This window comes from Janthinobacterium sp. AD80 (genome assembly GCF_002878455.1).
In the GTDB taxonomy this organism is placed as follows: Bacteria; Pseudomonadota; Gammaproteobacteria; order Burkholderiales; family Burkholderiaceae_D; genus Janthinobacterium.
In genome coordinates this window covers 1-51,676 of sequence record NZ_NRDQ01000122.1, presented here as the reverse complement: position 1 = coordinate 51,676, position 51,676 = coordinate 1, and the positions used below count along the sequence as shown (strand labels likewise).

50 protein-coding genes are annotated in these 51,676 nt (G+C 62.8%); 31 read left to right on the top strand and 19 right to left on the bottom strand.

Features of this window, described 5'->3' with window-relative positions; all coding sequences use genetic code 11:
• The 8 genes from JaAD80_RS21170 to JaAD80_RS21135 all read right to left on the bottom strand — a co-directional run.
• Positions 1 to 561 (bottom strand): putative DNA-binding domain-containing protein (locus tag JaAD80_RS21170; RefSeq protein ID WP_180979520.1); only part of this gene is annotated, 561 nt, incomplete at its 3' end.
• Complete coding sequence (locus JaAD80_RS30820) at positions 470 to 781, bottom strand: putative DNA-binding domain-containing protein (protein ID WP_102297087.1); 312 nt, start codon at positions 779 to 781, stop codon at positions 470 to 472. The genes JaAD80_RS21170 and JaAD80_RS30820, both read right to left, overlap by 92 nt.
• Positions 774 to 1,709, bottom strand: coding sequence for a DUF692 domain-containing protein (locus tag JaAD80_RS21160; protein WP_102297085.1), 936 nt, complete (start codon positions 1,707 to 1,709; stop codon positions 774 to 776). Before JaAD80_RS21160 ends, JaAD80_RS30820 begins: the two co-directional genes overlap by 8 nt.
• Positions 1,709 to 3,730, bottom strand: coding sequence for a ferritin-like domain-containing protein (locus tag JaAD80_RS21155; protein WP_102297082.1), 2,022 nt, complete (start codon positions 3,728 to 3,730; stop codon positions 1,709 to 1,711). The genes JaAD80_RS21160 and JaAD80_RS21155 overlap by 1 nt, the downstream gene beginning before the upstream one ends.
• Before the next feature lie 293 nt (positions 3,731 to 4,023).
• Positions 4,024 to 4,656 carry a hypothetical protein gene (locus tag JaAD80_RS21150; protein ID WP_102297079.1) on the bottom strand — a complete coding sequence of 211 codons (633 nt, stop codon included), beginning with the start codon at positions 4,654 to 4,656 and terminating at the stop codon, positions 4,024 to 4,026.
• On the bottom strand, positions 4,653 to 5,516 hold the full coding sequence (locus JaAD80_RS21145; RefSeq protein ID WP_146012467.1) for a hypothetical protein: 864 nt from the start codon (positions 5,514 to 5,516) through the stop codon (positions 4,653 to 4,655). Before JaAD80_RS21145 ends, JaAD80_RS21150 begins: the two co-directional genes overlap by 4 nt.
• 80 nt (positions 5,517 to 5,596) lie before the next feature.
• Complete coding sequence (locus JaAD80_RS21140) at positions 5,597 to 6,427, bottom strand: glutaminyl-peptide cyclotransferase (RefSeq protein WP_102297075.1); 831 nt, start codon at positions 6,425 to 6,427, stop codon at positions 5,597 to 5,599.
• A 25-nt stretch (positions 6,428 to 6,452) separates the two neighbouring features.
• Positions 6,453 to 7,361: a LysR substrate-binding domain-containing protein gene (locus JaAD80_RS21135; RefSeq protein WP_102297099.1), complete on the bottom strand. Its 909-nt coding sequence runs from the start codon at positions 7,359 to 7,361 to the stop codon at positions 6,453 to 6,455.
• A gap of 136 nt (positions 7,362 to 7,497) precedes the next feature.
• Here JaAD80_RS21135 and JaAD80_RS21130 point away from each other — a divergent pair, with 136 nt between their 5' ends.
• From JaAD80_RS21130 to JaAD80_RS30415, 13 genes are all read left to right on the top strand, one after another.
• Complete coding sequence (locus JaAD80_RS21130) at positions 7,498 to 7,926, top strand: CidA/LrgA family protein (protein WP_258003111.1); 429 nt, start codon at positions 7,498 to 7,500, stop codon at positions 7,924 to 7,926.
• Positions 7,923 to 8,612 carry an LrgB family protein gene (locus tag JaAD80_RS21125; protein WP_102297071.1) on the top strand — a complete coding sequence of 230 codons (690 nt, stop codon included), beginning with the start codon at positions 7,923 to 7,925 and terminating at the stop codon, positions 8,610 to 8,612. The genes JaAD80_RS21130 and JaAD80_RS21125 overlap by 4 nt, the downstream gene beginning before the upstream one ends.
• A gap of 64 nt (positions 8,613 to 8,676) precedes the next feature.
• Entirely contained in the window at positions 8,677 to 9,753 is a 1,077-nt protein-coding gene (gene mnmH, locus JaAD80_RS21120; protein ID WP_102297068.1) for a tRNA 2-selenouridine(34) synthase MnmH, read from the top strand.
• 136 nt (positions 9,754 to 9,889) lie between these two features.
• Complete coding sequence (gene selD / locus JaAD80_RS21115) at positions 9,890 to 10,954, top strand: selenide, water dikinase SelD (RefSeq protein ID WP_102297067.1); 1,065 nt, start codon at positions 9,890 to 9,892, stop codon at positions 10,952 to 10,954.
• A 26-nt stretch (positions 10,955 to 10,980) separates the two neighbouring features.
• Complete coding sequence (locus JaAD80_RS21110; protein WP_102297097.1) at positions 10,981 to 11,847, top strand: putative selenate ABC transporter substrate-binding protein; 867 nt, start codon at positions 10,981 to 10,983, stop codon at positions 11,845 to 11,847.
• A 160-nt stretch (positions 11,848 to 12,007) separates the two neighbouring features.
• A complete protein-coding gene (locus JaAD80_RS21105; RefSeq protein ID WP_102297064.1) occupies positions 12,008 to 12,820 on the top strand; it encodes a phosphonate ABC transporter ATP-binding protein in 813 nt (270 codons plus the stop codon).
• A 17-nt stretch (positions 12,821 to 12,837) separates the two neighbouring features.
• The gene (locus JaAD80_RS21100) at positions 12,838 to 13,650 is read left to right on the top strand and encodes an ABC transporter permease (protein ID WP_102297094.1); all 813 of its coding nucleotides are present in this window, start codon (positions 12,838 to 12,840) and stop codon (positions 13,648 to 13,650) included.
• Positions 13,647 to 14,459, top strand: coding sequence for a phosphonate ABC transporter, permease protein PhnE (phnE, locus tag JaAD80_RS21095; protein WP_102297063.1), 813 nt, complete (start codon positions 13,647 to 13,649; stop codon positions 14,457 to 14,459). The genes JaAD80_RS21100 and phnE overlap by 4 nt, the downstream gene beginning before the upstream one ends.
• Positions 14,460 to 14,484: 25 nt before the next feature.
• Positions 14,485 to 14,850: a hypothetical protein gene (locus tag JaAD80_RS21090; protein ID WP_102297061.1), complete on the top strand. Its 366-nt coding sequence runs from the start codon at positions 14,485 to 14,487 to the stop codon at positions 14,848 to 14,850.
• Complete coding sequence (locus JaAD80_RS30420) at positions 14,835 to 15,209, top strand: hypothetical protein (protein WP_146012466.1); 375 nt, start codon at positions 14,835 to 14,837, stop codon at positions 15,207 to 15,209. Before JaAD80_RS21090 ends, JaAD80_RS30420 begins: the two co-directional genes overlap by 16 nt.
• Before the next feature lie 157 nt (positions 15,210 to 15,366).
• Positions 15,367 to 15,720, top strand: coding sequence for a hypothetical protein (locus tag JaAD80_RS21080; RefSeq protein WP_102297055.1), 354 nt, complete (start codon positions 15,367 to 15,369; stop codon positions 15,718 to 15,720).
• A gap of 14 nt (positions 15,721 to 15,734) precedes the next feature.
• Positions 15,735 to 16,229 (top strand): N-acetyltransferase, encoded by a 495-nt coding sequence (locus tag JaAD80_RS21075; protein ID WP_102297054.1) that lies wholly within the window; start codon positions 15,735 to 15,737, stop codon positions 16,227 to 16,229.
• A 108-nt stretch (positions 16,230 to 16,337) separates the two neighbouring features.
• Positions 16,338 to 16,775 carry a hypothetical protein gene (locus tag JaAD80_RS30415; protein ID WP_146012465.1) on the top strand — a complete coding sequence of 146 codons (438 nt, stop codon included), beginning with the start codon at positions 16,338 to 16,340 and terminating at the stop codon, positions 16,773 to 16,775.
• Between the two features lie 9 nt (positions 16,776 to 16,784).
• Here JaAD80_RS30415 and JaAD80_RS21070 read toward each other — a convergent pair whose 3' ends face one another.
• The 7 genes from JaAD80_RS21070 to cyoA form a co-directional block, all read right to left on the bottom strand.
• The gene (locus tag JaAD80_RS21070) at positions 16,785 to 17,321 is read right to left on the bottom strand and encodes a response regulator transcription factor (RefSeq protein WP_102297051.1); all 537 of its coding nucleotides are present in this window, start codon (positions 17,319 to 17,321) and stop codon (positions 16,785 to 16,787) included.
• Positions 17,311 to 18,660 carry an ATP-binding protein gene (locus JaAD80_RS21065; RefSeq protein ID WP_102297048.1) on the bottom strand — a complete coding sequence of 450 codons (1,350 nt, stop codon included), beginning with the start codon at positions 18,658 to 18,660 and terminating at the stop codon, positions 17,311 to 17,313. The genes JaAD80_RS21070 and JaAD80_RS21065 overlap by 11 nt, the downstream gene beginning before the upstream one ends.
• Positions 18,644 to 19,492 carry an SURF1 family protein gene (locus JaAD80_RS21060; RefSeq protein ID WP_102297046.1) on the bottom strand — a complete coding sequence of 283 codons (849 nt, stop codon included), beginning with the start codon at positions 19,490 to 19,492 and terminating at the stop codon, positions 18,644 to 18,646. The genes JaAD80_RS21065 and JaAD80_RS21060 overlap by 17 nt, the downstream gene beginning before the upstream one ends.
• Positions 19,489 to 19,872 carry a cytochrome o ubiquinol oxidase subunit IV gene (cyoD, locus tag JaAD80_RS21055; protein WP_102297044.1) on the bottom strand — a complete coding sequence of 128 codons (384 nt, stop codon included), beginning with the start codon at positions 19,870 to 19,872 and terminating at the stop codon, positions 19,489 to 19,491. The genes JaAD80_RS21060 and cyoD overlap by 4 nt, the downstream gene beginning before the upstream one ends.
• On the bottom strand, positions 19,869 to 20,507 hold the full coding sequence (gene cyoC / locus JaAD80_RS21050; protein WP_102297040.1) for a cytochrome o ubiquinol oxidase subunit III: 639 nt from the start codon (positions 20,505 to 20,507) through the stop codon (positions 19,869 to 19,871). The genes cyoD and cyoC overlap by 4 nt, the downstream gene beginning before the upstream one ends.
• Positions 20,500 to 22,503, bottom strand: coding sequence for a cytochrome o ubiquinol oxidase subunit I (gene cyoB, locus JaAD80_RS21045; protein WP_102297038.1), 2,004 nt, complete (start codon positions 22,501 to 22,503; stop codon positions 20,500 to 20,502). The genes cyoC and cyoB overlap by 8 nt, the downstream gene beginning before the upstream one ends.
• A 90-nt stretch (positions 22,504 to 22,593) precedes the next feature.
• Positions 22,594 to 23,577, bottom strand: a complete 984-nt coding sequence (gene cyoA / locus JaAD80_RS21040) for a ubiquinol oxidase subunit II (protein ID WP_258003110.1) — start codon at positions 23,575 to 23,577, stop codon at positions 22,594 to 22,596.
• 217 nt (positions 23,578 to 23,794) lie between these two features.
• Here cyoA and JaAD80_RS21035 point away from each other — a divergent pair, with 217 nt between their 5' ends.
• Positions 23,795 to 25,141 (top strand): MFS transporter, encoded by a 1,347-nt coding sequence (locus tag JaAD80_RS21035; RefSeq protein WP_102297091.1) that lies wholly within the window; start codon positions 23,795 to 23,797, stop codon positions 25,139 to 25,141.
• 578 nt (positions 25,142 to 25,719) lie between these two features.
• Here the strand turns inward: JaAD80_RS21035 and JaAD80_RS21030 are convergent.
• Positions 25,720 to 26,172, bottom strand: coding sequence for an Hsp20/alpha crystallin family protein (locus JaAD80_RS21030; protein ID WP_102297089.1), 453 nt, complete (start codon positions 26,170 to 26,172; stop codon positions 25,720 to 25,722).
• 134 nt (positions 26,173 to 26,306) lie between these two features.
• A complete protein-coding gene (locus JaAD80_RS21025) occupies positions 26,307 to 27,503 on the bottom strand; it encodes a tetratricopeptide repeat protein (RefSeq protein ID WP_180979519.1) in 1,197 nt (398 codons plus the stop codon).
• Between the two features lie 147 nt (positions 27,504 to 27,650).
• Here JaAD80_RS21025 and JaAD80_RS21020 point away from each other — a divergent pair, with 147 nt between their 5' ends.
• From JaAD80_RS21020 to JaAD80_RS21005, 4 genes are read left to right on the top strand one after another with little or no spacing between them, the layout of a single operon-like run.
• Entirely contained in the window at positions 27,651 to 31,160 is a 3,510-nt protein-coding gene (locus tag JaAD80_RS21020; protein WP_102297029.1) for a response regulator, read from the top strand.
• Between the two features lie 52 nt (positions 31,161 to 31,212).
• Positions 31,213 to 32,091, top strand: a complete 879-nt coding sequence (locus tag JaAD80_RS21015) for a protein-glutamate O-methyltransferase CheR (protein WP_102297026.1) — start codon at positions 31,213 to 31,215, stop codon at positions 32,089 to 32,091.
• Positions 32,081 to 33,271: a hybrid sensor histidine kinase/response regulator gene (locus JaAD80_RS21010; protein WP_102297024.1), complete on the top strand. Its 1,191-nt coding sequence runs from the start codon at positions 32,081 to 32,083 to the stop codon at positions 33,269 to 33,271. Before JaAD80_RS21015 ends, JaAD80_RS21010 begins: the two co-directional genes overlap by 11 nt.
• 7 nt (positions 33,272 to 33,278) lie before the next feature.
• A complete protein-coding gene (locus JaAD80_RS21005; RefSeq protein WP_180979518.1) occupies positions 33,279 to 36,176 on the top strand; it encodes a PAS domain-containing protein in 2,898 nt (965 codons plus the stop codon).
• Here JaAD80_RS21005 and JaAD80_RS21000 read toward each other — a convergent pair whose 3' ends face one another.
• Positions 36,177 to 39,431 carry a PAS domain-containing protein gene (locus JaAD80_RS21000; protein ID WP_102297020.1) on the bottom strand — a complete coding sequence of 1,085 codons (3,255 nt, stop codon included), beginning with the start codon at positions 39,429 to 39,431 and terminating at the stop codon, positions 36,177 to 36,179.
• 141 nt (positions 39,432 to 39,572) lie between these two features.
• On the opposite strand from JaAD80_RS21000, the gene JaAD80_RS20995 reads away from it, so the two are divergent.
• The 8 genes from JaAD80_RS20995 (at position 39,573) to JaAD80_RS32045 (ending at position 45,443) form a co-directional block, all read left to right on the top strand.
• The gene (locus tag JaAD80_RS20995; protein ID WP_102297017.1) at positions 39,573 to 40,475 is read left to right on the top strand and encodes an alpha/beta hydrolase; all 903 of its coding nucleotides are present in this window, start codon (positions 39,573 to 39,575) and stop codon (positions 40,473 to 40,475) included.
• On the top strand, positions 40,424 to 40,921 hold the full coding sequence (locus JaAD80_RS20990) for a hypothetical protein (protein WP_146012464.1): 498 nt from the start codon (positions 40,424 to 40,426) through the stop codon (positions 40,919 to 40,921). The genes JaAD80_RS20995 and JaAD80_RS20990 overlap by 52 nt, the downstream gene beginning before the upstream one ends.
• A 36-nt stretch (positions 40,922 to 40,957) precedes the next feature.
• On the top strand, positions 40,958 to 41,482 hold the full coding sequence (locus tag JaAD80_RS20985) for a hypothetical protein (RefSeq protein ID WP_146012463.1): 525 nt from the start codon (positions 40,958 to 40,960) through the stop codon (positions 41,480 to 41,482).
• A gap of 151 nt (positions 41,483 to 41,633) precedes the next feature.
• On the top strand, positions 41,634 to 42,632 hold the full coding sequence (locus JaAD80_RS20980; protein WP_180979517.1) for an alpha/beta fold hydrolase: 999 nt from the start codon (positions 41,634 to 41,636) through the stop codon (positions 42,630 to 42,632).
• Positions 42,633 to 42,975: 343 nt separating this feature from the next.
• Entirely contained in the window at positions 42,976 to 43,803 is an 828-nt protein-coding gene (locus JaAD80_RS20975; protein ID WP_180979516.1) for a toxin-antitoxin system YwqK family antitoxin, read from the top strand.
• A gap of 167 nt (positions 43,804 to 43,970) precedes the next feature.
• Positions 43,971 to 44,423, top strand: a complete 453-nt coding sequence (locus JaAD80_RS20970; RefSeq protein WP_102297007.1) for a hypothetical protein — start codon at positions 43,971 to 43,973, stop codon at positions 44,421 to 44,423.
• An 82-nt stretch (positions 44,424 to 44,505) separates the two neighbouring features.
• The gene (locus JaAD80_RS20965) at positions 44,506 to 44,910 is read left to right on the top strand and encodes a hypothetical protein (protein WP_146012461.1); all 405 of its coding nucleotides are present in this window, start codon (positions 44,506 to 44,508) and stop codon (positions 44,908 to 44,910) included.
• Between the two features lie 206 nt (positions 44,911 to 45,116).
• Positions 45,117 to 45,443, top strand: coding sequence for an ankyrin repeat domain-containing protein (locus JaAD80_RS32045; RefSeq protein ID WP_102297002.1), 327 nt, complete (start codon positions 45,117 to 45,119; stop codon positions 45,441 to 45,443).
• 469 nt (positions 45,444 to 45,912) lie between these two features.
• On the opposite strand, the gene JaAD80_RS20955 is transcribed toward JaAD80_RS32045, so the two are convergent.
• On the bottom strand, positions 45,913 to 46,443 hold the full coding sequence (locus JaAD80_RS20955) for an SRPBCC domain-containing protein (protein ID WP_102297000.1): 531 nt from the start codon (positions 46,441 to 46,443) through the stop codon (positions 45,913 to 45,915).
• Between the two features lie 130 nt (positions 46,444 to 46,573).
• On the opposite strand from JaAD80_RS20955, the gene JaAD80_RS20950 reads away from it, so the two are divergent.
• The 5 genes from JaAD80_RS20950 to JaAD80_RS20930 form a co-directional block, all read left to right on the top strand.
• Entirely contained in the window at positions 46,574 to 47,008 is a 435-nt protein-coding gene (locus JaAD80_RS20950) for a MarR family winged helix-turn-helix transcriptional regulator (RefSeq protein WP_102296997.1), read from the top strand.
• Positions 47,005 to 48,579: a DHA2 family efflux MFS transporter permease subunit gene (locus tag JaAD80_RS20945; protein WP_102296994.1), complete on the top strand. Its 1,575-nt coding sequence runs from the start codon at positions 47,005 to 47,007 to the stop codon at positions 48,577 to 48,579. Before JaAD80_RS20950 ends, JaAD80_RS20945 begins: the two co-directional genes overlap by 4 nt.
• A 17-nt stretch (positions 48,580 to 48,596) precedes the next feature.
• On the top strand, positions 48,597 to 50,039 hold the full coding sequence (locus JaAD80_RS20940; RefSeq protein ID WP_102296993.1) for an efflux transporter outer membrane subunit: 1,443 nt from the start codon (positions 48,597 to 48,599) through the stop codon (positions 50,037 to 50,039).
• 30 nt (positions 50,040 to 50,069) lie between these two features.
• On the top strand, positions 50,070 to 51,245 hold the full coding sequence (locus JaAD80_RS20935) for an HlyD family efflux transporter periplasmic adaptor subunit (protein WP_102296990.1): 1,176 nt from the start codon (positions 50,070 to 50,072) through the stop codon (positions 51,243 to 51,245).
• A gap of 252 nt (positions 51,246 to 51,497) precedes the next feature.
• Positions 51,498 to 51,676, top strand: a 179-nt coding sequence (locus JaAD80_RS20930) for a helix-turn-helix domain-containing protein (RefSeq protein WP_258003112.1), incomplete at its 3' end; no start/stop codon positions are given.

The window sequence follows — 51,676 nt, the reverse complement described above, 5'->3', positions numbered from 1 at the left end:
GCCGCTGGCCTCGGCCGCCTGCTGCGCGCAGCCGCCCAGCGGCGCCCCATCGGCCAGCGCTTGCAGCCAATGGAATTGCCATGGCTGCAAGTCGTGCATGGCCAGCCGGTAGTGCAGGCGTGTAATCGCGACAAAACCCGGGGCTTCCTCCGGCTGGGGTGGCACGCCATCGTCCGGCGCCGCCTGCGCCTGTTGCCAATAGCGATGCACGGGGAAAGTCAGGGATAGCAGCCGCGCGCACGGCGCCAGCCGCCATTGCCGCGTGTCTCCCAGCAGCAAGTCCACGCCAGATGGCAAAAATGACAAAGCAGGCCGAGGCATTTTTTCCAGCCCCGGCGCCCGGCTCGCTTCGCCGCGCGCCCGCTCCAGCCGGGCCAGTTCGACGGGAAAACGCAAGGCGGCGCCCTGCGCGCCCCCACCCGCGCCCGCCTGGCTGGCGGCAAGAAAGTCGGCAAAGCCGCCGCCCAGGTCATACAAGGTGGTGGAGGCGGACGGATGGCGCCAGATGTAGGCACGGGCAAAAAAGCCGAACAGCTCGTCGCCCATCACGCGGCGCAGCACGGGGGTAGTCGGCCTGCAGGCATTCGAGCAGGCGCAGCACATAGCCGTCCGCATAGATGTGCAGGCGGGCGGCGTCCTTCAGCACTTCCGGCGCCTGCAGGCCATGGCGCTGGCCCGCCAGTTGCACGCCGCGCGCCGCGCCGCCGGGCGCCGTCATGGCCGTCAGGAACCACTTCTGCACTTGCGCCAGCGGCGCGCCAGGCAAATCGCGTTCAGCCATGCACGGCCCCCGCATGGAAGCCCAGCGGCGCCGACACCGCGGCGGATGCGCCGGCCGTGGCCGCTGGCGCGTCTTCGCTGAATTCACCCCGCTCTGCCGCCCGCGCCTTGCCCAGTTCTGCCAGCAGTTGCGCATAGGTGGGGATGTTCGCATCCCACTCCAGCAGGGCCGACACGCCGCCCGTCAGCCGCTGCGCCAGCGCGTATAAACGCCAGACGGCGGCCGGCACGGGGGCGTCGTGCGTATCGATCAGCACCTCGCCGCAATCCGTGGGGCCGGCCAGGTGCAGTTGCACGATGTGCGCGTGCGGCAGCTGGCGGATATAGGCTTGCGCATCATAGCCGTGGTTGTGCGCGGACACATGCACGTTGTTGACGTCCAGCAGCAGGCCGCAGCCCGTATCCTCGGCCAGCCGTCCCAAAAATTCCCATTCCGGCATGCTGGACTGGGCAAACTCGACATAGGTGCTGGGGTTTTCCAGGATCAATGGCCGCCCGAGGAATTCCTGCACTTGCCGCACCCTGCCCGCCACGTGGCGCAGGCTGGCTTCGTCCAGCGGCAGCGGCAGCAAATCGTGGCTGTTGAGCGAGGCGGCGCCCGTCCAGCACAGGTGGTCGGAAATCCACGCGGGGCGGATTTCCTCCGCCAGCCGGCGCAGCTGGCGCAGGTAGCCCAGGTTCAAGGCATCGCTGCTGCCGATCGACAGCGAGACGCCATGCATGACGATGGGCACCTGCGCCGCCACCACATCGAGCACATGGCGCGCATAGCCGTGGTTGTCGATGAAGTTCTCGCTGATGATCTCGAACCAGTCCACCTGCGGACCATGTTCGAGGATATGTGCGTAATGGGGCGGACGCAGCCCCACGCCCAGGCCCAGATGCGGCAGGCCCAGGCGCGGAAGCACCGCTGGCTTGGTGGCCGCCATCAAGTCGATGGCGGCAGGGCCAGGCGCAGATCGGTCGGTGGCGGCGCCGCGCCCACGGGCGTGCCGCGCGCCGCCATCACCTTGCCATACGCTTCCCAGGCCTTGTCGTAGACGCTGTCGCCCAGCGAGAATGTCATGGTCTGACCCAGCGGAATGTTGTGGTGCTCGGGCGCCGGGCCGAAATCGTACAGCGCCATGGTGGCGGACTGGGGCGGCGTCGTCCTGGTGGTGTTCGGATACAGCTGCGAGGCCGAGATCGGCACGGCGCAGCCGCCGAAGCCGCCGCATTTATTGTCGCTCGGCGCGCTGTACGGCCCTTTCGGCGCGCCGCACAGGTTGCCTGCCGCCGCCACTGCCTTCACGGCATGGCCGCACGAGGAGCCGCCGCACTGGCCGCCGCCCTTGTCGAGCTGGGCAAAGCCGCAGCCGCCCTGCGCGTGGCAGCCGTTCGAGCCCTTGCACGTATGGTAGACGGCCAGCGCCGCGCACGTCGCCGATGCTTCGCCTTCCAGGTGCATGCCCTGGCAGGCGTGGTACAGCACGTCTTTCTCGATCTTCGGCACGCCCGTCGCCAGGTTCGGCGCCTGGCCCAGCACGGCCCAGCAGATGGCCATGCGGTCGCCGGCGCCCACCATCGACGGATACGGGAAGGTGGTGTCCTGCTTTTGCCAGTAGGTATCGAGCACCGAGGTGATGCCATAAATGGCGCCCGTGGCCACCGTGCTCAGCATTTTCAGGGTGTCGCTGCTGTCCTTCAGGCGGTTCAGGGCGCCCGCCACCTGCTCGGGCGCGGGGATATTCTTTGGCGCCGTGCCTGGGTTGTAGCTGGCGTTGGTGAGCATTTTCTCGTCCCAGCGATTGCCTTCCCGGTGCCATTGCACCCAGGTCTTGATGGGCAGCCTGGCCTTGACCTGGCCGAAGCGCTCGTAATGGTCGAACTCGGCGCTGTCGTGGCGGGCGCTGGCGTCGCGCGAATCGGCATCCTCGCCACCTTCGGTGTAGGAGGGATAATCCGCCGTCAGCGCCGCCAGGTCTTCGCGGTAGTCGGGTTTCACCGCCATCAGCTGCGCCTGCAGCCGGCGCCGGTAGCGCGTGATGGCCGTGTCGCTGCCCTCGCCCTGGTCGGTGATGGCTGCCATCATGTCGATGGCTTTGTTGAACGAGCGGATCTGCCCGCCATCCTGGTCGTCCTTGCCGAAACAGGTGTCGAAGCGGGGGAATTCCGCCTTTTCATGTCCCTTGACCGTGGTGTTGAACATGTCCTGCTGCACCGAGCCGTTGACGAACAGCTTTTGCCACAGGGTTTCGCCATCCTCGTACTCGATGCTGATATAGCGGGCATAGCATTCGTACATATAGCCGATGGTGCCGAACAGGGGCAAGTCGTGCACGTGCTTGCCCGGCGTCCAGCCCGCGAACGGCACTTCGGGGAAATACTTGGTGTGGTTGTGCTTGTCGAACTCGGCCAGCTGGTCGCGCGCCTGCTGTTCCGGCTGCTCGATGGCCAGGAACAGGTCGCACTGGTTGCTGTTCAATTCCTCCAGGTTGACGCGCACGTGGCGGTAGCCGGACGTGTCCTGCAGGTCGACGATGTGCGGGATCACCGTGCAATCCTTGCCGTAGCAGGTCCAGCCGTGCTCCAGGCTTTGCAGCTCAGAGCCCGTGAAGCATGGCGCCGCGCCGATGGCCGTGGCCAGGTTGGCCGCCATCTGCAGGTGCAGCATCTCCTGGATGAAGACGCTGAAGATGATGTTGAAGGCGTGCTCTTCCGGCGTTGCCGGATGCGCGCTGGTACTCATGCCCGGCCATTGCCGGCCCTTGTAATAGCTGATGTCTTTCGAGTTGATCTGGTGCGTGCCCTGGATCGAATACATGGTGGCCATGTACAGGGGGATGGTAAACAGTTCGACGCTGACGGCCGCCTGGGCGATGGCGCGCACGGCGGCCGTATCGGTGGCCAGCTGGTCCAGCGGCTGTCTGGTGATGAGCGGCTGGGTGCTGCCTAAAACGGGCATTTTCATTCTTGTCTCTCCACAGGAAGGATGCGTTTCGGGGATGCCGTGCCCGCGCCCAGCTGCGTGGCGCTGGGAATCTCCGGCTAAGGGCTGAAACATAATACGCCTGGGAAAGATATTTTTGCGACAAGTTTTACGCGTCAAAAGAAGAATTGACCTGCGTCAATTTTACCCTCTGCAGTGCTGCTAAACAGGCCTGATTTACCCCAAAAAGATGACAATTGAATAGATTTTTCAGAACGCACGCGTGTATACACCGCGCGCCGCGCTGCGGCGGCGCGTGGCTGGCATGCTGATAGTCAGGAAGCCGGCGGCGGCTGGAAGGCGCAGAAGCCCGCGTAGCCGTCGCGGCTGTCGCACACTTTCAGGCAGCCCTTGTTGTCCTTGAAACTGGCGCTGACCTCGATGGGAAAGCCATACGTGGGCGTGATGGCCTTGAAGGCGGACGGGCAGCTTTTCTCGTTGCTGAAGCGGAAGGTGATGGCTTCGCGGCGGCCCTTGCGGCTGAAGTTCAGCATGAAGGTTTCATTGCTGTTCCACTGCGCCTTGCCCGGCACGCGGAAACGGTAGCGCTGCTTGTCCACTTGCTGGCCGAACACCCGGGTGCTGGCCGTGGCCGTTTCCACCTTGGCTACCGGATACACCACGGCAAAGATATACGTGCCGGCGAAGCCCTGGTCGAAGCCCAGGCCCTTCTGGTAGAACGGCACGACGATATGCGGCGCGCCCGCGTATTCCACGCTGTTGCGGGAGGTGGTGCGTGACGTCAGCTTGTCGTCGGGCGCTTGCGCAAAGAGCACGTCCACTTCCACCAGCGCCTGCTGTTTGTCGAGGTCTTGCGTCAGGTAATCCTTGGGCGCGATCTCGCTGTGCACGCAGCCGGCCAGCAAGGCGGCGCCCAGGCAGCCAGTCAACAGTTGTAATGGTTTCATGGCTGCGCTCCTTTGGCTGGCACGGGCACGGACGTGGTGCCCAGGCCCGTCACTTGCCAGCCATTCTTTCCCTGTTTCCATTCAAATTGCTGGCCAAACCAGGCCAGGCGCGCTTCGCGCTCGATGCGCTGCGCATCCGTGCGGCCCTTGCCCGCCTTCAGGGCGGCGCGCGCCTGCGCATCGGCCGCTTCGGACAGCGGTTTCAGCCAGCGCTGGTGCGTGTCGGCCGGCAAGGGCAAGGCGGCAACGATGCCGTCCTCGCGCGTGACCAGCAGCACCTGCGTCCTGGTCAGAAACGCGCCGCGGCCGTTGTCCGGCGAGACGGCCAGCAGCATGGCAGGCGCATGATTTCCCGTCACCACGCCCGGCATGTCAAACCACAGCAGCTCGCCCGTGCGCGTGTCGAGCGCACGCGCATCGCGGGAAAACAGCAGCACCTCGCTGCGGCCCGGCTGCGGCACGCCCCATTCCGGGTCGCGCTCGGTGCGCACCATGTTGTTGGGCTGTAGCGGGCTGATGGGACGCATCAGCGGTTCGCCATTCTGCACGCCGATCAATATCGTGCCCTGCCCCGTGTAGCCCTTGGTGAACGCCAGCAGCATGGGCTGGCCTTCGCGCGTGGCGGCCAGCGGCCGCACTTCCGTCACCTCGCGCGCGCCGCCCGGCCAGTAGCCATGCTGGCGGAAGGCCAGGGTGACGTCAGTCGAATGGCGGTCTTGCGTGACGACGAAATCGCCATAATGCCTGACCACCGGCACGTACGGCGTCTGCGCCTGCGCTGTTGACAGGAAGGGCATCGCGGCGGCGGCCATCACGGCAGCGGCCGCCAGGCGGCGGAGGGGAAGAGGAAGCAAAGACATGGAGGGCGCGGTGTGAAGGAGTATCAACATCGCGCCATCATAAACGATTCGTTGTTAGCAACACTGTCCTGTTGGAAACATCAATGCCGCTGGATTTCGATCAGCTCGATCTCGAACAGCTGCGGCCACAGTTTGCCGGTGACAAACAATCGCTTGCCGCGCGCATCCCAGGCGATGCCATTGAGCACGGCGTCGGGATTGGCCGTGCCGCGCATGCCGGGCGGCAGCAAGCCCGTCAGGTCGATCCAGCCCACGACTTTACCGCTGGCCGGGTCGATGCGTGCGATCACGTCCGCGCCCCAGACATTGGCGAACAGTTCGCCGTTGACCATTTCCAGCTCATTCAGGCGCTCGATCGGGCGGCCATCGGCCTTGACCTCGAAACGGCGTACTTCGGCCAGGGTTTTCGGGTTCAGCACGCGGATGGCGGACGTGCCGTCGCTCATGTAGACGGCCCTGGCATCGCTGGCCAGGCCCCAGCCTTCGCCCTTGTAGCTGAACTTGCGTTTCACCTTGAAGGTCTTGCGGTCGAACACATAGCCGGTCTGCGAAACCCACGTGAGGCCGACCAGATCGTCGCCCACGTCGGTGATGCCTTCGCCGAACACATCTTTGTCGAGCATGGTTTTCTGCAAGACTTTACCAGTCGTCAGCTCCACCTTGCGCAGCGACGACTGGCCATTCTGGCCCGTGCTTTCATACAAATGGCCATCCTTGAACAGCAAGCCCTGGGTAAAGGCCTGGGGATCGTGCGGGTAGGCATTCTTGACGAAGTAGCCATACACGGGAATGGCGGCCCGGGCGCTGCCCATGGCGCCCATCAGGCCCAAGGTGCATGACAATCCCAGCAGCAAGGAGCCTGCGGTGCGCTTGAATCGGCTTGTAACGCTGGCGTGACCGGTGTTCTTCATAGGGATGGCGGTGGTTGGCAAGCGCCTATTGTAATCGCCCGCGCCGCTCCACGTGCGCCCTGACCAGGTCGAGCCAGGCACGGGCGGCGAACGACAGGCGGCCGCCACGGCGCCAGGCCAGCATCAGATTCCATTCCACGGGCGGGCCGTCGAGGGCAATCACGTCAAACTGCGTGGCATCGAGCGTGTCGCAATACATCTTGGGCAGCAAGCACACGCCCACGCCCAGGCGTACCAGCGAGGCAATAAAATCCCACTGGCCGCTGCGGCCCGTGATGCGCGGCGCGAAGCCGGCCCGCTGGCAGGCGTCGAGCACGATCTCGTTCAGGGCGAACGCGGCGCCGTAGAAAATGAAGGGACTGCCGGCAAGTTCCGCCAGGGCCACGCTGGCGCGGCCTTGCCACGGCGAGCCGGGCGCCGCCAGCAGGCACAGCGGTGAGCGCACGAGCGGCAGCGCCTCGAAATCCTGCCAGGTGGCGGCATTGCCCGGATAGTCGAGCATGGTGCCCAGTTCCACCGTGCCGGTGCGCAAGTCGCGCTCGATGGCCTGCGTGCCGCTCTCGTACATTTTCAGCTCGATGCCCGGATAGCGCTGGTGGTATTCGGCCAGCCACGGCGCCAGGGTGGCATGCGTCTGCGGCGATACGCCGACGCGCAATTCTCCCCGCTCCAGCTGCTGCAAGTCGCGCAACTCCACCTTCAGTTCCGCGTGCAGGGCCAGCAGCTCATGCGCGCGCGACAGCACCACCTTACCCGCGTCCGTCAGGGTAAAGCGCTTGCCCGCACGGTCCAGCAAGGCCAGGTCCAGCGACTGCTCCAGCTGGGCGATCATCTTGCTGACGGTCGGCTGGGTCACGTGCAGCCTGGCGGCGGCCCGCGTAAAACTGTTCTGCTCGACCACTTCGACGAAGTAGCGCAAGGAGCGGATATCCATGATGCATTCCAAAAGCGAATGATAATTATGAGTTTAAGTCATTTTATCTTTTGATGTTGGCTCTCTACAATGCAACCTTCCCCTGCCGTTTTGAAAGCCCGCCGTGAAAGCCTTGCACCATCCCGCCGCCGTTGCCATGACCCGTGCCCCAGCCTGGCGCCAGCCGGCGCATACCGTGTGGCAGGTGGGCGTGCTGATTGCCGCCTGGTGGCTGGCCGACCAGGCCGCGTCCGCCCTGCAGCTGCCGTTTTCCGGCGGCGTCGTGGGCCTGGCCCTGCTGGTGGTCCTGCTGCTGGCGGGCTGGGTGCGGCCTGCCGCCATCGAGCTGGGCGCCAACTGGCTGCTGGCCAACATGCTGCTGTTCTTCATTCCCCTGGTCGTTTCCGTGGTGCAGTTTACGGAATTATTGAAAACCCAGGGCCTGACCCTGTTCCTGAATATCGGCCTGGGCTTTGCCAGCGTGATGCTGGCCACTGCCCTGACGGTGGAATGGGTGTGCCGCTATGAACGCAAGGTGCGCCTGAACAAGCTGCTGCGCCAGCGCACCATGCGGGCGGCGCCATGAACACCTTGCTGCTGTCGCTGCTGTTCCTGCTGCTGACCCTGGTGTTGTTCTACGCCAACCAGGCGCTGCACCAGCGCCACCCGCACTTCCTGCTGACGCCGGCCATCTGCACCTCGGCGATCCTGATCGTCATCGTACAAGCGACCTCGACGCCGTTCGCCACGTATTTCGGCGAGACGCGCTGGCTGCCGTGGCTGCTGGGCCCTGCCACCATCGCGTTTGCCCTGCCCATCTTCCAGGAACGCAAGCTGATCCGCAAACACTGGCTGGCCCTGTCGCTGGGCAGCTGCGCCGGCATCGTGGCCTCCGTTGCCGCCACCCTGCTGCTGGACCAGTTGCTGGGCGTGCACGGCGACATGGCGCGCAGCCTGCTGGCGCGCTCCGTCTCCACGCCATTCGCGCTGGAAGCGTCGCGCCACATGGGCGGCTCGGCCCAGCTGACGGGCATCTTCGTCGTCATGACGGGCTTGTTCGGCTTGATGCTGGGCAAGCCGCTGCTGAAACTGCTGCCCCTGCGCATGCGCATCGCCCGTGGCGCCCCGTATGGCGCGGCGGCGCACGGTTTTGGTTTGTCCGTGGCGCGCCGCGTCGGCACGGAAGAAGGCGCCGTGGCCAGCCTGACGATGATCTTTTCCGGCGTCGTGACGGTGCTGCTGGCGCCGCTGCTGGGCAAATTGTTGGGCTAGTTGCCCACGCCGGGCCCGTTTATCGGGGATAATACGTGTTTCCCCCGCCAGCGTCCTTGCCCTGATGAAATACCCCGCAGTCCTTCCCTTCAGCGATATCCTGCCACGCCTGAGCGAATTTGATGCCATCATCGATGTGCGCAGCCCGTCCGAGTACGCGGAAGACCACTTGCCCGGCGCCATCAACCTGCCCGTGCTGCGCGATGAAGAGCGGGTGTGCGTCGGCACCTTGTATAAGCAGACCAGCGCCTTCGAAGCGAAGAAGCTGGGCGCGGCGCTGATCGCAAAAAATATCGCGCGCCATATCGAGGATGGTTTCCTTGGCCACGCGCAGCACTGGCAGCCGCTCGTGTATTGCTGGCGCGGCGGCAACCGCAGCGGCGCCATGGCGCATATCCTGGCGCGCATCGGCTGGCCCGTCACGCAGCTCGACGGCGGCTACAAGGAATACCGGCGCCACGTCAACGCCGAACTGGCCACCCTGCCCGCGCGCTTCGATTTCATCAACGTGCTGTGCGGGCCGACGGGCAGCGGCAAGAGCCGCTTGCTGCAAGTGCTGGACCGGCAAGGCGCGCAAGTGATCGACCTGGAACGCCTGGCGGCCCACCGCGGCTCCGTGCTGGGCGGCTTGCCCGAGGAAGCCCAGCCGTCGCAAAAGGCGTTTGAAAGCGCGCTGTGGCAGCAGCTGCGCCATTTCGACCCGGCATTGCCCGTCTTCATCGAATCCGAAAGCAAGAAAGTGGGCCGCCTGCGCGTGCCCGACGCGCTGATGGAAAAGATGCGCGCGGCCGACTGCACCGACGTGCGCCTCGATACCGCCCAGCGCGTGCAACTGCTGATGCAGGACTATGCACATTACGTGGCCGACCCGGCCGGCCTGAACGTGCAGCTTGCCCTGTTGACGCAGCTGCATGGCAAGGAGAAAATCGCCCACTGGCAGCAGCTGGCCACGGCGGGCAGCATGGCAGAGCTGGTGGAAGAACTGCTGGTGCAGCACTACGATCCCGTCTACCGGCAATCGATCGCCCGCAACTTCAGCCGCTACGCCCAGGCCACGCCGCTGGTTCTGCCCGATATTTCCGAACATGCTTTTGAGCAAGCCGCACGGGCATTATGTGCTATCGTCGGCGTCAAGGAGTAGTGTTAGAAACCGCTCATGCCCGAACGGCAAACTGCCGGGGTCGGCCCCTCAGGGTCCGCCCCCGGTTCCTGGCCTTGGGTTAAAGCATGTTCTCCTAACATTTATATTTCAGTACACAACATCAGCAGGAACTCCCATGTCAGATAGCGCAGCAACACCCAATACCCCCATCCGATTGACCGAATTTGCCCATGGCGGCGGCTGCGGCTGCAAGATCGCGCCGGGCGTGCTGGCCGAGATCCTGAAAGGCAGCGGCGGCTTTCCCCTGCCGAAGGAATTGCTGGTCGGCATAGAGACTTCCGATGACGCGGCCGTGTACCAGCTCAACGACGAGCAGGCGCTGATCGCCACCACGGATTTCTTCATGCCCATCGTCGACGATCCATTCGACTTTGGCCGCATCGCCGCCACCAACGCCATTTCCGACGTGTACGCCATGGGCGGCACGCCCATCATGGCGCTGGCCCTGGTCGGCATGCCCGTCAACAAGCTGCCGGTGGAAACCATCGGCCTGATCCTCAAGGGCGGCGAAACCATCTGCGCCCAGGCCGGCATTCCCATCGCCGGCGGCCACACCATCGATTCCGTCGAGCCGATCTATGGCCTGGTCGTGCTGGGCCTGGTCCATCCATCGCAGGTAAAACGCAACGCGGGCGCGCGCGCCGGCGACAAGCTGGTGCTGGGTAAACCCATCGGCGTGGGCATCCTGTCGACCGCGCTGAAGAAAAACGCGCTGGACAAGGACGGCTATGCCTCCTTGATCGACAACACTACCAAACTCAATACCCCGGGCAAGAAACTGGCCCTGCTGGACGGCGTGCATGCATTGACGGACGTGACGGGCTTCGGCTTGCTTGGCCACACGCTGGAACTGGCGCGCGGCGCCAAGGTGCAGGCGCGCATCGCGATGAACGACGTGCCGCTGCTGCCGCAAGTGCAGCAACTGGCCGAAAACGGCAACATCACGGGCGCCTCAAGCCGCAACTGGCAAGGCTACGGCGCGCAAGTAGCGCTGGCCGACAGCCTGAGCGCCATCGACAAGGCGATCCTGACAGACCCGCAAACGGCCGGCCCGCTGCTGGTGGCGTGCGCGCCGGAAGCTGTCGAGGACGTCCTGGCGATTTTCCGCGCAGAAGGCTTTGCCGACGCCACGGTGATTGGCGACGTGCTGGAAGGCACGACCGGGGTTTCCGTAATTTAATGTACAACTATTTCAAAGGCCGTTCCATGACCACATTCTCCAAATTCCCTGCCATCGTGGCCACCGTCGCCGCCACCCTGGCCATCCACAGCGGCATCGCACAGGCGCAGCAAGTGCTGCGCGTGTCCGCCATTCCCGACGAAGCGCCGACGGAATTGCAGCGCAAGTTCAAGCCGCTGGGCAGCTACCTGGAGAAAAAGCTGGGCATGAAGGTGGAATTTACGCCCGTCACCGATTACGCGGCATCCGTGGAAGGCTTGATCAATAACAAGCTCGACATGGTCTGGTTCGGCGGCTTTACCTTCGTGCAAGCCAACGTGCGCAGCGGCGGCAAGATCGTGCCGCTGGTGCAGCGCGAGGAAGACACGAAATTCCGCTCGGTGTTCGTCACCACCAGCAAGGACATCAACCAGTTGTCCGACCTGAAGGGCAAGAACTTCACCTTCGGCTCGGAATCGTCGACCTCCGGCCACCTGATGCCGCGCTACTACTTGCTGGCCGCCAAGATCAACCCGGATACCGATATGAAGCGCATCGCCTTCTCGGGCGCGCATGACGCCACGGTCGCCGCTGTCGCTGGCGGCAAGGTCGATGCGGGCACTTTAAACATTTCCGTTTGGGAAAAACTGGTCGAAGCGAAAAAGGTCGATCCGGCCAAGGTGCGCGTGTTCTACACGACTCCCGGCTACTACGATTACAACTGGAGCGTGCGCGCCGACATGAACCCCGTCGTGCGCAAGAAGCTGACGGACGCCTTCCTGGCGCTGGACCCTGCCACGCCGGAAGGCAAGGAAATCCTGGAACTGCAGCGCGCCACCAAGTTCATCCCGACCAAGGCCGAGAACTACAAGGATATCGAAGCGGCCGCGCGCGATGCGAAGCTGTTGAAGTAATGTAGGCCGATGCGTTAGCCGACACCAGCAATAATGCCAACAATGTTGTCGGATTACGGCCTCCGGCCTAATCCGACCTACGCTGCCGTTGGATGGCGTAGGTCGGATTAGCGGCGCAGCCGCGTAATCCGACACCGCCACCGAAAAACCGACACATCGCATGACACTCCAACTTCACAAGGTCAGCGTCCACCACGCGGGCGCCGCTGCTCATGCACTGGCGCTGCGCGAGCTCAGCCTGGACGTGGCCCAAGGTGAACAGATCGCCCTGATCGGCCCCTCGGGCGCCGGCAAGACCAGCCTGCTGCATACCCTGGCCTGCGCGCTGCGCCCGGCATCGGGCAGCCTGCATATCCTCGGCAGTTCCCCATGGCAGATTGCCAGTAGTGAACGCCACGCCTTGCGCGCGCGCATGTTCCTGGCGCCGCAGACGCCGCCCCTGCCGCCGCGCCAGCGCGTGGTCAACGCCGTGCTGGCGGGCCGCCTGCCGCAATGGAGTCTATGGACAGCCATCCGCTCGCTGCTGGCCCCCGTCGATCCGCGCGCCGCGTGGGAAGCGCTGGGAAAATTCAACCTGCAGGACAAACTGTATGCGCGCGTCGACCGCCTGTCCGGCGGCGAACGCCAGCGCTGCGGCATGGCCCGCGCCCTCGTTTCAAATGCCGAGGTTTTCCTCGTTGACGAACCGCTGTCCGCGCTCGACCCCACTCTCGCAGTGCAGACGATCCATGTGCTGCAGGCGGAAGCGCAGGCACGCAACGCCACCTTGATCTGCAGCCTGCACCAGGTCGAGATCGCGCGCGCCTGCTTTGCGCGCATCATCGCCTTGCGCGATGGCCAGGTCGTGTTCGACTTACCCAGCAGCGAAGTCAGCGATGCCTTGATCGAGCAGTTGTATCGCAACAAGATGGACACGTCGCCCGACTTCGAGCCCATCGATATTGACCTCAATGCGGCGAGGCCCCGTTGCTGAAGACCGCAAACCCCGCCATGCCGCGCGACCCCGCCTGGCGCGGCCGCCTGGCCGGCGCCGCCGTGGTGCTGCTCGTGCTGTGGCCGATGCTGGTGCAGGCCGAATTCAAGCCGTGGATTTTATTCGACGCGCAAAGCCTGGCCGCCACCTGGCAATTCCTTGCCAGCTTCGTGCCGCCGGCCCACTCGCTGGAATTTTTGCAACTGGTGGCCGTATCGAGCTGGGAAACCATTGCCATGGCCACGGCCGGCATGGCGCTGGCCATGCTGGGCGCCATCCCGCTGACCCTGCTGGTAACGGAGCGATTGTCGATTTCGCGCATCGGCTCAGGCCGGGTATCGCCGCTGGCCGCCAGCGTGCGCCACGCCGTACGCGCCTTGCTGGTACTGCTGCGCAGCGTGCCTGAACTGGTGTGGGCCTTGCTGCTGGTGCGCATCGTGGGCCTGGGGCCGACGGCGGGCGTAATCGCCATCGCCCTCACCTATTGCGGCATGCTGGGCAAGGTGTATGCGGAAATCCTTGAATCGTCGGATGCGGCCGCCTGCAACACTATACTCAACAACGGCGGTGGCCGCCTGCAGGCCCTGCTGTATGGCGCCCTGCCCGAGTCTGCCGCCGAACTGGTGTCGTACACGATTTACCGCTGGGAATGTGCGATCCGCGGCTCCGTCGTCATGGGTTTTGTCGGCGCGGGCGGACTGGGCCAGCGCATGGATGAATCGATGAAAATGATGGCAGGCAGCGAACTGGCCACCATGCTGATGGTCTTCGTGCTGCTGGTGGCTGGTGCCGACGCCGTCTCCGCCATGCTGCGCCGGAGGCTGGCATGAAGCATCTGGATGCCCGCCTGCAGCCAGCATTGCCTGCCGCTGTGCCCGTGCGCTGGTCGACCTGGGCCTTGCTGTGCGGCTTATTGCTGCTGGTCATCGCCAGCTTCGCCACCCTGCCCCTGAAATGGGGAGAATTCTTCAGCGCCGACGCCGTGCGCACGACAGCCGACTTCCTGCATGGCTTCGCGCCGCCGGAACTGGCGCCCAACTTCCTGATCAAAGTTGGCGTGGCCACCTTCGAGACCCTGGCCATGTCGGCCATCGGCACGCTGATCGCCGCCATCCTGGGCGCGCTGCTGGCCCTGCCCGCCAGCGGCCGCTTTGGCTCCCTGGCGCGCAATGCCACGCGCGCGGTCCTGAATGTGCTGCGCTCGATTCCCGAACTGGTGTGGGCGTCGATCCTGCTGATCGCCGCCGGCCTGGGCCCATTCGCCGGCACCCTGGCGCTGGCCTTGCACACGGTCGGCGTGCTGGGGCGGCTGTTTGCCGATGCGTTTGAGAATTGCCCGCCGCTGCCGGCCGCCACCCTGCGCATCAATGGCGCCCGCCCGGCCGTGGCGTTTTTGTACGCCACCTTGCCGCAATGCAGCCCGCAAATGATGTCCTACACCCTTTACCGCTGGGAAAACAATATCCGCGCCGCCGCCATCCTCGGCGTCGTCGGCGCGGGCGGCCTGGGGCAGATGCTGAAATACCATTTGTCGCTGTTCCAGATGCAGAGCGCGGCCACCGTCATCATCGCCATGCTGCTGATGGTGGCGGCAGTGGACGGCCTCAGCTACCTGCTGCGCCGCGCCATGACCCGTTAAATTTTACTTTTTACAAGGAATGCCCATGTCAGGCTGGTGGACCATTATTTCGACAGACACGCCGGAGCGCATGGCCGACATGACGCAGGTCAACAAGGAAGCGTTTCTCGCCACCTGGGAAGCGGGCCTGTTCGGCGCCGACTGGATCGCACAGCTGTGCCACGATGGCAAGGCGACCCAGCTGTCGTCGAACGGCTTTCCCAACCGCTACACGGCGCTATCGGAGGACATTGCCCCCCTGCTGCTGGCCGGCATCGCGGAAGCGCAGGATGGCGAATTCCCGCAAGACAAGCCCACGGGCTGGCCAGGCAGCATCACCGTGCACCCAGAACGCATCGCGGCCTGCGTGCCCGGGCAGGTGTTGACGATCGAAATATGGGACCAGTCATGACAACTGAGCGTATCGGCATTCCCTTGCAAATAGAACATCTCGCCTGGTTCAGCCAGCACCTCGGCAGGCGCTTCCGCGCGGCAGGATTGCGCATTCAGTGTCATGACAATCAGGAAGCTGGCATCCATTGGAAGGTGGCGTGTCCCGATGAATACCAGGCCGCCATTCTGCAAGGCTGGCACGAGGGCATGCAGGATACTTTTCCGCAGTATCTGGCAAGCAACGGCGTGTGGATCACGGAAGTGCTGGCCGACGACGTCAGCGCTTCGTCCGATGCCTTTTACCGCGCAGGGCTCCTGGTGGTAGCCCAGGCAAAGGCGTTGCTGGAACTGTCCGGGCGAGCCTGCAACAAGGCGTGAGCAAAATTGTGCGAACGGCGGCAGAGAAGGCAGTGATCCTGTTAATATTATCAAATACTTAAATGGCCGGCGCTGTTCTTTTGCCAGCAGCACGCCATTCAGGCAATGTGACGTATTTTCCTGCGCTGCGGCCACCTTTGCATAGACTGTCATCACCATGAAAAAACTGCTCCTGGGCACCTTCGCCGCCTGCGTGCTGCTTGCCAATGCCAGCGCCGCCCCTGTGGAAGACTTTATCGGCACCTGGAAACTGGAACGCACCAGCGTACCGAACTACGTCGTCATCAAACAGGAAGGCGAGCGGCTTGTCGCGCTGCGCTATACGCGCAATGTCCTGTCCAACAAGATTACCGAGCGGCGCTTTCCTGCCAGCTATGCGAACGGCGATGTCAGCATCGCTTCCGGCGAGACGGTGATCGAAGCGCGCAGCGTCAACGACGTCGCCACCGTGACCATGCTGGCTGAAGCGTACAAGAAGATTTCGTCGTCCACGGCCGCACCCACCAGCTAAGGAATCACACAGGTTTGAACAACATCATCATCCGCCCCACCGATGCCGCCGACTGGCCGGCCCTGAAAGCGGCGCGCCTGGCCGCCCTGCTCGACGCTCCAACCGCCTTTGGCGCCAGCCACGCCAGCGCGGCCCGCTTTAGCGACGCAGACTGGCAACAACGCTCGGTCAGCACGCCGCAGCGCACCTTCTTCCTCGCCTTTGACGGCGAGCAATCCATCGGCCTGGCCGCACAGGTGGTCGCCGGCAATGGCGAGTGCCACCTGATCGCCATGTGGGTACAGCAAGAATATCGCGGCATGGCCGTGGCGGCGGCCCTCGTCGATGCCGTCAAACAGTGCGCCGTGCACAACGGCCACGCGCGGCTGGTGCTGGACGTCGCACAGGAAAATGCGCGCGCGGCGGCGTTCTACCAGAAACAGGGTTTTGTCTTTTTACCGGAATGGGAAGCGCTGGAAAGCCATCCGCATATCCAGGTGCAGAAGATGGCGTGGCTGGCGGCGGCATGACCTGGCTGAATTGTCCTGCTGCCAGAAACGCATCTTCCTGCGCATGCGCGCGCGACACGCACAGCACGCCCACGTGGGTGCAAGCGTGAAAATTTAATGAGATCGCCGATGGGAAATTATCGTCATCACCAGCTTTTTCCAAAGCTGAAACATATACAAGCGTTTCGTTTCCCCCATGTTTGCCTGCACTGCAGGAAGTCATTCAAGTATCCGGCCACGACAGAAGAACGTTGTTGTCCGCAGTGCCGCGCCGCTTTGGTGATGCTGAGCCGGAAATTTTCCGCACCTCCCGCACGGGATGCGGCGCAATGGGCAAAGATCCGGTTCTTGATCGGGCATGGCTTTCGCTTTTACTCGGTCTACGAACCCGCATGTGGCGGCATGAAAGCCGTCCGCTATCCCGCCACCCTGGCCGAAGCCAGAGACTTCGTTCAGAAGTATGCTGCGCAAAAGGTCAAGCAGGCTGCAGCGACTGCTCCTGGGTGCAGCCCGGACAGCCAGGCGGCCGGAAATTGCACGCCAGGCGCACGTGCCCGCGACGCATGATCGAGGCGGCTACTTCACCCGCTGCTTTTCCAGCTTGCGCGCCAGGGTGCGCCGGTGCATGCCCAGCCGCCTTGCCGTTTCCGAGATATTGAAGTCCGTCTCGGCCAGCATTTCGTGGATGCGTTCCCATTCCAGGGTCTTGATGTTGGTGGCGCGGTTGGTCAGTTCGATGTCGGCATTGCCGGCGATGTGGCCGAAGGCCGCTTCGATATCGTCCGTGTTCGACGGTTTGGCCAGGTACTGGCAGGCGCCCAGCTTGATGGCTTCGACGGCCGTGCCGATGCTGGCGTAGCCGGTCAGCACGACGATCAGCATTTCCGGGTCGTGCTGGTGCAGCATCTGCACGCAGGCCAGGCCCGAGGTATTGCCATTGAGTTTCAAATCGACGACGGCGTAGTCGGGGCAATGCTGCTCCAGCAAGGCGCTGGCCTCGTCGAAATTGGTGGCCAGGATGACCTGGTAGCCGCGCCGCTCGAACGAGCGGCCCAGGGTGCGGGCAAACGCGGCGTCGTCTTCCACGATCAGTAACAGACGGTCATCCTGCATGGTGGTCGCTTTCTCTTTCCAGTTTGATGGCCGCCAACGGCAAGGCCAGGTGCACTACCGCCCCGCCCTGCACGCGGTTGCGCGCCGTCACCGTGCCGCCCAGGGTGCGCGCGACGTTGACCACCAGGAACAGGCCGAGGCCCCCGCCGGGCTTGCCCTTGCTGCTTTGGTAGGGCTTGCCCAGGTGCGTCAGCATCGACGGCTCGAAGCCGGGACCCGCGTCGGTGATCACCAGGTGCAAGGCGTCCGCTTCGCGCGTGGCTTCAAAGCGCAGCCAGTCGGGCGACGCTTCCAGCGCGTTGTCGAGCACGTTGCAGATGGTTTGTTTCAGGGTCGAATCGAAGACCACGGGGACGTCGTGCTCGATGCGGTTATCGTACTCGAAATCATGGATCGGGCGGCTGCCGCGCCACTCGTCGACCAGGTCGTTGAGGAAGGTATTGATCGTCGTCTTGACGGAAGATTCCCCGCGCGCCTCGCCCGCCGACAATAAAATGCCGCTGACAATGCTCTTGCAGCGCTGCAACTGCGCCTGCATTTCCGTGATTTCTTCCAGCAGTTCGCCATTCTTGCTCAGTTCCGGCATGCGGCGCCAGTCGCCGAGGATCACGGAGAGGGTTGCCAGCGGCGTGCCCAGTTCGTGCGCGGCGCCCGATGCCAGCAGGCCCATGCGGATGATGTGCTCTTCTTCCGCCGCGCGCTGGCGCAAGTCGGCCACCTTGGCGTCGCCGGCGCGCTGGTTGCGGTTGATGCGCGTGATAAACACCACCAGCAAGGCCGCGTTCAGGATGAAACAGATCAGCAGCCCCTGCACATACAGGCTGGCAAAGCCCCGCTCCGGATCGATCGGCAGGATCAAGGGGCCGGGCAGCAAGGCCAGGCCGGCCAGGCACAGGCTGGTGATGGCCACCATGATCCAGGTCGACCACACTTCCAGCAGCACGGCGCTGAGGATGACTTGCAGCAGATACAGGAAGGCAAAGGGGTTGCTGATGCCGCCGCTCAGATAGAGCTGGGCTGTCAGCACGGTGACGTCGACCAGCAGGGCGAGGAACAGTGCCGTGTTGGAGACGGGCTGGCGTTCATGCCAGCGCAACAGGCTGGCCAGGTTGAAGGCGATGAGGCAGGACAGCACTTCGAGCATGTAGGGCACAGGCAAGGCGATGCCCAGCCCTACGCCCACGCCGAAGATGGTGCTGATCTGGCCGATCACGGCCAGCCAGCGCAGCTGGATCAGCAGCTTCATGTTCTGGTGGCCGGCCGGATGTTCCATCTCGGCCGCCACCGCACCGCGTTCCAGTACCTCGCGGTTGGGCAGGATCTCAATCCTGCCCGGCATGGTCGCTTTCCACAGTGTTGTTGCCAGCATTACCGGCGCGGCGCGCGCGGCGGCGCTTGTCTTCGCGCACGATCCACCAGCTGATGCCCGCCACCATCAGGGCCAGCGCGAACCAGGTCAGCGCATACACCAGATGATTGTTGTGGAAGGAAACCACGGTCAGGCCGCCGACGGGAGCGTCAACGGCCGTTTCGGATTTTGCTTGCGCATCGACAAAATACGGCGCCACATTGGTGAGCATGTGCGAGGCGGCGATGGCGGCCACGTCGCGCGAATACCAGTGCTGCGTGGCAGGACTGTTTTCGCGCAGAAAGCCGCCGCCCGTTTCGCTCACGCGCAGCAAGCCGTCGACCTGCACAATGCCGGCCGGGGTGCTGGCGCCGATGCCGGTGCGCTTGGGTACAAAGCCGCGGTTGACCAGCACGGTGCTGCCATCGGCCAGGCGCAGGGGCGTCATCAGCCAGTAGCCGCTGCCCAGTGCCGTCGTCGCTTGCACCAGGGTATTGAAAATGGGGAGATAGGTACCGGAGAGTCGCACATGGCGGTATTCATCCGTTTGCTGCGTGACCTTGGCCCAGGCTGCGGGTCCAGGTGCGTCCGTTGCGGGCGCATGTACGCGTTGTTCGACGCGCTCGATCAGGTCAAGCTTCCAGAACAGGCGCTTGACTTGCCAGGTGCCCAGGGCACAGAAACCGGCAAAAACGATCCCCGCCAGCAAGGCCAGTGCAATTTTTGAATAATGCACAGCCATGCCGCGTGGGCCTGGCGCGGCATCTTGCGATGCCGCGCCAGGGGCGCGCCCGGTGTTGCTAGGGCGCGTATTACTCATCATGGAGCCGTTTTCGTATGCATGTACTCAGGCATCAGATCCGGCATCATGTTGTGGTTCATGTGGTACATGACCCACAGCGAACCGGCCATGGCAATGCCGACGATCATGATGGTGAAGATCAGCGCCATCATGTTCCAGCCGCCTTCCGACTTGGTGTTCATGTGCAGGAAGTACACCATGTGCACCACCACTTGCACCGCCGCGAACGCCAGCAGGACCAGGCCCATGGTGCCCGAGTTGGTGATGGCTTTCGTCATCACCAGCCAGAAAGGAATGGCCGTCAGGATCACCGACAGGATGAAACCGATGGCGTAGCTTTTCAGGCTGCCATGATCGTGGTTGTCATGGTGGTGGCTATCGCCGTGTGTATGGTCGCTCATGGCAGGACTCCCATCAGGTAGACAAAGGTGAAGACGCCAATCCAGATGACGTCCAGGAAGTGCCAGAACAGCGACAGGCACATCATGCGGCGGCCGTTTTCCGGGGTCAGACCATGCTTGTTCAGCTGGAACATCAGGGTCACGAGCCAGATCACGCCAAACATCACGTGCAGGCCGTGGGTACCGACCAGGGCGAAGAACGACGACAGGAACGCGCTGCGCTGCGGACCGGCACCTTCGTGGATCAGATGCACGAATTCATACATTTCCAGCGACAGGAAGGCCAGGCCGAACAGGCCCGTGATGCCCAGCCAGACCAGGGTGCTGCGCAAGTTCTTGCGCTGCATGGCCAGCATGGCAAAGCCGTAGGTAATCGACGACAACAGCAGCATGGCCGTGTTGGCGGCGACCAGCGGCAGGTCGAACAACGCGGCGCCCGTCGGGCCGTCCGCGTAGTTGCGGCCCACCACCGCATAGGTAGCGAACAGACAGGCGAAGATCAGGCAATCGCTCATCAGGTAGAGCCAGAAACCCAGCAGGCTGCCGTTTTCCGGGTGGTGCTCGCGCACGAAGTAGCTGCGCGAGCTTGGTGCGGCGCCAGCGGCGCCGGTGTTATGGGCGATGGTATCAGACATGGCTGCTCAGCAATTTAGTATAAGCGTCTTCGGTGCGGACGACTTCTTCCGCAGGAATGTAGTAATCACGCTTGTAGTTAAAGGTATGGACGATGATGGTGATCAACATGATCACGAAGCCGATGGCGGCGACGAGCCACATTTGCCAGATCAGGCCAAAACCAACCAGTGCGGACAGTGCGGCGATCACGAAACCGGCCCAGGTGTTCTTCGGCATGTGGATCTTCGTGAAACCGGACGTCGGACGCTGGTAACCGTGTTTCTTCATGTCAGTCCATGCATCGAGTTCGTGCACTTGCGGCGTGAAGGCGAAGTTATAGTCTGGCGGTGGCGACGAGGTCGCCCACTCCAGCGTACGGCCGCCCCATGGGTCGCCGGTGACATCGCGCAGGGCGTGACGGTTGCGGTAGCTGACATAGAACTGCATCAGCAGCGAGCCGATACCCAGTGCGATCGAGACGGCGCCAAACCAGGCGATGATGGTCCAGATTTGCAGCGATGGATCTTCAAAGTGGTTGACACGGCGGGTCACGCCCATCAGGCCCAGCACGTACAGCGGCATGAAGGCCAGGTAGAAGCCGACGAACCAGAACCAGAACGAGCACTTGCCCCAGAACGCGTCGAGCTTGTAGCCGAAGGCTTTCGGATACCAGTAGTTGATCGCAGCGAACACGCCGAAGACCACGCCGCCGATAATCACGTTATGGAAGTGGGCGATCAGGAACAGGCTGTTGTGCAGCACGAAGTCCGCTGGTGGTACGGCCAGCAGCACGCCGGTCATGCCGCCGATGGTGAAGGTGACCATGAAGCCGATCGTCCACAGCATAGGCAGTTCAAAACGGATACGGCCGCGGTACATGGTAAACAGCCAGTTGAAGATCTTCGCGCCCGTCGGGATCGAAATGATCATCGTCGTGATGCCGAAGAAGGAGTTGACGCTGGCGCCCGAACCCATGGTGAAGAAGTGATGCAGCCATACCAGGTACGACAGGATCATGATGACGCAGGTGGCGTAGACCATCGACGCATAGCCGAACAGGCGCTTGCTGCTGAAGGTGGCGACGACTTCCGAGAACACGCCGAACAGTGGCAGGATCAGGATGTACACCTCTGGGTGGCCCCAGATCCAGATCAGGTTGACGTACATCATGGCGTTGCCGCCCAGTTCGGTGGTGAAGAAGTTAAAGCCGGCAACGCGGTCCAGCGACAGCATGGCCAGAACAGCCGTCAGCACCGGGAAGGCGGCGACGATCAGGATGTTGGTGCACAGTGCGGTCCAGGTGAAGACCGGCATTTTCATCCAGGTCATGCCCGGCGCGCGCATCTTGACGATGGTGGCGATCAGGTTGACACCGGACAACAGCGTCCCGACCCCGGCAATCTGCAAGGACCATATGTAATAGTCTACCCCCACGTCCGGACTGCCGACGATGCCCGACAGCGGCGGATAGGCCAGCCAGCCCGTGCGGGCGAATTCGCCGACGAACAGCGAGGCCATCACCAGGACGGCGCCCATGGTGGTCATCCAGAAGCTGAAGTTGTTGAGGAATGGGAAAGCCACGTCGCGCGCGCCGATCTGCAGCGGCACCACGTAGTTCATCAGACCCGTCACGAAAGGCATCGCGACGAAGAAGATCATGATCACGCCGTGGGCGGTGAAGATCTGGTCGTAGTGATGCGGTGGCAGGAAGCCGGCATTGTCGCCAAAGGCGATTGCCTGCTGGGTACGCATCATGAGCGCGTCGGCAAAGCCGCGCAGCAGCATGATCAGGCCCAGGATCATGTACATGATACCGATTTTTTTATGGTCGATACTGGTGATCCAGTCGCGCCACAGGGTACCCCAGACGCGGAAATACGTCAGTGCCGCAACGAGTGCGATACCGCCCAGGGCAACCATGGCAAAGGTCACCAGCAGGATAGGTTCGTGAAATGGAATTGCATCCCAAGTCAGACGGCCGAATATAAGCTTCGTCAGATCAATATGGTCTAGCATTGTTACTCTCAGAGAAAAAAGGGAGGCGCCAGGCAAGCGGCGCCAGTATCTGCAGCGCTAAAACCATGCGCTGCGGGATTCATGCAGTCGTTACTTGGCTTGAACGCCCTTTTCAACCACTGCATCGCTAGCGACTACTGCCGTTACGGCCGCTACCGGGCTATCTGCCACCGTCATTTTGTATGGCTCGACCGGCGTCACGCACAGGGCGTCGGAAACGATGGTGCGGTTCAGGATTGCCTTGTACAGGTCGCTAGGAACAGCGCTGTAGCGGCGCACGGGGTCGCGTTCGCTAGGCTGGGCCAGCGACAGGTAGTCGTCGCGGTTCAGCGCGCCGCCACCGGCGCGTGCCGAGGCTACCCACTTGTCGAAGTCCGCATCATTCACGCCGTGGAACTTGAAGCGCATGCCCGAGAAACCGGCACCGCTGTAGTTGGCGGAAAAGCCTTTGTATACACCAGGCTTGTTGATGACGGCATTCAACTGCGTTTCCATGCCCGGCATGGCGTAGATCTGACCGGCCAGTGCGGGGATGAAGAACGAGTTCATGACGGACGATGCGGTGATCTTGAAGCGGATCGGACGATCGACGGGCGCATACAATTCATTGACCGAAGCGATACCTTGCTCAGGGTAGATGAACAGCCATTTCCAGTCCAAGGCCACGACTTCGACGATCATCGGCTTGTGGCTGGCAGGAATTGGGCGGTTGGCGTCGATACGGCTCAATGGGCGGTATGGATCGAGGGTGTGGGTGCTGATCCAGGTCAGCAGGCCCAGCACGATGATGATCAGCAGAGGCGCGCCCCAGATAATCAGCTCGAGGCGAGTCGAGTGGTCCCAGTCCGGCTCGTATTTGGCCGCGGTGTTGTTTTTTCTATAGCGCCATGCGAAAAGCAGGGTCAGGGCGATTACCGGAACGATAATCAACAGCATCAGCAATGTCGAGATGACAATCAGATTGCCTTGCTGAACTGCGATGTCTCCGGACGGATTCAGTACCACCGTATTGCAACCAGCCAACAATGCGAGAGGTAAAAGAAGCAGTCCGCGACGAACTTTTAATGAAAACATACAGGAAAGTCCAGTACAGGGGATGAAGATATGGTACTGTATTCTCACTGGAGCGCGTTGGCAATTGGACGTTTTGTCCACCCCCTTGCTCGGACTTTCACATGGCAGTAGCGGATTTTTCCTACAACTACCTGATGAATAGTCCTACTCCGGGCATGAGACACCCGGGGTATGTTACGCGTTGGCCGAACTCGAAACTATATTGGAGACGATCATCATGTCCAGCACGCGCATACACAGCGGGGATGTACCCGCTGACTTTTCCCCCCACTCCCTGCGCGACGCACGCGGGGCCGGCCTGGTCGAGTCACACATCGACCCCGGTGAGATCGCCGTCGGCGTGATCATCGGCCGTGCCTCCGAATACTTCGACTTTTTTGTGTACGCCATCGCCTCGGTGCTGGTGTTTCCGCGCGTCTTCTTTCCATTCGAAGAACGCCTGGAGGGCACATTATATGCCTTCCTGATTTTCTCGTTCGCCTTCATCGCGCGTCCGTTCGGCACCGTGATCTTCATGGAGATCCAGCGCCGCATGGGGCGCAGCGCCAAGCTGACGATCGCCCTTTTCCTGCTGGGCGTATCGACGGCCGGCATCGCCTTCCTGCCAACCTATTCCCACCTGGGCTTTGCCGCCATCATCTGGCTGTCCGTGCTGCGCATCGGCCAGGGCGTGGCGTTGGGCGGCTCGTGGGATGGCCTGCCGTCGCTGCTGGCACTGAACGCGCCGGAAAACAAGCGCGGCTGGTACGCCATGCTGGGCCAGCTGGGCGCGCCCGTCGGCTTCCTGCTCGCCGCCGGCCTGTTCTGCTTCATGCTGATCACGCTGTCGGATGAAGAGTTCCTCGACTGGGGCTGGCGCTATCCGTTCTATGTGGCCTTCGCCATCAACGTGGTGGCCCTGTTTGCCCGCCTGCGCCTGGTGTCGACGAATGAATATGCGCGCCTGCTCGATGAACGCGAACTGCAGCCCGTGAGCGTGTTTGAAATGGGCCGCGGCCAGGGCCGCAACGTGCTGATCGGCGCCCTTGCCGCGCTGGCCAGCTACGCGCTGTTCCACCTGGTCACCGTATTCCCGCTGTCGTGGATTTCCGTCTACCAGACGCGCTCGGCTTCGGATTTCCTGCAAATCCAGATGCTGGGCGCCGTGCTGGCCGCCGTCGGCATCGTGATCTCGGGCTTGCTGGCCGATAAAGTGGGCCGCCGCACCACCTTGGGCGTGCTGGCCGTGCTGATCGCCATCTTCAGCGCCTTCGTGCCGACCCTGATGGGCGGCGGCAATACGGGCCAGGACGTCTTCATCCTCGTCGGCTTCAGCCTGCTGGGCTTGTCCTACGGCCAGGCAGCCGGCGCCGTGACGGCCAACTTCCCTGCCCGCTTCCGCTACACGGGTGCAGCCCTGACGTCCGACCTGGCCTGGCTGGTCGGCGCCGGCTTCGCCCCGCTGGTGGCGCTGGGCCTGTCGGCCAACTTCGGCCTTGCGTATGTCAGCTTCTACCTGTTGTCGGGCGCCGTCGCCTCGCTGGCCGCCCTGAGCCTGAACCGGGCGCTGGAAATCCGCGACTGACAGACAGGCTGACATATATACAGAAGCAATGGGGGTGGCAATACGCTGCCCCCCCCAAAAAAAATCCCCAAAAAAAAACGCCGGCACCGTCCGCGTTTTTTTCGTAGGTCGGCCTAGCCCGCAGGGCGTAAGCCGACAGGCGCCGCCACGCAGAGTGTCAGATTACGCTGCGCTAATCTGACCTGCGCAGCGAAACCTCGCATATATGCTGGCCATTGGGGTGGCAGCGCGCTGCTACCCTCAATCGTCCCAAATCCTCGCAAAAACGCCGGCACTGCCCCGCGTTTTTTTTCAGCAGGTCGCTTAGCCCGCAGGGCGTAAGCCGACAGGCGCCGCCACGACGATTGTCAGATTACGCTGCGCTAATCTGACCTACGCAGCGAAACCTCGCATATATGCTGGCCATTGGGGTGGCAGCGCGCTGCTATCAACATCGCCCCAAATCACCCCAAAAACGCCGCCACCGTCCGGGGGTTTTTCGTAGGTCGGCTTAGCCCGCAGGGCGTAAGCCGACAGGGCCGCCACGACGATTGTCAGATTACGCTGCGCTAATCTGACCTGCGCACTGGATCAGCCGGTCACTGGATCTCCAGCTGCCTGCCTCCCGTGCCTGCCCGCTTCGGCAAATCCAGCAGCAGCACGCCATTTTCATAGCGCGCACGGGCGCCCGCCTCGTCCACCTCGTGCGGCAGCACGAAGCTGCGGTATTGCTGCCCGTACTCGCGTTCGCTGCGCACGGTCTTGCCGCCACCGTCGCGCGTCACTCTTTCATCCTTGAGTTCGGCACTGATGGAGACGCGGTTGCCGTCGATGGACACCTTGATATCGTCCTTGTTGACGCCGGGAATGTCCGCCTGTACCTGATAGGCTTGCTCGGTTTCCGAAATGTCGGCGCGCATGCGTGACGAAGCGCCATCGCGCAAGCGCAAGGCGGGTGCGAAAAAGTCGTGCATGAATTCTTCCATGTCGCTGAACGGGTCAAGCCGCGCCAGCGAACGCTGTGGATCGCGGTGTATCAATTGATTGGCCATGATGTCCTCCTTGCTGGCATGTCCATGTGAGCACATGGCCGGCAGCGGCGGACGCAAGCGTCGCGTCCGGGGCCGGCCATGCCGGTGCATACATGCTAGGCGATGGCCATGGTGGGCGCTTGATGCAGATCAAATCATGGCATCAGATGCCAGGTGTCGATGAATTTGCCGACGCCTCCGGGATGGGCCGTCTTCCATGCTTCCAGCGCGGGGCGATAGGCTTCCTTGTATTGCAGCAGCAACAGCGCCGGCTCCAGCTCGCCCTTGAAGGAAAGGGAACGCAGAATGCGCAGGGCCGGATCGCGCAGCCGCTCCAGCCTGGTTCCTGCCATCTTGTCCAGGACCAGGAAAGCGGCGTTCCAGGCCTCCAGGTCTGCCTGGAACGCCGTCTTGTCGCCGCGCTGCACGGCGGCCGCCGCATTCACCTGGCCCGCCGCCAGCGCCATCCAGAACGCGCCGTCGAAGCTGCCGGCATCGGCATCGCCCGCAGTCGCCTCGGCCTGGATCTGCACAGTGGCCTGGCCCGTCCCCGCATCGATGCCACCCGTCGCCCCCGGCTTCAAGTTCAGCGATATCATGGGGATGCCGTGATTGGCCTGGAATTGCTCCATCCGCTGCCAGGCCGACCGCTGGTCGGGATGGGCGCCGATGGCACCGACCAGCGCAAGCGCCATTTCCGGCCATTTCTGCTGTTCCTGCAAGGCATCGGCGAGGTAGCGCCATGCCTGCTCGTGCAGGGGTTCGATCTGTGCCGCCTTGCGGAAGTGCTCGGCGGCCGGCTCCCACTGGCGCTGCACAAAATAGCAATCGCCCGCAAACAGCCAGGCATCGGCAAAGCCAGGATCGACGGCGATGGCCTGCTTGTACTTTTGCAAGGCGGCAGCATATTCCTTCTGGCTGAACAATTGCTCGCCTTCCACCACCAGTTGCATGGCGTTGCCAGCCGGCGCGTACTTGGCGCGCACGCCGCCACCTGCCAGCCGGCGCGCCACTTCCTGTGCCAGTGGATCTTGCGCATCGAGCGCGAGTGCCCGCCGTGCCATCTCGGCAGCGGACTTGCGGGCCGCCTGGCGCTGCTTGTCGTCCAGGTTGTTGGCATCCGACACGATGTAATACAGCAAGGCCAACGAGCCCACGGGATTCGAGGCAAGCGGATCGGCCTTGGCCGCCAGCTCGAACTGCTCCCGCGCCTCCGGCAATTGTCCTTTGGTCACGAAGGTCAGCCCCCGCTGCGCCAGCTCCTGGCTTTGCTGGTTGCCAAGCACGACCGCCCGGACCCCCATGGGTACGAGGCTGGCGACAAGCGCGCAGGCGATGACTGCTGGATGCATAAATCTCCCATCTTTTGACTGCGATACGAGCATGCAGGGGCGCGCGCCCTTCCCTGCCTGCTATGCTAGCGCCTGCCGCACGCGGACGCATCAAAAATATTGCATTTCAGTTAAACTATTTCACCCGCTCATATCTCCACGGACAAGATGAATACCAAGACTCCGATCGACTCCTTCAGCTTCCGCCGCATCCTGGCCCGCAACGTCACCTTGCCACTCGTCATCGGGGTCGTCACCGCCCTCGTCTTTGTTGGTTTGATCGCCTACCTGCTTTCCGCGCTGCGCTCGGTCGAGCATTCGGAAAGGGTCATCGGCAACGCCAACGAGGTCATGAAACTGTCCGTGGACCTGGAAACGGGCATGCGCGGCTATTTGCTGACGGGCGATGAAACCTTCCTTGCCCCGTACAAATCGGGCAAGGCGAAGATTGCCGTGGAAATGAATACCCTGCTCGAACTGGTGTCCGACAGCCCCATGCAGGTGGACCGGCTGCGCCGCATCCGCGCGCTGCAAGGCCAATGGCTCGACTATGCGGAAAGCGTGATCGGCCAGCGCCGCAGCAACCAGGAATTCCTCGCGCGCGTGCGCCAGGGCGAAGGCAAGCTGGAATTCGATGAGATCCGCCGCGAATTCCTCTCCTTCCTGGCCATGGAGCAGCGTTTGCGCCAGGAACGGGCCGATTCGGCGGAAAGCCGCACCATCCAGGCGGTGGTCGTGTTCCTGCTCCTCAGCCTGGGACTGTCCGGCATGCTGGCCTACCTGGGCCGGCGCGAACTGCTGCGCCTGTCCGACATCTACAACGAGGCGCTGGAACAGCGCGGCAAGGACAATGACGTCTTGCAGGAACAAGCGTGGCTGCGCACGGGGCAGACGGAGCTGGCGGCCCACACCAGCGGCCAGCTGGCCTTGCCGCAGCTGGGACGGCAGGTGCTCGATTTCCTCGCCAACCGCCTGGACGTGGCCGTGGCCACCCTGTATGTCACCGATGACGACGGCAGCCTGCGCCGCACGGCCGTGTACGGTTTCAACGATGCTGGCGTGAAAGACAAGCAGGTCTTCAAGCTGGGCGAAGGCCTGGTGGGCGAGACGGCGCGCGAAAAGAAACTCAAGCACATCAAGCAGGTGCCGGACAACTATCTGACCGTGACGTCCAGCCTGGGCCGCGGTGCGCCGCTGGAGCTGGTCTTGACGCCGGTAAATAATGAAGGCGAGGTGAATGGCGTGATCGAACTGGGCTTTACGCATCCCGTCAGCCAGCGCGCCAAGGAACTGCTGAACCTGATCGCCGCGAATGTCGGCACTTCCGTGGAAGCGGCGCTGTACCGCCAGCGTCTGCAAAACGTGCTGGAAGAAACCCAGCAATTGAATGAAGAGCTGGAAGTGCAGCAGGAAGAGCTGCGCACGGCCAATGAAGAGCTGGGCGAACAGTCGCGCGTGCTGGAACAGTCGCAAGCCCACCTGGAAGAGCAAAAGTCGGCGCTGGAGCAGTCGAACGAACAGCTGGCCGTGCAGGCGCTGTCGCTGGACCAGAAAAACATGGCCATCGGCCAGGCGCACGCGCAGCTGGAAGCACGCGCCGAAGAATTGCAGCGGGCCAGCCGCTACAAGTCCGAATTCCTGGCCAATATGTCGCACGAACTGCGCACGCCATTGAACAGCTCGTTGATCCTGTCCAAGCTGCTGTCCGACAATAGCAGCGGCAACCTGACGCCAGAGCAAGTAACGTTTGCGCAAACCATTTACTCTGCCGGCAACGATTTATTGACCCTGATCAACGATATCCTCGATATTTCCAAGGTCGAAGCCGGTAAACTGGAATTGACGCCGGAGAGCGTGCCCTTCGACGAACTGCTCAGCAGCATGAAGATGCTGTTCGGCCCGCAAGCGCAGCAAAAGAAACTGGCCTTTAACGTCAGCGTTGCGCCCGACGCGCCCGCCGCCTTTGTCAGCGACCGCCAGCGCCTGGAGCAGATCCTGAAAAACCTGCTGTCGAACGCCATCAAATTCACGGATGCGGGCACCGTGGCCCTGCACGTCGGCACCGATGCAGCCGGCAACGTGCGCTTCCAGGTAGAGGATTCCGGCATCGGCATCGCCGACGAGCAGCAGCAGAAAGTCTTCGACGCCTTCCACCAGGCCGATGGCACGACCAGTCGCCGCTATGGCGGCACGGGCCTGGGCCTGTCGATTTCGCGCGACCTGGCGGCCTTGTTGGGCGGCAGCATCGAGTTGTCCAGCACGCCAGGCCAGGGCAGCACGTTCACCCTGGTGCTGCCGGCCAGCATGCCGGAACGCGCCGTGCCGACCGATGCGCCGGCAGCAGCGCCCGCACCGTTCCAGTCAACGGCGAAAGCGGCCGCACATGCCGCGCCTGCCACCGCTGCCGTGCCGAAAGCAGCGCCCGCCGCCAAGCCCGTGCCCTTGCCCACCTTCCAGGATGACCGCGACAGCGCGCCCGCCCCCAGAAGCGGCCAGCGTTCCGTGCTGGTGATTGAGGATGAGCCGTCGTTTGCCGGCATCCTGTTCGACCTGGCGCACGAAATGCAATACCGCTGCCTGGTGGCGCATGGCGCCGAGGAAGGCTTGCGCCTGGCTGAAGAATTCCTGCCCGACGCCATCCTGCTCGACATGGGCTTGCCGGACCGTCCCGGCCTGCTGGTCTTGCAGCAACTCAAGGAAAACCCGCTGACCCGCCATATTCCCGTGCACATCGTGTCCGGCAATGACCAGATGCAGGAAGCCATGCAGCTGGGCGCCATCGGCTACGCCACCAAGCCGCGCACGCGCGAGCAGCTGAAAGAAGTGTTCCGCAAGCTCGAATCGAAGTTCACACAGAAAATGAAACGCATCCTGCTGGTCGAGGATGACGAACGCCAGCGTGAAAGCGTGGTGCACCTGATCAGCGATGACGACGTGGAAATCACGGCCGTGGCGCTGGGCGAACAGGCGCTGGAATTGCTGAAGACGCAGATTTTCGACTGCATGATCATTGACCTCAAGCTGCCCGACATCCAGGGCAACGAATTGCTCGAACGCATGGAGCACGAGGAACTGTGCTCGTTCCCGCCCGTGATCGTCTATACGGGCCGCAACCTGAGCCGCGAGGAAGAAGCAGACCTGATGAAGTATTCGCGCTCGATCATCATCAAGGGCGCCCGTTCGCCCGAGCGCCTGCTCGACGAAGTGACCCTCTTCCTGCACAAGGTGGAATCGGAACTGTCGAGCGAGCGCCAGGGCATGCTGCAGCAGGTGCGCAGCCGCGAACGCGTGTTTGAAGGACGCAAGATCCTGCTGGTGGACGACGATGTGCGCAACATCTTTGCGCTGACCAATGCGCTGGAACAGAAAGGCGTGGTGGTGGAAATCGGCCGCAACGGCTTTGAAGCCATCAGCAAGCTCAACAGCACGGAGGATATCGACCTGGTCCTGATGGATGTCATGATGCCGGGCATGGACGGCCTGGAAGCGACGCGTCTGATCCGCGCCGATGGCCGCTACAACAAGCTGCCGATCATCGCCATCACCGCCAAGGCCATGAAAAACGACCAGGAAGAATGCCTGCAGGCGGGCGCCTCCGACTACCTGGCCAAACCGATCGACCTGGACCGCCTGTACTCGCTGCTGCGCGTGTGGATGCCGAAGATGGAACGCATCTGATGGCGCGCCTGTGGGAACGCCGGCGGACGGAGTACCGCTGATGCCTACTGGCATGAAAGATACGGAACGCGCACAACTGCAGGCGCTGATGGAAGCCATCTATCAGCGCTACAGCTACGACTTCCGCGACTATTCGCCAGCATCGCAGCTGCGCCGTTTGCACCACGCGCTCGAGCGTTTGCATTGCGCGGATCTGGCTGCCTTGCAGCAGCGCGTGCTGGACGAGCCGGCCTGCTTTGGCGAACTGCTGCAGATTTTGACCGTGCCCGTCACGCAAATGTTCCGCGATCCGGCCTTTTTTCTCGCCTTGCGCGAACACGTGGTGCCGGTGCTCAAGACCTATCCCTCGCCCACCATCTGGGTGGCCGGCTGCTGCACGGGCGAGGAAGCCCTGTCGCTGGCCATACTGCTGCACGAGGAAGGCTTGCTGGAACGCAGCCGCATCTACGCCACCGACATCAATCCGCAGGCGCTGGCCACGGCCGCGCGCGGCGCCTATCCGTTGCACCGCATGCAGGAATATGCGGACAATTACGTGGCAGCGGGCGGCCTGGGCCAGCTGAGCGAGTATTACACCCTGGAGCACGCCACGGCGCGCTTCGACGCGCGCCTGCTCGAGAAGATCAACTTTGCCGACCACAGCCTGGCCACGGACAGCGTCTTCGTCGAAACGCAATTGGTTTTGTGCCGTAACGTCTTGATTTATTTCAATAAGACCTTGCAGGAACGCTCGCTGGCCCTGTTCCACGAATCGCTGTGCCACCGGGGTTTCCTCGGCCTGGGCAGCAAGGAAAGCGTGCAGTTTACGCGCTTTGCCACCGATTTCGAGCCCGTGGCGGGGCAGGAAAAACTCTACCGCAAGCGTGCGCCATCGCCCGCCGCATCCCACTACGCTGGACGCCAAGTGCCAGGAATGAAACATGAACACTGAAACCAGTACCAAATTACTCATCGTCGACGACTTGCCGGAGAACCTGCGCGCACTCAACGCGCTGATCCGCGAGAGCGACCGCAGCGTCTACCAGGCCTCGTCCGGCGAAGAAGCGCTGGCCTTGCTGCTGGAACACGATTTCGCGCTGGCCATCCTCGACGTGCAAATGCCGGAAATGGATGGCTTCGAGCTGGCGCAGCTGATGCGCGGCACGGAAAAGACGCGCCACATCCCCATCGTTTTCGTCACGGCGGCCGGCAAGGAAATGAATTTCGCCTTCCAGGGTTATGAAAGCGGCGCCGTCGATTTCCTGCACAAGCCGCTTGACATCAATGCCGTGCAAAGCAAGGTCAATGTGTTTGTCGCCCTGCACCAGCAGCGCAGCGAGACCCGGCGCCAGGTGCAGGCCCTCGAATACAGCCGCCAGCAGCAGGAAGCGCTGCTGAAGGAATTGCGCGCCACGCAAGCGGAGCTGCAGCGCTCGCTGCGCCTGCGCGATGAGTTCATGTCCATGGTGGCGCATGAGCTGCGCACGCCCTTGAACACCCTGTTCCTGGAAACACAGATGCGCACCGTCAACCTGGAACGGGGCAACCTGGCCGCCTTCGAACCGGACAAGCTGAACAAGATGGTGGCGCGCGACGGGCGGCAGATCCGCAGCATGGTGCGCCTGATCGACGACATGCTCGACGTCTCGCGCATCAGCAGCGGCAAGCTGTCGATCCGCCGCGAAGCCGTCGACCTGACGAGCCTGGTACGCAGGGTGGCCGACGACCTCGGTCCGCACGCGGCCGCCACGGGCAGCGTGCTCGAAGTGCTGGCCTTCGAGCCGATCCACGGCTTTTGGGACGCCTTCCGCGTCGAGCAGATCGTCGTCAACCTGATCAGCAACGCCGTGCGCTACGGCCAGGGCCAGCCGGTGGAGATCAGCCTGGGCCATACGCAGAACAGCGCCGTCATCGAAGTGCGCGACCATGGCATCGGCATCAACAGCCGCGACCAGGAGCGCATCTTTGACGCCTTCGAACGCGTCGTGCACCAGGACCGCACGGGCGGCCTGGGCCTGGGCCTGTTCATCACCAAGCAGCTGGTGGACGCGCATGGCGGCGCCATCACCCTGCAAAGCCAGCCCGGCAATGGCGCCCTGTTCAGCGTCACCCTGCCGCTGGCCGGCAGCTGAGGCCGGCATGACGACGCAACTGCACCCGGATGGCCAGGGCGGCGCCAGCGGCGTGGCCTTCCTGCTGCAACTGGAGCGCCGGCTGCGCCCGCTGCACGACACGGGCGACATCCTCGCCTTATCCGCGCAGATGCTGGGCCAGCGCCTCGGCGCGCAGCAGGTAGCCTGTTTCGACATCGGCCAGGCGCTGCATGCCCCTACCCTGCAGCATGCGTGGAGCGATGGCCTGGCACCGGGCGCGGCCGGCGAATATTTCCTGGGAGATTATGCGGCCAGCCTGGCCGACGCGCTGGCCGCCGGCCAGGCCGTGGCCGTCAGCGACGTGGCCAGCGATCCGCGCACGGCCTTGCCGGCCACGCTGGCCGCCTTTACGCGCCTGGGCATCCGTGCCTTTTTGAACATTCCCATCGCCAAGGATGGCCGCCTGGCCGCCCTGTTCGTCGTGCACAGCCGCGCGGCGCGCCTGTGGCGGGCGGACGAGATCGAACTGGCCGTGCAAGTGTCGGAGCGCGTCTGGTCCACCATCGTACGGGCCCAGGCGGAAGAACAGCTGCGTCTGCTCAATGCCGGCATGGAGCGCAAAATCGCCGAGCGCACGCGCGAATTTGGCCGCACCTGGCAAGTCAGCCCCGATCTGCATGGCGTGCTCAACCTGGACGGCTACTTCGAGCACTCGAATCCCGCCTGGCAAGCCACCTTGGGCTGGTCGGAAGAGGAAATCCGCACGACGAAGTTTTTCAATCTGATCCATCCCGACGACTTGCCGCGCACCTATGCGGCCTGGGATGCGGCCAGCCAGGGGCAGCCGGCGCTGCGCTTCGAGAACCGCTACCGCCACAAGCTGGGCGGCTGGCGCTGGCTGTCGTGGGTGGCCGTGCCGGAAGGCGACAAGGTGTATTGCAGCGCGCGCGACATCAGCGTGGAAAAGAAGCTTGAAGCGGACCTGGCGGCGCGCAACAGCGAGCGCGAAAGGTTGTGGCGCAGCGCGCAAGACCTGATGGTGGCCGTTGACGCCGAACACTGTTTCACCGCGGTCAACCCTGCCGCGGCCGCCATCCTGGGCTGGCTGCCCGAGGAAATGCTGGGCCGCAGCCTGTTCGATTTCATCGTGCCCGACGACGCGGGCGCCACGCGCCAGGCCCTGGCGCAAGTGGCGCAAGCGCCGCACGAGAGCGTGCCCAGCTTTGAAAACCGCTACCGCCACCGCGATGGCGGCTACCGCTGGCTGTCCTGGGTGGCCGCGGCCGAAGGCGACCTGATTTTTGCCACGGGCCGCCACATCACCGTGGAAAAAGAGGCGGAAAGCACCTTGCGCAGCATGCAGGAATCCTTGCGCCACAGCGAGACGGCGCTGCTGCAATCGCAAAAACTCGAAGCCCTGGGCAAGCTGACGGGCGGCGTGGCCCACGATTTCAACAACGTGCTGCAAATTATTTCCGGCAACCTGCAACTGCTGCAGATGACCGTGGGCGACGACCCGCTGGCCGCCAAGCGCATCGCCAGTTCCACGGCCGCTGTGGAGCGTGGCGCGAAACTGTCGGCCCAGCTGCTGGCGTTTGCCCGGCGCCAGCCCCTGAAACCGCTGGTAACGGACCTGGCCCACCTGCTGCGCTCCATGGAAGAGCTGCTGCGCCGCGCCACGGGCGAGACCATCGACACGCGGATGATGCTGGCAGACGACAGCTGGCGCGCCCTGGTCGACCCGCACCAGCTGGAAAACGTCATCCTCAACCTGGCCATCAATGCGCGCGACGCCATGGCGGGCCAGGGCCAGCTGACCATCGAACTGAGCAACAGCGTGCTCGACTGTGCCTACGCGGCCCGCCATGCGGACGTGGTGCCAGGCGACTACGTGCAGCTGGCCATTTCCGACACGGGCACGGGCATTCCGGCCGAACTGCTGGACAAGATTTTCGAGCCCTTCTTCACCACCAAGCGCGAAGGCGAAGGCACGGGACTGGGCCTGTCCATGGCATATGGTTTCCTGCGCCAGAGCGGCGGCCACCTGACGGTGGACAGCCTGCCTGGCCATGGCAGCACCTTCCGCATTTACCTGCCGCGCTCGCTGGACGCGGAAACCGAGCTGCCGCTGCAGCTGAGCGGCCCCGTGCTGGGTGGCAAGGAAACCATCCTTGTCGTGGAAGACGACGTACAGGTGCAGACCACGGTGGTGGACATGTTGCGCGGCCTCGGCTATTTCGTGCTGCGCGCCAGCGATGGCGAAAGCGCCATGCACATCGTCGGCAGCGGCATCCCCATCGACCTGCTGTTTACGGATGTGGTCATGCCCGGCAAGGTAGCCAGCACGGAACTGGCGCGCCAGGCCCGGCTGCTGCTGCCGGAGCTGGCCGTGCTGTTTACCTCGGGCTACACGCAGGATGCCATCATGCAGGGTGGCCGGCTGGAGCCGGGCGTCGAGCTGCTGAGCAAACCCTACCGGTGCGAAGACCTGGCGCGGCGCATCCGCCATTTGCTGGCCAACGGCCAGCACGTGACGGCGCTGCAGCAGTACCGCGCCCAGCTGGCGCCACAGCCCCCCACACCCGCACGGCCGGGTGGGCGGAATATTTTGCTGGTGGAAGACAACGCGGATGCGCGCGCCATGACGGGTGATCTGCTGGGCATGCTCGGGCATGCGGTGACGGCCGTGGGCACGGCGGAAGAAGCGCTGCCTCTGCTGGGCACGCCGGGACTGGAGCTGCTGCTGACCGATATCAGCCTGCCGCAGATGTCGGGCGCAGAATTGGCAGAGGTCGCCGCGCGCGACTATCCGCGGCTGGAAGTGGTATTTTCCACGGGCCACGCCCCGGCCAACTCCGGCGTCAGCGACCCGCACGCACGTTTTCTCGTGAAACCGTTCAGCATCGAACAGCTGCAGCAAGCCTTGCTGGCGCCGGACCGCTGATCAATCCGTGATACGCCGCGCTTTCAGGGCGCCGGCCAGCTCTTCCAGGCTGAAGGGCTTGCGCAGGAAGCGCGCGCTGGCGTCCTGCATCAGGCTGGCACCCCAGTCGTGGCCGGAGGCGAAGACCACATCCAGCCGCGGCCAGTGCTCGCGCGCATGGCGCGCCAGTTCCAGGCCGGACATGGTGGGCAGGCTGATATCCGTCACCAGCACATCGAGGCCAGGCATGGCCAGCAGCGGCAAGGCTTGCTCGGCGCTGGCCACGCCATGCACGGTATGTCCCAGCATGTTGAGCATTTCCGTCGTCATTTCGCGCGCGTCGTCATTGTCTTCCACCAGCAGGATGCGCCGTCCGGACGGATCGGGCGCGCCCACCAGGCGGCGGTCGGCCAGCAGGTGGCGCAGGCGCCGCGCCAGGTCTTCGCGCCGGTAAGGCTTGCTCAGCAGCTCGACACCGGGGTCCAGCCGCCCGCCCTGCATGATGGCGTTGTGCGTATAGCCCGACGTATACAGCACGGCCAGCTCCGGCAGCAGCAGCCTGGCCTGCTGCGCCAGTTCCTTGCTGCTGACGGGCCCGGGCATGACCACGTCCGTAAACAATAAATCGATGGCCACGCCCGTGCGCAGCAGGGACAAGGCCGATTCGCCATCGTCCGCATGCAGCACTTCATAGCCGAGGCCGCGCAGCATGTCGACCACCGTGTGCTGCACCGGGGCATCGTCTTCCACCACGAGTATGGTTTCGCCGCCGCCCAGCACCGGCCCGCCCAGCCCCGGTGGCGGCTCGGCCAGTTTTTCCAGCGAACGCGGCAGGTAAATCTTGAAGGTCGTGCCCGCACCCGGGGCGCTGTGCACCTTGATGTGCCCCGCGCTCTGGCGGATGAAACCGTAGGCCATCGACAGCCCCAGGCCCGTGCCCTCGCCTTCGCGCTTGGTGGTAAAGAACGGTTCGAAGATCTGGTCGATCACGTCGCGCTCCATGCCGTGGCCCGTGTCCGTGATGGTCAGCAGCACATACTGGCCCGCCAGCACATCGGCATGCAGGCTGGCGTAGGCGGCGTCCAGCGTGACATTGCTCAAGGTGAAGGTCAGCCGTCCGCCCTTGTCCATGGCATCGCGCGCATTGATGGCCATGTTCAGGAGCACGTTTTCCATCTGGTTCGGGTCGACCAGCGTGTGCCACAGGCCGTCGCTGATGAACGTTTCCTCAAAAACATCCTCACCGAGGGCGCGGCGGATCAGCTCATGCATGCGGCGCAGCAAGTGCCCCAGGTCCGTCACCAGCGGTTTTAATGGTTGACGCCGCGCAAAGGCCAGCAGCTGCGACGACAGCTTGGCGCCCCGCTCGACGGCCGAGGCAGCCGAATCGAGGCGGCTGGCCGCCTGCGGGTTGTCGGCCACCGTCAGTTTCAGCAGCTGCAAGTTGCCGGAAATGATCTGCAGCACGTTATTGAAATCGTGGGCCACGCCGCCCGTCAGCTTGCCGATCGATTCGAGCTTTTGCGCCTGCAGCAGGGCTTGCTCGCTGCGCACCAGCGCCAGCCGTGCCTCCTTCTCGTCCGTGACGTCGCGGCCGATGGCGTGGATCAGCTTTTGCGCCGGCACGGCCGTCCAGGAAATCCAGCGGTAGCCGCCATCGCGGCGCCGGTAGCGGTTTTCCATGCGCAAGGTGGGCGCGCCATGGGCCAGGCGCGACAGGTCCTGCAAGGCCGCCATGCGGTCGTCCGGATGCACGAGGCTGATGAAATCCATGCCCAGCGATTCGATTTCGGGCCGGTCTAGAATGCTCGTCCAGGCGGGATTGACGGCGATGATCATGCCGCTCAAGTCCGCCACCAGCATGATGTCGGTCGACAAGCGCCACATGCGGTCGCGGTCGGCCGTGCGGTTGGCCATTTCCACTTCCAGCGAGGAATTCAGATAGGCCATCTTTTCCAGCACGTTCTTTTGTTCCTGCACGTCCGTGTTGGTGCCCACCCAGCGCAGCACCGTGCCCGCCTCGTCGAACAGGGGCAAGGCGCGCGCCAGGAACCAGCGGTACTGGCCGTCGCTGGCGCCGCGCATGCGGAACTCGTGCTCGTACGCGCTGGCGGTGGACACGGCGCGTTCCCAGCTGTGCTGGGTGGTCAGCAGATCGTCCGGGTGCACGCAATGGCGAAAACCGCTGGTGACCAGCGACTTCAGCGATTGCCCGGTGTAGTGGCAAACCTGCTCGTTGACCCAGTAGGTGGTGCCATTGCCATGCGCCAGCCAGGCCTGGTTGGGCATGGTCGATGCCAGCGAACGGAATTGCGCTTCGCTGTCGAGCAAGGCATTGCGCGCCTGCCAGTGTTCATCGATGTCTTCGCAGGAACCGTACCATTTCAGCGGTTTGCCAGACGCATCTAGCCGGCAATAGGCGCGCGAATGCACCCAGCGGTACAAACCGTCCTGCCGGCGCACCCGCATTTCCGCATCAAAAGGCTGAGCGCTGCCCACGGATTCGCTCCAGGCCGCCAGCGACTGCGGCACGTCTTCCGGATGGATGGCATCCAGCCAGCCAGTGCCCAAGCCGTTGACACCCGTCCATTCGCGCCAGCGCTGCGCAACATAGTCCAGCTTGCCGTCGACATCGGCCGTCCACAGCACCTGGGTATTCATTTCTATGGCGTAGTGAAAGTGTTCACGGCTGTCGCGCAGCTGCTGTTCCAGCTGGCCCCGCTCGATGACGTGCGAGGCGACCCTGGCGGCGACGGCCAGCAGCTCGATCTCGGGCTGGGTGGGATGGCATGGCGTGGGAAACAGCATGCCCAGCACGCCCAGGATATGGCCGCTGGCGCCAAACACGGGCGCAACCCAGCAGGCGCGATAGCCGTGCAGCAAGGCTTCCTTGCGGCCCGCGCTCCAGCCCAGGTCGCGCGTGATGTCGCCGCAATACGCGGGCGCGCCGGAAAAGGCCGCCGTGCCGAACGGTGAAGGCTGCTCGCCGCCGTGGCGCAGGGCCAGGCACAGGTCCTGTGGCAAGCTGGGTGCGGAGAGGCCGCAAAAGCGGTCGGACTCGTCGATCAGCACGAGGCAGGCATGTGCGCTGTCCTCAGCCTGGCCTTGCAGCGCCAGCAATAAATGTTCCAATGCATGGGCCAGGTCGACCCCGGCCGCGATGCTCCCCAGCGCATTATGCTCGGCGTCCAGTAATGTGATGATGTTGTTTGGCTGCACCGTGTCGATAAGCGGAAAACTGATGCCCGGAATATACCATGTGGCAAGGCTCTTCATGGGGAAAAGAGCAGCTTTCCGCCTCCGCCGACACCGCCGCTGTCGCCTGCACGCCGGCAAGCGGCGCACCTTCACCGTCCGGCGCCGGCAGTGGCGCCTGCCTATGCTAGAGTATTGCTCTTTCCTCAAGCACAAGCCGTCATGACCATGTCCCTGCCGTCCTCATTGATTGCCACCGCCCTGCTCGCTTGCAGCCAGGGTACCGTCGCCGCTCCCATGAGCCTGGATGACTACCTGGCCTTGCACGGCCCCGCGCCCACTGTACAGCTCGCCTATGGCGCGGCGCCGTCGCAATATGCGCAGCTGTTCCGTCCCAGCGGCGCGGGGCCGTTTCCCGTCGTGGTGCTGGTGCATGGCGGCTGCTGGACGGTGGAGTTCGGCGGCATCGCGCAGATGCACAACGTGGCCGGCGCCCTCGCCGCGCAAGGCATCGCCGTGTGGAATGTCGAGTACCGCCGGGTCGATGAGCCAGGCGGCGGCTATCCGGGCACCTACCAGGACATGCACGCGGCGCTCGACAGCCTGCGCCAGCACGCCAGCCAGTACCAGCTCGACACGAGCCGCATCGTGGCCATGGGCCATTCTGCCGGCGGCCAGCTGGTGCAGTGGATCGCGGGGCGCGAAAAACTGCCGAAGGGCAGCCCCCTGTACCGCGAGCAGTATCTGCCGGTGAAAAACATCCTCAGCCTGGGCGGACTGGCCGACCTGCGCCACGAGCAAGCCTTGATCAAGACCAGCTGCGAGCGCGACATCGCGCAGCTGGCAGGCAGCGCCAGTAGTGACCGCCCGGACATCTACAGCGACACCAACGCCGCCGACCTGATGCCCAACGGCAGCCGCACCGTGCTGGCCACGGGCGAGCTCGACACCATCTCCCCGCCGCGCGTGGCGCACGACTACGCGGCCAAGGCCAAGCTGGCCGGCGACCATGCGGAAGTGCTGATCCTGCCCGGCGCCAGCCATTACGACGAGATCGCCGCGACCTCGAACGCATGGCAGCTGATCTTGCCGGTGATACGGCAGATGCTGGGGATGCAGCCTTGAACATGGCGCTAGCCGACGACTTGCACCCGTATCAATATCTATGGGACGGTTCCCAGCCAGGCTGGGGACTGACGCACATCAATAGCCAGCATACCGGACTTGCGCTGCAATTTTCCGTCCCTGGCGGATCGGCACAGGAGCGCCTGTCCGCAAGAAAGACGATTGAGGAATTCAAGCCACTGTCGATCCAGCAAGTCACGACGCGGCTGCACGGATGCAAGCTTTTCCCTCTGGGCCAATTTGAGGCCAAGGAGGCGCGCCGCATTGCCGCCCAAGCGCGCCAGCAAGGCCTGACCGTGCTGGAAGAACCGAGCAGCACAGTGCATTTCCTGCCAACCAATCTACTGAGCAACAGGGTATTGCTCATCGACGATGAAAACCTGGCAAAACGCGTGTACGAGGCTGCCATTCTGCACGGCGTTCCTGTGCGGCATATCGAAGCCTGAGCCATCTGAGCAACCTTCAAACTCCAACATAAGCACATGCTGAAACCTGTCAACTTCCGTCACACTATCGCCTGCCTCTTGCTTGCGGCGTGCTTCCCGTTGGCCTGCGCCGCCACCATGCAGGAGCTGGAAAGCGGCCTGCTGCATGCCTTGCAGCTCAAAAAAGGCACGAGCGAACGCACGGGCACCTCGGGCAAGGCCATCGAGGCTTATGTGCATGCGGGTCTGCTGGGAAAGAAACCCAACCAGCGCTACGACTACACCGATTACTATCTGCTGAGGAAACCGGCAAGCTTGCTGGGCCACGAACTGGTGCTGATCGAAGAAGAATACATCACGCAATACATAGGCTGCTGCGTGAGTCCTGGCGCGGGCGTGACCGTGAAAGTGCACGGCAGCACGCACAAGCTGGAACAGTTCGCCCGCGCCAACCGCTGCACCCTCACCGAAAACGTTGATTTTGCGCAGGCATTGCGCGAAGTGGCGATCAGGAACAAGGTGCCCAAGGCCCACTATGCGTCGCTGAGCTGCCGCGAGCGCGATGCCGAGCGGGATGAGTGATGGCCACTCCCGGGGGGGCCAGACTATTTGTACAGAGATAACTAGCTTTCGAGTCCTGATTGATAAAAGCAGTCCTCAGGTCACTTCAGGATCAACGGAAGTTTTGCATGTTTTTTCGCCTTTATAAAGGAATCACTCGATGAGCAGACACTTGACCGGACTGGCAATGTTGGTATTGGCTGGCGGATCTTCCTTTTCCTCGTTCGCTGCACCAACGGCCCAACAGGCTGCCGGAGACGTTTTTGCGAAGCCGCATCAGCTTGTCGACATCGGTGGCCGCAAGATGCATCTATATTGCAGCGGGCAAGGCGCGATCACGGTGGTATTCGATGCGCCGTCGGGCGAGGCCGGCTGGAACTGGTTCAAGGTGCAGCCCGAGATCGCCAGGCACACGCGCGCCTGCGTGTATGACCGCGCGGGTCTCGGGTTCAGCGAGCCGGCACAGCGTAGCAATACTGCAGAGAACGTCGTCGATGACTTGCACAAACTGTTGACCGGTGCTGGCATCAAGCCGCCCTATGTCATGGTGGGCAATTCACTGGGCGGCGCGAACGTCCAGGTTTACGCCTACCGCTACCCGGCAGCGGTCAAGGGACTGGTGCTCGTCGAGCCGCAACACGAAGATGAAACCCGGCGCCTGGACAAGGCTAGCCAAGGCAATATCAGCAAGGTCTACGCGATGGTAAAGGAGCAGAACAACTATTGCCTGGCCGCCGCCCAGAAGGGTTTCAAGGCCGGCAGCGAAGAACAAATGAATTGCATCGGCAATCCGGCGGACAGCTACGGTCCCGCGCTGGGGGCGGCCGTGGCGGCTGCGACGAGCAAGCCTGCCTACTGGCGTGCCACCATCGACGAATGGGAAGCAATCCATATCAGCGACGACCAACTACGCAAGCATCGACGTCCGTTCGGTGATCTGCCGGTAGTGGTGCTGACACGCGGCGTTAGCCCCTATGCCGTCCCGGGAAAGCCGCAGAGCGCCTTGAACAAGGCGATGGAAGATGAGAATGCCGCCATTCAACAAGAGATCGCCGCCCTGTCCACGCGCGGCACGCAGCGTGTCGTGCCTGGGGCCGGCCACGTGATACACGCAGATAAGCCGGAAGCCGTCATTGACGCCATCCTCGAAGTGCTGCGCCAAGTGAAGTAGCGCTGACGGCAAATGAAAAAACGAGAGGGGTTCCTGCAGGCACCGTATCGGTCGCTCAGCCAAGTGCCACACGGCCGCCACCTGAAGATTTTCCTTCCTATACCTGGGCGGTGTATCAAGCCTTTGATGAAGGCGAGTATGTGCAGCCAGGGCAAGTAATTGGTAGCGATGAAGACGTATATACTCGTCCTTTGCTGCGTCAAGCAATGTCGGATTTTCATCCTCTGGACTTCAGCTAGTGGCCAGAAGCGGACATTGGAAAGCACTCATTGGCTCCCCCCAACCATTATTATTAGAGGCGTATTGTTTAGAGATGTGCTTGATAAATCAGAAGATGATATGCATGGCGTTAAGTGCCATGCTCCTTTGGCCAATGACTGCGAATGCCGATATTATTCAACGGCATGTGTTTACGGCTATTTCTAGCGGGCAGGACAGCGAAGGTGCCGAGGTACTCACCGTGGCGGAAGCTACTGCATGTGGTGGCAATCAGCTGCGCATGAAGGAGGGAATGCTCGAGAACGAAGACGAATATGCGGACCTCAGATCCGGACTCATCCAACGGATCCACGATAAGACACCAATGGCCGTGACGTTGTTTGACTGCCCTGTAGGGAAAACTGGCGAGGAGGCGGTACCGTTTGCACGCATGATTGCCGGTTGCGGCCCCAGCTCTTGTTTCGACGATAAGGCGCGTCTGTACTTGGACGAAGAGCTCATGCCGCAGGTCAAGGAGCGCTCGCCTTATCTGCTGGTGTTGCCCTTGCCGAAAGCAGCCTTGCCCGGTACTTGGAAGGTGGAGATCTTCGATACGATAAGACGCGACGTGGTGCGAATCTCCGGACAGACCGATGCCGCTGATTTTGTTTCAGGCAAGATGGTAGGTGATTACAGGGATTATGATAGCGATGGCAATATCGGATCACAGGTAAGGCTCGATGCAAATGGGCGCAAACATGGAGTCGCGACTACATATTTTGACGACGGCAAGCTGGAGTCGTTAGGGCAATGGCGCGATGGTCTGCCCGTAGGTGTGCAAAACAGTTACCACCGTAACGGCAAGCTATACATTCGGCTAGTTTACAATGAGAAAGGCGAGCTGCTGAGTACTGAGCAGTTCAACGAGCAAGGCGTACTGGTGCATTCAGATGGTCAAATGTCGAAAAAATGAACTGATGCAGTGTGCCAGGTACTGGGTGCCAGGAGTATGTAGAGAGATGTAGCAACCGTGCATGGCGCCGTGGAGTGTAGGATAGTTTTCTAGCAAGTGAGGTTGACTGAAAGCGGCCAAAAGCAGACGTATCAATGTCAACAATCTAAAACCTATTGGCCACACGTATGAGTTATTCGATTCAAGCCATCCTTGCTGCACAAGGGACTTTTGCCGCGGAGCTTGCCAATGGAATGGAAGTGCTCCAGCTCGATGGGGGCATAGAAATGATTGCCCTTGGGAGCACGGCAAGAAAGCTCCTGGGTCTCCCTTTTTTACCGCTGACAGATGAAGGCATCGAGGAGCTACCGCCAGTCTTGCGTGGCCTATGTTCAGCGCTTAGTGTTCACGGACCAGTTGCTTATGTGGAGGCAGAGATTTTTGGCGGGAGTGGCACGCAAGCACACACATTGATTCCAGCGGGGGGTACAGATGTGCTCGTATCTGTTTCTAACGACGCCATCAATTCGGCACTTGAGTGGCTTGGTGTTTGGCCTCTCGATGGCAAAGACCGGTTTGATACAGTTGGGCTTGGCAAGCATCGAGAAACCGATTCATGGGTGGTCGGCACCACCCTCTAACGTCTGCTTCGGGGCGGCATCCGCTAACGACGGCAACCGGCCAGGAGCAGACCTACCCCTTCACAAATGTTGAGAATGACAAATGACGTACCGCCCGGCATCTGATCCAAAAATTCATGAGCTTGTATCCGCTCTGTACACGGAAAGATGGACGAGTTCGGCCAGCAAGATTGAACAACTGGTGGCAATTTCCGACGCCTGGAAAATCTGCGAGCTTCTCACTTCCAGTGAAGGATGGAGGGAGCGGGTCGTCGCAGCGAAAATTATTGCTGCATTCGATTTCGTTGATCTCATCACACCCTTGATCAGTACATTCATCGGCCGTGCCGAGTCGAACACCCTTCACTCCTTCGTCAAGCTGATCATTACTACTGCAATGCCGGACACCAAGCACAAACTCCTTGAGGAGCTTCGTGCTTGCTGTCCCGATACATCGTATGGCAGACACATGATCACGGTGATTGACGATGCTTCCGATGCAGTTTAGAACTTTGCAGCTACCAAGCTTTGTCGCAAGATCGAACGGCCGCTTCGGGGCGACAACGGCGTGTCAGGGCAGACCATGATGTTTTCGCAACGGCAACATGCTATGCTGGCGCGACCGGCAGAGAACGGCCACAAGCGGACGTTCAATTAATCAGTTGAGGTAACCGACTTTCGATTAAGGGCTAGTTAATATAGGAACCTTTGCAAATGTTCGCTCTCCATGCAGCAATTGAACAAATGGACATTAAGGCCGCGAGATCTTTGCTTGAGCAAGGCGCGAACGTTAATGCCAGAGACCCAGAGGTAGGGATGGCGACCGCATTACACATTGCAGTGGACATTGAGTGCGAGGACGCCTGTCGGCGATATGATAGCGGTGACGCTGACGCCTCACCAGTTCCCGCCCTGACGAAACTGCTTCTTGATTTCTGCGCTGATCCGTCCGTACCAGACGCTGGGGGCAAAACTCCCCGTGACTGGGCAGTCGAACGAAACCATTTTCAAGCGATGACGCTGTTCGACTCCCAACGGTAAAGTTGCCATGCGTTCGTCATCGCGGACGACTGCTTTGGGGCGAAAGCAGACGCCCCAAAAAAACGCAAACAGGCAACGGCACAAACAGGCAGCGGCAGCAAGAACACGCCCGAGGCTCGGACAAAGGCTACCCGGGCCCGGGAGTGTGGCCCGCCTTTCTTAATAGCTGGCTCCGCCGCTCACTGGCCGAACTCGTCCATCTTTCCGTGTACAGAGCGGATACAAGCTCATGAATTTTTGGATCAGATGCCGGGCGGTACGTCATTTGTCATTCTCAACATTTGTGAAGGGGTAGGTCTGCTCCTGGCCGGTTGCCGTCGTTAGCGGATGCCGCCCCGAAGCAGACGTTAGAGGGTGGTGCCGACCACCCATGAATCGGTTTCTCGATGCTTGCCAAGCCCAACTGTATCAAACCGGTCTTTGCCATCGAGAGGCCAAACACCAAGCCACTCAAGTGCCGAAGCAACACTCACTGCACCCGCGCCAGATACTGGGCCAGCTGTCCGAAAGTAGCCTTGAACCCCTGCTTCATCGACTCGAACCCCTGCTTGAAAGTCTCATGCTGCTCCTCTGTCGCCTGGTGCGGCGTGGAACGCAAGGTCATCGTCGTCTTGCCGTCCTCCTCGGTCAGGGTCATGGTATTGAACGACTCCAGCGGCCAGGTGGCGCTGACGGGGTGCTGCACGGCATTGCCCTGTTTGTCGGCGAACGACAGGATGGAGACGATTTTTTCCGGCGCCTCGATCTGCTGGTAGGTGAACTTGCCCCACATCTCGTAGCCATTCTCGGCGCGCATGCCATAGTGGAATACGCCGCCCGGCTTCAGGTCGAGTGCCAGCACGCTCAATTCAAAACCGACAGGCCCCCACCATTGCGCCAGGCGCTCCGGTTCGACCCATGCCTTGAATACCAGTTCGCGCGGCGCGTCAAAAGTTTGCGTGATGACAAAGTCGCTGCTGTCGCGGTGCTGGCCTTCCTGCTGCTGTTCTGCGGTCGTCATGCTGTCTCCTGAAAATGATGGACTGGCTGCCAATGTAACAGCCGCGCCGGAAATGGGAAAGCCCCGCACATCGTGCCGGGCGGCATGCTAGAATATTAGTTCGACCCCTAACTATTAGACGACTCACCTTATGACCTCTATCGAAGAGCGCTTTTCCGCCGCGCTCCACAAGACGGCGCGCGGCTGGCGCCATGCGATCGACCGGCGCCTGAAGGAACTGGACCTGGGGCAAGCCAGTTGGATGGCCATCGCCATGATCGCCAAATCGCCGCAGCCGCCCTCGCAAAGCGAACTGGCACACCAGCTGGGGGTGGAAAACCCCACCATGGTGTCAATGCTGGACCGGCTCGTGAAATCGGGCTTCGTGCAGCGCCAGCCGTCGGAAACGGACCGCCGCGTCAAGCTGGTGGTGCTGACCGCGGCGGGCATGCAGGTGTATGAAACCGTGCGCAAGGAAGCGGACGGTTTCCGCAAGGAACTGCTACAAGGCATAGACCCGATCCAGTTGCTGGCGGCCACCGAGCTGCTGGAAGCGTTACAGGCGGCCACGGAGAAATCCGCATGAGTTCGGCCACAGCCAGCGCCGCACCGGCGCTGCCCGCTTCACAGGATCCCACCCTGAACCGGCGCATGATCACCATCTCGATCATGCTTGCCACCATCATCCAGGCGCTCGACGGCACCATCGCCAACGTCGCCCTGCCCCACATGCAAGGCAGCCTGTCCGCCTCGCAAGACCAGATCACCTGGGTGCTGACCTCCTTCATCGTTGCCGCCGCCATCGCCACGCCGCTCACCGGCTGGCTGTGCGACCGCTTCGGCCAGAAAAACACTTTCCTCGTTTCCGTGGCCGGCTTCACCCTCGCCTCCGTGCTGTGCGGCCTGTCGGGCACGCTTTCCGAAATCGTTGCCGCCCGCCTGCTGCAAGGCGTGTTCGGCGCGGCGCTGGTGCCGCTGTCGCAGGCGGTGCTGCTGGACATCAATCCGCGCGAGAAACACGGCTCGGCCATGGCCATCTGGGGCATGGGCGTGATGATCGGCCCCATCCTGGGACCCACCCTGGGCGGCTGGCTGACGGACAGCTACAGCTGGCGCTGGGTCTTCTTCATCAACATCCCCATCGGCGCCATGGCCTTCTATGGCATCTGGCGCTACATCCGCAGGGATGCGCCCAAGGGCCGCATGACTTTCGACATGTTCGGCTTCGCCACCTTGAGCCTGTCCATCGGCGCGCTGCAGATGCTGCTGGACCGGGGTGAGCAGAATGACTGGTTTTCTTCCACGGAAACGTGGATCGAAGCCATCGTGCTGGCCATGAGCTTGTGCTACTTCATTGCCCACACGGCCCTGCGTCCGGCCGGCAAGTCCTTTCTCGACTACCGCCTGCTGAAAAACGCGAACTATGTCAGCGGCCTGCTGTTTATTTTCATCGTCGGTCTGGTGCTGTTCGCCACCCGCGCGCTGACGCCGTCGATGCTGCAAGGCTTGATGAATTACCCGGCGGCGATCGCCGGCCTGGTGACGGCGCCCAGCGGCCTGGGCACGATGCTGGCCATGCTAATCGTCGGCAAGCTGACGGGGAAAATCGATACGCGCATCCTGCTGGGCGTGGGTTTTTCGATCACCGCGTTCTCGCTGTGGCAGATGGCCAATTTTACGCTGGACCTGGTGCCGAAGACCGTGGTGTGGAACGGCATCATTCAGGGCATCGGCCTGGGCCTCGTCTTCGTGCCCCTGAGCGCGGCCACGTTCGCCACCCTGTCGCCCGAGATGCGGGCGGAAGGCACGGCGATTTACAGCCTGGTGCGCAATATCGGCAGCAGCATCGGCATCGCCCTCGTGCAAACCTTGTTGGTGCGCAATACGCAGATCGCCCATGCCTCCTTGACGGAGCACATCAACATCGCCAATCCGGCCCTGCACGACCCCGCCATCGCCAGCGTCTACAACCTGGGCACGAGCACGGGCATGGCGGCATTGAATGGCGAAATCACGCGGCAGGCATCGATGATCGCCTACCTCGACGACTTCTGGATGATGATGTGGCTGACCATCCTCGTGCTGCCGCTCTTGCTCCTGATCAAACCACCGAAGAAGAATGCGCCTGTCGTGGTCGACCACGCGGCGATGGAATAACCCTCATGCACACACCTATGAAACTTTCCCTGAGCGTATTAACGTTGAGCCTGGCTTTAGCCGGCTGCGCCAGCATTCCACCCGACACCCACGTGCTGCCGCAGCAAGACCTGGCCAAGGTGCAACTGGCGGCCGACATCCACCTGGCCAGCGAAGGCTGGCCCGCCGCCCGGTGGTGGCATCAGTTCCACGACGACCAGCTGGACCGGCTGATTGACAACGCGCTGTCTTCCAGCCCTAGCCTGGCGGTGGCAAATGCCCGCATCGGCGCGGCCCTGTCTGCTTTTGACCTGCAGCATGCGCAGCGCGGCCCGACGCTGGAAATGGGCGCCGATGCCAGCCGCCAGCGCTATTCCGCCAACGGCCTGATGCCGGCCCCCATCGGCGGCAATTACTACAACGAGGTGACGGTGGGCGTGCAAGCCCATTACGACCTGGACTGGTGGGGCAAGCACAAGGCGCAGATCGCCGCCAGCCTGGGCGAAGTCAATGCGCGCCGCGCAGAGTACGCGATGGCGGAACAGATGCTGGCCGCCGAGATCGCCCGCCACTATTTCAGCATGCAAAGCGGCTGGGCCCGCATGGACAACCTGCAGGCGCTGGTCGGCCTGCAGCGCCAGCTGGTGGCCGACAAGGAAAAGCGCATCGCCTATGGCCTCGGTATCAGCGACGACCATCTGTCCGCGCAAACACGCTTGAGCCTGCTGCAGCAACAAATTGCCTTGCTGGCAACACAGATCATCACGGAGCGCGAAGCCTTGCGCGCGCTGTTGGGAACATCCTTGGGTGCGGATGCCTCGGCGCTTGCCAGCCTGCAGCCGAAACAGGCGCAGCCGCTGCCGCACGCCCTGCCCGGCAAGCTGGGCATGGAATTGCTGGCGCGCCGCCCCGACTTGCAGGCGGCGCGCTGGCGGGTGCAGGCATCGCTGAGCAATATCGAAGCGGCGCAGGCGTCGTTCTATCCCGATATCGACCTGGGCGCGTCGTTCGGCCTGGACGCCATCAAGCTGGGCAAGCTGCTGGAGTCGGGCAGCCGCACCCTGTTCATCGGCCCCGCCTTGTCGCTGCCCCTGTTCGACAGCGGCCGGCTGCAGGCGCAGCTCGGTGGCGCGCGCAGCGAGCGCAATGCGCTGATCGCCGACTACAACCAGAATGTCTTTAACGTGGTGCGCGACGTGGCGCAGGCCGGCGCCAAGGTGCAGGGCGTGGAAAACCAGCTGCGCCTGCAGGAGGAAAATCTGCGCGCCGCCGAGGCGCAGCTGCGCAACGCTAATGCCCGCATGCAGCAGGGACTGGCCGACCGCGCCAGCCAGCTCAACGCGGAAATGACCGTGCGCGGCCAGGTTGACCTGGGCATGCAGCTGCAAAACCAGCGCCAGAACGCGGAAATCAGCCTGACCGTGGCGCTGGGCGGCGGCTACCGGGGCAGCAGCGATTTTGCCGCCAGCGCCCAGCAATAAGAAATCCAACATTTGACTACGGAACACATCATGAGCAGCGATAACTCCTCCACTTCCACTGCAGCCACGCCTGACCAGCCGGGCAAGCGCAAGACTGTCCTCAGCGCCATCACGGCCGCCTTCCTCGTGGCGGGCGTGGCCTGGGGCGCCTATTACCAGCTGGTGCTGGCCAAGGAAGAAATCACGGACAACGCCTATGTGGGCGGCAATATGGTCACCCTGTCGGCGCAAGTGACGGGCAATGTCGATGAAATCCGCGCCGACGAGACGCAGATGGTGAAAGCGGGCGCGCCCCTGATCACCCTGAACGGCATCGATGCGGACCTGGCCCTGAGCCAGGCGGAAGCGCGCCTCGGCAACGTGGTGCGCCAGGAGCGCGAGCGCTATGCCAGCGTGGCGCAGTACGACGCCGTCATCGAACAGCGCCGCCTGGCCCTGGCCACGGCGCAGGGCAACCTGGCGCGCCGCGCGCCGCTGGCGCTGGACCACACGATTTCCGGCGAGGACCTGGTGCATGCGAAACAGGCCGTCGATGATGCGAAAGCGGCATTGGCCGTGGCGCAGCGCCAGGCGGAATCGGCCAAGTCCGGCGTGGCCGGCGTGCATCTGGCCAGCCATCCGGCCGTCTTGTCCGCCAGGGGCGACGTGCTGCAGGCGTGGCTGGCCGTGCGCCGCAACGCCGTGCTCGCGCCCGTTTCAGGCTATGTCGCCAAGCGCAGCGTGCAGTTGGGCACGCACGTGACGCCGGGCACGCCCTTGATGTCCATCGTGCCGCTGGACCAGCTGTGGGTCGACGCCAACTTCAAGGAAGCGGAATTGCGCAACATCCGCGTGGGCCAGGCCGCGACGATAGAAACGGACCTGTATGGCAGCAAGGTGGTGTACCACGGCAAGGTGCTGGGCATGTCGGCCGGCACGGGCAGCGCGTTTTCCCTGCTGCCGGCGCAAAACGCCACGGGCAACTGGATCAAGGTGGTGCAGCGCGTGCCCGTGCGCATCACCCTGGACCCGCAGGAACTGGCCGCCCACCCGCTGCGCATCGGCCTGTCGACCACCGTGACGGTCGACACCAGCCATGGCGAAGGCGCAACCCTGGACCAGCCGATGGTCGCCTCGACCCTGTACACCACCAAGGCCCTGAGCCAGCCCGTGGATGAGGCGGAGAAGATCGCCGACACGATCATCGCGCAGAACCTGCTGAATTGATGCGCAGGTCGGGTTAGCGCAAAGCGCGCAAGCCGACATCACCAGCGGCCTTCGCCCACAATGTTGTCGGATTACGCGGGGCTCCGCCCCGCTAATCCGACCTACGACTCAATCGACATCCGGGGTCAGACCCGACGGGTGTATAGCCGGGACACATAGGTAACACTTGTCGGGAGACATGGGTAACACCTTTTATGATGATTGCACCGCCACGAACTGGAGCGTGCAATGCCCTGGAAGGAAACCACCCTCATGTCTACCCGACTGGAATTTGTCCTGCTGACACAGCAGCCAGGCGCCAATATCGCGGCGCTGTGCCGCAACTTTGGCATCAGCCGCAAGACGGCGTATAAGTGGCTGGAACGCCACCGCGGGCAAGGCAACAGCGGTCTACAGGATCGATCGCGTCGCCCACATGCTTCACCGGCAAG

Coding starts and splice junctions, on each gene's coding strand:
- JaAD80_RS30820 (WP_102297087.1), bottom strand. CDS start 781: ATGGCTGAACGCGATTTGCCTGGCGCGCCGCTGGCGCAAGTGCAGAAG.
- JaAD80_RS21160 (WP_102297085.1), bottom strand. CDS start 1,709: ATGGCGGCCACCAAGCCAGCGGTGCTTCCGCGCCTGGGCCTGCCGCAT.
- JaAD80_RS21155 (WP_102297082.1), bottom strand. CDS start 3,730: ATGAAAATGCCCGTTTTAGGCAGCACCCAGCCGCTCATCACCAGACAG.
- JaAD80_RS21150 (WP_102297079.1), bottom strand. CDS start 4,656: ATGAAACCATTACAACTGTTGACTGGCTGCCTGGGCGCCGCCTTGCTG.
- JaAD80_RS21145 (WP_146012467.1), bottom strand. CDS start 5,516: ATGTCTTTGCTTCCTCTTCCCCTCCGCCGCCTGGCGGCCGCTGCCGTG.
- JaAD80_RS21140 (WP_102297075.1), bottom strand. CDS start 6,427: ATGAAGAACACCGGTCACGCCAGCGTTACAAGCCGATTCAAGCGCACC.
- JaAD80_RS21135 (WP_102297099.1), bottom strand. CDS start 7,361: ATGGATATCCGCTCCTTGCGCTACTTCGTCGAAGTGGTCGAGCAGAAC.
- JaAD80_RS21130 (WP_258003111.1), top strand. CDS start 7,498: ATGACCCGTGCCCCAGCCTGGCGCCAGCCGGCGCATACCGTGTGGCAG.
- JaAD80_RS21125 (WP_102297071.1), top strand. CDS start 7,923: ATGAACACCTTGCTGCTGTCGCTGCTGTTCCTGCTGCTGACCCTGGTG.
- mnmH (WP_102297068.1), top strand. CDS start 8,677: ATGAAATACCCCGCAGTCCTTCCCTTCAGCGATATCCTGCCACGCCTG.
- selD (WP_102297067.1), top strand. CDS start 9,890: ATGTCAGATAGCGCAGCAACACCCAATACCCCCATCCGATTGACCGAA.
- JaAD80_RS21110 (WP_102297097.1), top strand. CDS start 10,981: ATGACCACATTCTCCAAATTCCCTGCCATCGTGGCCACCGTCGCCGCC.
- JaAD80_RS21105 (WP_102297064.1), top strand. CDS start 12,008: ATGACACTCCAACTTCACAAGGTCAGCGTCCACCACGCGGGCGCCGCT.
- JaAD80_RS21100 (WP_102297094.1), top strand. CDS start 12,838: ATGCCGCGCGACCCCGCCTGGCGCGGCCGCCTGGCCGGCGCCGCCGTG.
- phnE (WP_102297063.1), top strand. CDS start 13,647: ATGAAGCATCTGGATGCCCGCCTGCAGCCAGCATTGCCTGCCGCTGTG.
- JaAD80_RS21090 (WP_102297061.1), top strand. CDS start 14,485: ATGTCAGGCTGGTGGACCATTATTTCGACAGACACGCCGGAGCGCATG.
- JaAD80_RS30420 (WP_146012466.1), top strand. CDS start 14,835: ATGGGACCAGTCATGACAACTGAGCGTATCGGCATTCCCTTGCAAATA.
- JaAD80_RS21080 (WP_102297055.1), top strand. CDS start 15,367: ATGAAAAAACTGCTCCTGGGCACCTTCGCCGCCTGCGTGCTGCTTGCC.
- JaAD80_RS30415 (WP_146012465.1), top strand. CDS start 16,338: ATGGGAAATTATCGTCATCACCAGCTTTTTCCAAAGCTGAAACATATA.
- JaAD80_RS21070 (WP_102297051.1), bottom strand. CDS start 17,321: ATGCAGGATGACCGTCTGTTACTGATCGTGGAAGACGACGCCGCGTTT.
- JaAD80_RS21065 (WP_102297048.1), bottom strand. CDS start 18,660: ATGCCGGGCAGGATTGAGATCCTGCCCAACCGCGAGGTACTGGAACGC.
- JaAD80_RS21060 (WP_102297046.1), bottom strand. CDS start 19,492: ATGATGAGTAATACGCGCCCTAGCAACACCGGGCGCGCCCCTGGCGCG.
- cyoD (WP_102297044.1), bottom strand. CDS start 19,872: ATGAGCGACCATACACACGGCGATAGCCACCACCATGACAACCACGAT.
- cyoC (WP_102297040.1), bottom strand. CDS start 20,507: ATGTCTGATACCATCGCCCATAACACCGGCGCCGCTGGCGCCGCACCA.
- cyoB (WP_102297038.1), bottom strand. CDS start 22,503: ATGCTAGACCATATTGATCTGACGAAGCTTATATTCGGCCGTCTGACT.
- cyoA (WP_258003110.1), bottom strand. CDS start 23,577: ATGTTTTCATTAAAAGTTCGTCGCGGACTGCTTCTTTTACCTCTCGCA.
- JaAD80_RS21035 (WP_102297091.1), top strand. CDS start 23,795: ATGTCCAGCACGCGCATACACAGCGGGGATGTACCCGCTGACTTTTCC.
- JaAD80_RS21030 (WP_102297089.1), bottom strand. CDS start 26,172: ATGGCCAATCAATTGATACACCGCGATCCACAGCGTTCGCTGGCGCGG.
- JaAD80_RS21025 (WP_180979519.1), bottom strand. CDS start 27,503: ATGCATCCAGCAGTCATCGCCTGCGCGCTTGTCGCCAGCCTCGTACCC.
- JaAD80_RS21020 (WP_102297029.1), top strand. CDS start 27,651: ATGAATACCAAGACTCCGATCGACTCCTTCAGCTTCCGCCGCATCCTG.
- JaAD80_RS21015 (WP_102297026.1), top strand. CDS start 31,213: ATGAAAGATACGGAACGCGCACAACTGCAGGCGCTGATGGAAGCCATC.
- JaAD80_RS21010 (WP_102297024.1), top strand. CDS start 32,081: ATGAACACTGAAACCAGTACCAAATTACTCATCGTCGACGACTTGCCG.
- JaAD80_RS21005 (WP_180979518.1), top strand. CDS start 33,279: ATGACGACGCAACTGCACCCGGATGGCCAGGGCGGCGCCAGCGGCGTG.
- JaAD80_RS21000 (WP_102297020.1), bottom strand. CDS start 39,431: ATGAAGAGCCTTGCCACATGGTATATTCCGGGCATCAGTTTTCCGCTT.
- JaAD80_RS20995 (WP_102297017.1), top strand. CDS start 39,573: ATGACCATGTCCCTGCCGTCCTCATTGATTGCCACCGCCCTGCTCGCT.
- JaAD80_RS20990 (WP_146012464.1), top strand. CDS start 40,424: ATGGCAGCTGATCTTGCCGGTGATACGGCAGATGCTGGGGATGCAGCC.
- JaAD80_RS20985 (WP_146012463.1), top strand. CDS start 40,958: ATGCTGAAACCTGTCAACTTCCGTCACACTATCGCCTGCCTCTTGCTT.
- JaAD80_RS20975 (WP_180979516.1), top strand. CDS start 42,976: ATGGCGTTAAGTGCCATGCTCCTTTGGCCAATGACTGCGAATGCCGAT.
- JaAD80_RS20970 (WP_102297007.1), top strand. CDS start 43,971: ATGAGTTATTCGATTCAAGCCATCCTTGCTGCACAAGGGACTTTTGCC.
- JaAD80_RS20965 (WP_146012461.1), top strand. CDS start 44,506: ATGACGTACCGCCCGGCATCTGATCCAAAAATTCATGAGCTTGTATCC.
- JaAD80_RS32045 (WP_102297002.1), top strand. CDS start 45,117: ATGTTCGCTCTCCATGCAGCAATTGAACAAATGGACATTAAGGCCGCG.
- JaAD80_RS20955 (WP_102297000.1), bottom strand. CDS start 46,443: ATGACGACCGCAGAACAGCAGCAGGAAGGCCAGCACCGCGACAGCAGC.
- JaAD80_RS20950 (WP_102296997.1), top strand. CDS start 46,574: ATGACCTCTATCGAAGAGCGCTTTTCCGCCGCGCTCCACAAGACGGCG.
- JaAD80_RS20945 (WP_102296994.1), top strand. CDS start 47,005: ATGAGTTCGGCCACAGCCAGCGCCGCACCGGCGCTGCCCGCTTCACAG.
- JaAD80_RS20940 (WP_102296993.1), top strand. CDS start 48,597: ATGAAACTTTCCCTGAGCGTATTAACGTTGAGCCTGGCTTTAGCCGGC.
- JaAD80_RS20935 (WP_102296990.1), top strand. CDS start 50,070: ATGAGCAGCGATAACTCCTCCACTTCCACTGCAGCCACGCCTGACCAG.